Source organism: Rhodococcus sp. P4_F3_2 (genome assembly GCF_056401335.1).
In genome coordinates this window covers 1-57,671 of the sequence record NZ_JBFUJN010000037.1, presented here as the reverse complement: position 1 = coordinate 57,671, position 57,671 = coordinate 1, and the positions used below count along the sequence as shown (strand labels likewise).

The window sequence follows — 57,671 nt, the reverse complement described above, 5'->3', positions numbered from 1 at the left end:
GCCGTGGATCCGGCCCGCTTGACGGTGACCGTCGGCTACGGCCCTGGCCTGTTCACCAAGCTGGGATTGCAAGCACGTCAACCGGACTGGTTCGAGCCGTTGCCGAGCTACGAGATCGACCGACTTGACGATCGATGGGGCGGATCGGACCTGTTGCTGCAGATCTGCGGCGACGATCCGGTGACCATTGCTCATGCTGTGCGAGTTCTGACCAAGAACGTCCGATCACTGACGACAATCCGGTGGACACAAAAGGGATTCCGTAACGCGCGCGGCACCACGCCCGAGGGAACCACGATGCGCAATCTCATGGGCCAAGTGGACGGGACGGTCAATCCGGCTCCGGGAACAGTGGATTTCGATTCACTGATCTGGCACGACGGCGCCGGTCAACCGTGGCTCGCGGGCGGAACCTCGTTGGTACTACGACGCATTCGCATGGAAATGGATACCTGGGACGAACTCGATCGCTCGGGGCGCGAACTCACGATGGGGCGCACGTTGTCCAATGGCGCTCCGCTCAACGGAACCAACGAATTCGACGAAGCGGATTTCACACTCACGGACAAGTTCGGCATTCCGGTGATCCCGCCAGGATCACACATCGCGCGAGCCCACCAGACGCATGAGAAGGAGCAGTTCTTCCGTCGGGCATACAACTACGACGACGCACCCGAGAGCGGGCAGACCTCGAACTCGGGATTGATCTTCGCAGCATTCCAACGGGACATCGCCGAGCAATATCTACCGGTCCAACAGCGATTGAGTGACTTCGACGCACTCAACGAGTGGACGACGCCCCCCCCCCCCCCCCCCCCCCCCCCACAATGCCTTCTACCTGAAGTTGTTGCGTTACTTGGACTTACGAGGTCCCGGCAAAACCGCCCCCGGACGAGCGGTAGTCAACCTCGTGACCCAACCGCTGACGGGCCACTTCTTCAGGCCGACGTTGTGCGGGGTGACCTCGGTTCCGACGTACTTGGCAGCGAGCTCGTCGTCGACGGTTCCGTTGAACCGCCACAGTTGGCTTCCGTCGGCATTGCGGGTGGACACCTCCCATGACTGAGCGCGGAATGCACCACGAATGATGCTGTCGGCAAACACCAGAACGGGGATTCCGATCTCGGCACGAACAGCTGCACCGGCAGACCACTCGGCGCGCGCGAGTTCGTAGATCTCTTCCGGCGTTGCTCCCGGACGAGCGGAGGCCGGCACGTGGAGGACGATGCTCGGCGTCGGGAGTTCCGGCGCGGGATCGGCCGAGTAGCGCAACGCGAGTTCCTCGACGCGGGTCGCACGGGCGTCCTTGTCCGATGTATCGCCCGCGAGGTTGGTCAGGCCCTCGCCCGCGTCGGTGATTCGCAAGGCTTCCACGATGCCGCGGACGACCTCGTCGGTAGTGGCGGCCGAATCCGTGGCGGCAGCGACCGAGCGGAGAAGAACGAAGTGCTCCACCGCCGAACCCGCATCGTAGATTTCACGGATGCGGGCGATCTTGGCTGCTGTCACAGCAGCATTCGACTCGGCTGGGCCGTCCGCTCCTTCGAGATTCGCAAGTTCACCGAGCGCTTCGAATACCGGCGCGAACACTTGATTTCCCGTGCCGTGCCCGACATGGAACACCTGATCGTTGCGCGGGTCACGCAGGGCAAAGACGTACTGCCCCAGTCTCTTCCCAACCTTTTCGGTGAACGGCTGCGGAGCCGGCTTCCTGACGACCACCTCGGTGGACAGAGTGCGCATCACGGCCAGACGGAGTGCGTCGGGCACGCTGGTAGAACCGGCAGCACCGGAAAAGATTGCCGCCGAAGCAGCGCTGATCGAGGTGAACGTGCGGCCGACTTGCTTCTCGAGAGATGCAGAGACCGTACCGACCGCAGTCAGTTTTGCATCGAGGGTGCCGTCACCCTCGACAAGGAACTCCTTGATCAACGGAGCAACGAGCAGGGTGGAGCTGATAGCGCGAGGAACTGTCCAGACAATAGCCATGCCACGAGCCTAGGCGATCACCTCGAGACGCGAGGCGAACGCGACTCAGCCCGCCGCTGCCGGCCCGGCCAGTCCCTGCACAAGAAGGTTCCAGGCCGAGTGCGCGACTTCTTTCCGCGAGCTCTCGGCAGTCCGTTCCATGATCGCGGCGAACATGGCGATCGCCAGGATCACGTCCTCAGCAGTCACGGACTCTCGTATCTTCCCAGTTCGACGCGCCTCGTCGAGGCGCCCTTCGAGGAGATCGGTCAAACGGGCGCCGGCCGAATTCAGTCGCGAGTCGCCGAAGGAGACCGGCTTGATGACCTCCACGAACACGATGGAGGTAGTGATCTGGTCGACCAACAAACGAAAAAGATCGTCGAGAGTCGAATCCGGATCAGCCGCCAGATCTTGCAGCTCGACGATGTTCTCGTCGAACACCGCGAGTGCGAGGCTTTCGCGAGTGGGAAAGTGCCGGTAGAGGCTGCCCTGGCCGACGCCGGCCGTGCGGGCGATCAGGCTGAGCGGAGCAGCAAATCCCTGGGTGGCGAACACCTCGCGAGCTGCTGAGATGAGCGCCGCACGATTGCGCGCCGCATCTCTCGGCCCTCTGTTGAGAGATCCGCTATTGACGCGGCCAGACGATGTCACGCACACTACGATACCAACCGGACAGCATTGTCCGGTTGGTTGCGGCCCGACACCGGTTCACACCCCGACCCGATCGTCGTGAGCGCTCGAACGCGCGCCTGCCCTCCGTGCTGCCTGTCCTTGAGGTACGTCTGCCCGTGAGATACGAAAGGCAATCCCGCACCGGGAGTTGGACTCGATGAAATCGTTCACGACCATCAGAACCAGATCTGCCATCGCGCTCGTCACCTTGATCACCGTCCTTCCCGTGTGCGTCGCTTCTGCTGAGCCCGCCACTGCCCCGGGCTCGATCCACGAGAACCCGGGTGTCGCTTCCAACGCTGCAAGCCGCGCCGAATGCGGCCCGGGCTCGATGCCCGAGACCGGGTTGCAGGGTGATGTTCCGGCCGAGGACCGAAACAGCGGACGCAGTCGAGACGGKTACAGCTGCAACATGTCTCAGATCGGCGGTTACTCGGGTCGCGGCGGCGGGATCACGTCCACCAACTTCGAACACTGCTCGTACATCGGCAGCTTCTTCCCCGGGAACCTCCTGGGCCCCGCGCAGGGCGTGCAAGTTCTCGACGTGTCGGATCCTGCCAATCCTGCTCTCACCGCTACGCTGACCGAACCTGCGATGCTGGCCGGAACGTGGGAGAGTCTCAAGGTCAACACCGCGCGAAAGCTGCTGGTGGGCACGGGCGTTCCGCTCTTGACCGGCGTCGGCCTGATGTCGGTCTACGACATCTCCGATTGCGCGCACCCGAAACTGCTCAACCCCGGACCAGGAACCGATCTGGGGATGCTGCTGCCCATCACCAATCACGAGGGTGGATTTTCACCGGACGGGAACACCTACTGGTCTTCCGGCACCGCTCCCGGCGTGGTGAGCGCCGTCGATCTCACCGATCCCGCCAACCCGCGTGTCGTCTGGCAGGACCTCATCGGGTTGTCGACCCACGGCTTCGGAATCACTCCAGACGGAAATCGCATGTACTTGTCGAACAATCTCGGCGGAATACATGTTCTCGACATCAGTGAGGTTCAGCGCCGCGTCCCGAATCCTCGGGTGCGCCAACTGTCCCAGCTCTCGTGGACCGACGGTTGGGCCACCCAACACAGCATTCCGGTCACCTACGACGGTTCGCCGTACCTGTTCACCGTCGACGAAGGTGGTTCCGGCGGAGTCAAATTGATCGACGTCTCCAATGACGACGAACCGGCGGTCGTCAATTCGGTGAAGCTCGAGATCAATCTGCCGGAGAATCAAGATGCTGCGCTGGCGTCTGCTGCCGGCGGATCGCTGTTCGCGTACGAATCTCACTACTGTTCGGCCGATCGCCCGGTCGACCCGACGGCGCTGGCATGCGGATGGATCTCGAGCGGGATTCGGGTCTTCGATGTTCGAGATCCCTTCGACGTCCACGAAATTGCGTACTTCAACCCACCCGCTCGGACCGGCGACAATCTCGAACTCGCCAACTCGCCGCACGCTCTCGCCTCGCTCATCGGGGTACCCATTCTCAGCACGCCGGCAATCGCGCAGTCGATCGCGCAAGGCCAGTTCGACCCCGGCCAAGCGCTGAGTTCGCGATCGGGCATGGTCGCTCTCGGCGATATCTCGACCGATTGGTGCTTCTCCCCACCCGAATGGCGCGGTACCACGTTGTGGGCGACGTGCGCCGACAACGGCTTTGTTGCCATGCAACTCGAAAACGGTGTCTACACACCACCCGCTGACCAGAAGACGACCGTGGGATCATGACGGCGCCGCGATCGGTCAAGGCCGTCGCACTCGTGGCTGCGGCACTGATGCTGCTCGTACTCGGCGCAGCATTACGTCCGCTGTTCGCACCCGAGAACCACACGCAGACAGCTGTTCTGAGCGAAACCGAAATCGGATTCGTGCATGACATGGCGGCCCACCATCAACAGGCCCTCTTCATTCTCGCGCGTCTGAGTCCCGATGTGGACCCGGCGGTTACGAGACTGGCCCAGCAGATCGACGATGTTCAGAGAACGGAAATCGGTGTCATGCTCGGTTGGCTGAGGTTGGCCGGTGTCCCGCCGAACAGTAGAACGCCGATGGCGTGGATGGAGGCGTCACCGAGCGGCGCTGGCGACTCTCATCATCACCCGGCAACGCCGGAAACAGAGGCCGACGCCATGCCGGGTATGGCTACGACGGAAGAACTCGAGAAACTGAGCGCCGCTCGCGGGCTCGACGCCGAGGTTATGTTCCTTCAACTGATGGAACGCCACCACCGTGGCGGGATCGCCATGGCACAGGTGGCCGATGCTCTGCTCGAGCGCGGGCCGGTGAAACAGTCGGCCCGCGACATGATCAATTCCCAGAGTCAGGAATCCGGGCTGATGACACTGATGCTCGGACAACGTGGGGCGCAACCACTGCACTGAACCGCATCCGCACTGACTACCATGGGTGTCGACCTGTGAACTACAGAAGGAATCGACACTTCAATGACCCTGCTCGTTCGCGGAATCGAATGGTCGAACCCGACAGCACCGCGGATCCGATGCGTCGACGACACCACTTCCGCTACGACCTTCTTCACTCACGACTCGGTTCTGCGATTCTCCGTCGACGAGGCGAAGGGCCGCCGTTGCCTCGGGTGGCGTGATCTCACCGCCGAAGGTCCGGGACACTCGCCGTGTGACCGCGGGGCCACGGTCGTTACCGGGCGCCAGTGCGATCGATGCCGAAATCGTGAGGGATTCACCACCGTTCATCAGGCACATGTCAGCGGCGCGCACATTCATCCGAACGTGCGCACCTATCTCACGCAACCACAATGGCTCTACGTCGACATCTTCGCCGGCGGTCAGATGAAGGTGGGGACGGCGGCCGAGTTCCGCAAGCATCCGCGAGTCGCCGAACAGGGAGCGGTCTGCGCATTGTTCGTAGCGCGGTCGACGGACGGTTACAGCATTCGTTCCCTCGAAGCCCGAGTTTCGGAGCACTTCCATTTGAGCCAGGCCATACGTACGTCTCGGAAGATCGAAGCGCTGACAGGACCCTTGGATCGCGAGAAACTGCGAAAGTCGTTGCACCACTTCGTATCGTCGATCAAAGACGAGCTGAATGACATCGGATCGGACATCGACGGAATCGAGATCCTGGAGGCTCCCGAAGAATGGACGGCGCCGGCGTGCGCCGACGTTGTCTTCGATGCGGCACCGTTGATCGCGTATCCGCACACTTTCGAGTCCGGGGAACATTCCTTGTACTTGGAGGGCCTTGCCGGTTCGATCGCCTCGCTGCGGATCGACCCCGATCCTGAATCGCCACGCTTCGTCGCGGATGTGTCCGGACTGGTCGGTCGAACCATCACCGTCGGCGAGTTCGAGTCCCCTGGCGTGGCGATTCAGGAATCGTTGTTCTGAAAGTAGGTCAGCAACTTCCCGCGGTCGCTGCGGCGAATCCGCGAGTGACCTCAGCCTGCTCGTCGGCAGACAAGCTCGACCATTCGGGATAAGCCTGGATGGAGGTCAGCATGTCGTTTGCCAATGATTCACGCGTCATGCCCATTTCCTCGCCCGACTCGTCAATTGCCGGCTGGTATGCGTCGAGGTACCGGAGAACATCGGAGCACGCCTGCGCGTAGGTCCGTGGCAGTGCCGAACTCACATTCGGGTCCGACGGGACCTCAGCCGGGACGCTCGCGTCGACCGACGGTGCCTCGGTAGTCGATTCCGACGATGTCGCCGGAGCCTCGGATGACGTCGTCGGTGACGCAGTGGTGGTCGCCGAAACGGAGGAAGTGAGTGTTCCGACCTCGGTCGGCTTGTCTCCGTCAGAACCGCAGGCAACCAGCGCCACCAGCGAGCAGGCACCGATGAACCCGGTGATCGTTTTCTTCATCCTTCAAGGATGCCAGAGGGCGTCTGGCGCTCGAACGGACCGGCATCGTCGACCGGCGAGAATCGTCCGGGCAGCCTGTCGAATCCGACTGCCTCGTCGGCCCGCCTACAGGATTGGACCATATGCCCCGTCTGCGAACCCATGCTACGGTGACTTAACTGCAAAGTAACTATGGGTGGGATTGTCCGGTCTGCCGCGTTCATCCGGAACGCTCTGATCGGAAATAGTTCGTCTTTAAGGGGCTGGAACGAGTGGGACTTTTTCGTCGACGAGGCTCCCGGGAGGAAGACGACGATCGCGGGCAAAACCTCGATCGCAGCGACCCCGGGTATGCCGCCTGGTTCGCGAACGTCTCCGACGCGGGCGGTCAGCCGGTTCCGTACAAGCGGCCGCTTACCGCGCCGGTGTATCCGCAACTTCAGACGCCGGTGCCGGACTTCGAGACGGATACGAGATGGCCGCTCAGCGCACCTCCCGGGGACGGCTGGCTGCCCGCAGACCGCATCGACGAATTCGAGTCGTCGAATGGCCGCTCATCTGCACCGAACGGAACGAGCCCACAAATCTCACAAGCTGAACAGTTGCCGCCCAGCCCACTCCCGACACCGCAACCAACGATTCCACCTCGAAATGTACCGATGACTTCATCACCGAAGCATCACCTGGAGTCGCCCCGCGCGACTCTGCCCTACCAAGGAGAAGCAATGAGCAACATCGACAAGATCCTCGGCGAATTGATGCGCATCGACGGTGCCAGCGGTGCAGCCGTAGTCGACGCCGACAGCGGGATGGTTCTCGGTATGAGCGGCAACCCGTCATTCAGCCTCGAGTACGCCGGCGCCGGCAACTCCGAGGTTGTGCGAGCAAAGCTCCGCACGATGAGTAACTTGGGGATTACCGACACCCTCGAAGACATTCTGATCACCCTGAGTAACCAGTACCACCTCATTCGCGTCCTCGAGACGCCCGGACTGTCAACGCTGTTCGTGTACCTGGTTTTGGACCGCGCACGTGCGAACCTGGCACTGGCCCGCCACAAGCTGGGCGAACAGACACCCAAGATCGAAATCTGACGCTTCCACTCCCTTCCCGACAATGCCCGGTCCTCGCCAACGGCGAGGACCGGGCATTGTTCGTTCCGCACCGTCGATTGGTGAACGTCGCGCCGGCACCGATACTGAGACAGTGACTATCGCGGATACTCCTTGCGTGTGGTTGACCACCCTTCGAAGCGACGGCTCGCCGCACACGACTCCGGTCTGGTTCTTACTGCGTCAGAACACATTCTGGATACCGAGCGCCGAGCAGAATCGGAAGGTTCGGAACCTGCTGGACGATCCTCGGGTCTCGTTGGCAGTCGACGGATCCTCTCACGACCCGTGGGTCGCACAGGGGTTCGGGACAATTCATCACAACGTCGGCGAGTTCGGCGATCTCCTGAAACTTTTCGGCGAGAAGTACGACGGCTGGGATGCCGCAGACGAAACTCGTGAAGGTCCGCGAGTTCTCGTGTCGGTTCCGGTGACGCGATGGCTACTTCGACCGGACTGACAGACAGTGCCGGTTCAGCCCGAAATGTCGTGAATGACATACTTGTAGTTCATCTCTCGCAGAAATGGACTCTCACACATGGCACGCACGGCACATCACAGGCGCGGCATCACCGGCGTCACCATCGGCATTGCTGCCGTGATCGTGCTGGGAGGTTGCGCCAGTTCCAACGCCGACGCACCCGAAACATCTTCTCTCGGTTCGGGAATCGGATCCGGCGTCACGACGACGGTTACGGCCGGAACTTCGGCTCCCTCGTCCGCCGCAATTGAACTGCTGGCACAGATCCCCATCAAGGGACGCGCACCCAAGACCGGATACGACCGTGCACTGTTCGGTACCGCCTGGACCGACGACGTCACCGTCGAGTTCGGCCACAACGGCTGCGATACCCGAAACGACATCCTGCGGCGTGACCTCACCGACCTGACATTCAAAGACGGCTCCAAAAGCTGCTCGGTCCAAACCGGTACGCTCCGTGACCCGTACACGAACAAGACCATCGCCTTCACCCGCGGCCAGGACACGTCTTCTGCAGTCCAGATCGACCATGTTGTCGCACTCTCGGACGCCTGGCAGAAGGGCGCGCAGCAGCTCGACACGCAAACGCGAACCAATCTGGCCAACGACCCTCGAAACCTACGCGCTGTCGACGGGCCCACCAACCAGAAGAAGTCGGATTCCGACGCGGCGTCGTGGCTGCCACCCAACAAGGCATACCGCTGCCAGTACGTGACTGCTCAAGTGGAAGTAAAAGCGGCATACGGTTTGTGGGTTACCCAAGCCGAACACGACACCATCGCAGACATTCTCGCGACCTGCTGAACTCTTGCGGTGATCAGCCACATTTGATCAGAGGGCTCTGATCAGCGACATTTGATCAGAGGACTCTGATCAGCGACCTTTGATCAGATACCGCACAATCGCCATTCCGAGCGCGAGGCCCAACACGGTGGCCAGCGCTGCAACCAGACCGTGGCCGGTCAGTGCGACGAACACACCGGTTATGACTGCGACGACGGCAATGATCCCCGCGTCCACTCTGCTTTGACCACGTTCAGGCATGGCACTCTCTCGTGCTGTCAGGTCCGTCCGCTCCCCTCGTAGCGGACGGACCCAGCGGCAATCTGTCGAAATGCGCGAACTCTGGTGGCCTCACCGGGCTGACTTTGCGGGCGGTCCTGCGAGGCCGGCACGTCCCCCGGAGCCAACTCACATCGGTTCACGAAGTCCGTACCTTCGCAGAATATACCGATTGGTAGGTAATTACTGAGGGCTAAAGTCCCTGGTCATGGACTCCTGCGACGAGTGGTCGAAAACTCGAGACGAACGAGCGCATCCGCGAGCCGAGCGTTAAATCGAGATGGCAGAGGGCCGTGGTCACGTCCAGAGGTCCATCTCGACATAGAGCGGAGACGTCTAGGACCCGAAAAGCGATCCCAGATCCAACGATCCGACTGACGACACTCTCTTCCAATCAGCGCAATACGCGGTGGTGAAGCGAGAATCCGTCAAGAGAATGGTGACTGTCGCCGGTTCGAGGGTGCTTTCGAACTCGAGGACATTCAATTCACCGTCGCCGTCGACTTTTGCCCGACCGTATATGCACGGCATATCAGCTGATACGGGTCCAGACGTCGTGTAGGTTCCCGGCAACACCTCCCACGGCACGTCGAACAGCCCATGACCGGGAATCGTTCCCGGCGCTGCTGAGGCCGCAGACGTCCCGATCATTGCCACACCGACAGCTACTGCTGCAGCGGACGCGAGCAAACTAACCTTGCGCATTTTCCCTACCTTGTTCATACCTGAACCGCAGCGGCGAGTTCGAAGGCTTGTTGACGTAAGAACCCGCGGTTCGCGCAGTTCTTCAACTAACGGTAGTAAAAGGGCACGAGTTTTGGTGAGCTACCTTTTGTGGTTCTGGCCCGATTTCCGTGACGGAGACTCCCATTGAGAAAAATAGGGAACACCGGCGTTGCGGCTCTCGGCATGATTCGAACCTGTCATTCCAGTATTCGATCACACAACCGTATTCGAACCGAAACGTCGACGCTCCCCTGCCGTTTGGGTGACTCAGCCTCCGAGTGAGCCCGTCGGCAGCTTCGAGAAGAGGTCGCCGAGGCTTCCGGTTCCACCAGGAGTTTCCGGTTCCGTCGGATCCACCGGCTCGACGACGATGACGCCGGGCGCGGTGACGGTCACGGTCTTGTCCGCAGATTCCGAAGAACTGAACTTCTTGGTACCCAAGAACTTTGCGGTGATGCGATGCTCGCCCTGGTCGCGGAACGGCCAGACCAGTTCTGCATGGCCATTGGAATCGACTGTGGCGCTACCGATCTTCGTCTCGCCGTCGAAGAACTCGACCGTGCCCCCACCCGGGTTCGGGTCGATACTCGCCGCAATCTTGACGTCTTCGCCCGTCAGTGCCTCCAGCGCGACAGCGACCGTTGTCTCGGTCTGGTTGGTCGTGAATACCTCGGTAGTCGAGAGGGCGCTGCGTCCCTCGCCCGAAGCAACACAATACCCAGCGGCATTGACCCACCGGGACTCACCGAAACTCATGCTCGTGTCTTTGATCTTGATACTCGGGCTCGTCGCCCCGGCGCGCAGGTGCGTCGTCGCGTTTCCCTCGTCGGACCGAGCTTCGAGTTTCAATTCAACTGCCGGCAAACGAAAGTCCGTGTTGGCCTTGACTTGCAGCCCTTCCTTTGGCTTGTTGTCGCTGGCGCTCGGACCGTCGTTGACTGTCTTGTTGCCGGTACCGGTAATTCGCAGGTACTCACCCGCCGGGTTCGCGTTTCCGTCTGCGCCCACCCGGAGCAGCACCGCAGTCTCGCCGGTCAAGTTCGACGACGAATCACCGACGAGGGAGTACGAAACCAGGGTTGCCCCTTGCGGTAGTGCGATGTCGTACTTGATACGACCGGTGTCCGAATCCGAACTACGCATGGTGCCCGGATGCAGTTTCACTGTGAACTGTTCGCCCGGACGCACGGACGTGGGCGCCGTGATCTCCAGGTTGTCGGAGAACGACGAATCCCAATCGGTGGCGCCGTCGACCCGGCACTTGTGTTCGAAGGAAACTGTTCGCGTCACGGTATCGGAAGCCGCTGCTACCGGAGCGGACACAGCGAGGAGTCCGGCCGCAACAGCTGGTACGACTGCGCAAACAGCCAGAGAACGGGAGTTCATATGTTGCCTTTCAAAAAGACTCGGTCATCGAGTGTTCGGTGAAGTAGGACCGTGATCACTTGCCACCGAGCGAACCTGTGGGCAGCTGCGGCAGAACGGACTCGAGGCTGCCGAGACCACCCGGAGTGCCCGGATCGGTCGGGTCGGGATCGACCGGGCCTGTTGAATCACCGGTCACCGTGAGCATGTGTGCCGCCGACGTGTACTTCGCCTCGTCGCCGGTAGCTGTGAAGACTGCGGTCACGGACTTGGTACCCGCCTTACCGAAGGTCAGATCCAGGCGGGCAATACCGCGAACCACCGGCCGCGGGTCACCGACGGGCTTGCCGTCGACCATGAACTGTACTGTTCCCGTTGCGTTTTCCGGATCGACGTGAGAAGCAAAAGACACCTTGGTACCGGTAGCGGCCGTCGTCGGTCCTTCGAGCGTCGTCACGATGTCTGCTCCAGGCTCGGGATCAACAGGTCCGAGGTCTCCGTCGATTTTCGTGGATGCCAATGCGCCGGCACCGGCGTTGAGGGGACCCGTCTCACCGTCGCGAGGAGAACAGGATGTGGGCGCCCAGATGGTTCCCGCGAGCCAGTGACTTACCTGAGGGAGGAAGGTCAAAAACGACTCCGGCCCGCCGAAAGTACCTGCAGCACCCGAAGTCCGGACATTGGTTTCGACTGCGCCGGACGGCCCGGCCTTTACGGTGATTCTGATCTTCGGAAAGACGATGTTGGTCTCGGCTCCGGACTGAGCGTTGATCGCAAGCCCGCCGTGCGCACCCGACGACGATGACGGACTGTTGCCGATCGCTTCGTTTGCGCCGGACAACCGGAGTATCGGACCGTCCGCTGCGGGAGTGCCGTCTTCGTTGACACGAATCACCGAAGCAGGTTTCCCGGCAACAACATTGCCCGGATCGGTGACCGTCGCCGAGACGAACTCCGCGTTGGTCGGAATCGGCAGATCGATCTTCAGACGCGAAATCTTCTTGACACTTGCGCCGCTCACATCGTTCGGGATCTGGACGCTACCCGGATCCACCTCGATGTCGAAGACTTGACCTGGCGCCACGACCGAAGGAGCCGAAACTCGCACCGTAGCAGGCTTTCCGTCTGACGAAGGACCGGAGAACGCACTCGGAACTGCGCGGCACGTGACCTGAAACATTGTCGACGTGGTTTCTGCAACGGGCGCCGCGGTCGCCGGAATCACGGCCACAGCGGTTCCACCGGCAAGGAGACCGGTAAGGAGCGCAGCATTCAGTAGGCGTTTTGACATGATGTCCTCTCGGAACAACCTGATTGACGTTTGCCGCCGAACTGTAACGGAGCCAACGCCCGAGTTGACCCGTTTTCAATAAACAAAAACCACACAGTAGGTAAATAATTGGTAAGGGTTACTGGTCGTCACATCTGACCGCCACCGCGAGCCTTGCCCCTCTCGATCAATCTCGCGATTTGAGATTCACTGCAGGGAAACACAATTCGACAGAAATCCGCGCCGTAGTGAGAACTCCGTTCATACTCTACCCTTACGGGAGGGTAGAGTATGAGAACCTCGTCAGGACGGAATCTCATGGCAGTAACCATCGCTTCATCCACCAACGACAATTCGGTTCGGGCCGCGCTCCGGTCACCCCGCCGTCTCAAAACGGAAGTTTTGGCCGGACTGGTCGTGGCGTTGGCACTGATTCCCGAGGCGATCTCGTTCTCGATCATCGCCGGCGTCGATCCGCGGGTAGGACTGTTCGCGTCGTTCACGATGGCAGTGACCATCGCCGTCGTCGGCGGACGACCCGCAATGATCTCCGCAGCTACCGGCGCCGTCGCACTGGTCGTCGCTCCACTGACGCGCGAGTACGGAATCGACTACCTGATTGCGACAGTCCTTCTGGCCGGCCTGCTCCAGATCGTGTTGAGCCTCCTCGGCGTCGCCAAGCTGATGCGCTTCATCCCGCGCAGCGTCATGGTGGGATTCGTCAATGCACTGGCCATCTTGATCTTCATTGCCCAACTCCCCCACCTGATCGATGTTCCGTGGCTCGTCTACCCACTTCTGGCCGTCGCCCTCCTGATACTCGTATTCCTGCCGAAACTGACCAGCGCGGTCCCGGCTCCACTGGTGGCGATCGTGTTACTGACCAGCGCCACAGTCATTTTCGCGTTCAACGTCCCCAATGTCGGCGACGAGGGCGAGCTTCCGTCGAGCCTGCCGACGCTACTGTTCCCCGACGTCCCTCTGGACATGCACACACTGTCGATCATTGCTCCGTATGCATTGGCCATGGCGCTCGTCGGCCTCCTCGAATCGTTGATGACGGCCAAGCTCGTCGACGACGTCACGGATACTCACTCGAACAAGACCCGAGAAGGGTGGGGCCAAGGCGTCGCGAACATCGTCACCGGCTTCTTCGGAGGCATGGGAGGGTGCGCGATGATCGGCCAGACCATGATCAACGTCAAGGTCTCCGGCGCTCGCACTCGAATCTCGACCTTCCTGGCCGGCGTGTTCTTGCTGATACTCGTGGTCGGCCTCGGCGATGTCGTGGCGTTGATTCCCATGGCCGCATTGGTAGCCGTCATGATCATGGTCTCGGTCGGCACTTTCGACTGGCACAGCATCAATCCGAAGACCCTGCGCCGCATGCCGATCGGCGAGACAGTGGTCATGCTGGTCACCGTGGCGGTCACCGTCGCGACCCACAATCTTGCCTACGGCGTGATCGTCGGAGTGATCACCGCGATGGTCATCTTCGCCCGCCGCGTCGCGCATCTCACCGAAGTGATCGACGTCGCTCATCCGGACGAGGACACCCGTGTCTATGCGGTTCGAGGCGAGCTGTTCTTCGCATCCAGCAACGATCTGATCTACCAGTTCGACTATGTCGACGACCCGAAGAACATTGTCATCGATCTGTCCGAGTCGCATGTCTGGGATGCGTCGACCGTGGCGACACTGGACGCGATCACCACCAAGTACGCGGCCAGAGGCAAGAATGTCGAGATCGTGGGGCTCGACGACGCATCGGCCGAGCGCCATCTGCGCCTGTCCGGACGCCTGGGTGACGGTCACTGAGAGTATGGAAGCCCAGCGCGACGAAAGTAGGAGTGATGTCTGAGCCGGAACATGCGGTCCAGGGACAGAACATGCAGATCGGGCAGGTTGCCGACCGCACCGAACTGTCGATCAAGACGATCCGTCATTACGACGAGGTCGGTCTGGTCACTCCATCGGAGCGGACCGCCGGAGGATTCCGCTTGTACACCGAGGCGGACGTCCAACGTCTACTGGTAATCCGACGAATGAAGCCGCTCGGATTCAGTCTCGAAGAAATGAAACAACTCCTCAATTCCCTGGCAGTGCTCGGCGACGAAGCTTCGGACGCGTCAACGCGAACCGCTGCAACCGAATTCGTCACCGCCTGCCATACCCGGGCGGAAGAAAGCTGCACACACTTACGTAAGCAACTCGCCTACGCCGAAGAGCTGACGGGATTGCTCGCCGACCACAGTCTGAACGGTGAACGGCATTCGTGATCTGCAAGCTGAACTAAGCTGGGTTGATGGCCCGATATTTCGACGTTCACCCGGAAAACCCGCAGCCGCGCGCGATCAGCCAGATCGTCGAAATGCTGCGCAACGACGCGGTCATCGCCTACCCCACCGACTCCTGCTACGCCCTGGGTGCCCGAATGGACAATCACTCGGGCACCGATCGGATCCGCGAGATCCGTCACCTGCGGTCGGATCACCACTTCACGCTGGTCTGTGCCGACTTCGCGCAGCTCGGGCACTTCGTCCACGTCACCAACTCGGCGTTCCGGGCGGTCAAAGCGGCTACGCCTGGGCAGTACACGTTCATCCTTCCCGCCACGAAGGAAGTTCCGCGTCGACTGGCACACGCCAAGAAGAAGACCGTCGGAGTGCGTATCCCCAGCCACCCGGTAGTGCGGGCGCTCTTGCAAGAGTTGGGTGAACCGATCCTCTCCAGCACCCTTCTCCTGCCCGGCGCCGAGGAGCCGATGACGGACGGCTGGCAGATCAAGGAAGAACTCGACCACCAACTCGACGCCGTCATCGACTCGGGTGACTGCGGCACCGAGCCCACCACGGTGGTCGACTATTCGTCCGGTGCCCCCGAGATCGTGCGCGTCGGCGCGGGAGATCCTTCCCGTTTCGAATGATCCCCCTGCCCGTGCCACATCACGGATGGCAACGTGTCACGGCGTCACGATGTCGAACCACAGATCGAAGTCCTCCAGCAGCGAGATGAACGTCTCCAGTTCAGACTGATCTCCCACAGCTTTTGCCGTTCCGGCCTTGATGGATTCGGTGAGCGAGGTCGTTCCCAGATACACCTCGTTGAACACGGCACGGGTCAAGGTCAGAGTCAGGGCGGCCGAAGCATCTGCCTTGTCCGTGTCGTAATTCAGCACGCCGTTGCGCACTGTGACCAGGACGTTGTCAGCAGTGTCCGACAACACGAATCGCAACGACAGGTCGACGTCGGCAGCTTTGGGACCGTCGAGGCGAACTGCCCAGAAGTCCAGCATCTGCTCGAGCGGCATCACGGCGACAACGGCCGGGCCGGTGGGGTTGTTGGACGGCATCGGTGCCAGCGGATGCCGCAATTCCATCGCTCCGACCAGGTAGAAGTTGCGCCACGTACCGTTCTCGGCTTGGTAGCCGAGTTGTTCGTACGTGTCCGCCAACAACTCTCGCGCTTTCTGGTTACTCGGATCGGCGAACACCAGATGGTTCACCAGCTCCGCTGCCCAGCGATAGTCGCCGTCGTCGAACGCCTGCTTGCCCTTGGTCAAAAGCGCGTCGGGTCCGCCGACGGCTTCGACGTAGCGCTTGGCGTTCTCCAGCGGCGGATGAGGATTGAGGTGAGCGGGAACGCCGTCGAACCAACCGAGATAGAAGGTGTAGATCGCTTTGACGTTGTGACTGAGCGAGCCGTAGTACCCGCGGTTGTACCACTGCTTTCCGATGGCGTCGGGTACCTCGATCTGGTCGGCAATCTCTACCGGTGTCAGTCCCTTGTTGGCAAGACGCAACGTCTGATCGTGCAGATACTTGTACAGGTCTGCCTGATCCGACATCAGCTTCAAGATCTTGTCGTTGCCCCACGTGGGCCAATGATGCTGCGCGAAAATGATTTCGACGTCGGGAAAAAGTTCCATCGCCAGACGAACGTAGTGCGACCAGGCCTTGGCGTCGCGAGTTTTGGCGCCGCGCAACGTGTACAGGTTGTGCATCGTGTGCGTGACGTCCTCCGCTGACCCGAGCGCCTTGAAATCGGGCAGATAGAACAGCATTTCGGACGGCGCTTCGGTGCCCGGCGCGAGCATGAACGTCACGCGCACACCGTCGATGACTTCTTCGTGTACCGGTTCGGTGATGACGTCGGTCGGCACCGCGAACGTCGACGTGCCGTGCGACGTGGACAGTCCGAGACCACCGGAAACCTGCCCCTGCGGGCCTGGACGCAGGAATGATCCGTACATGTACATTCCGCGACGCGTCATCGCCGTTCCGCGAGCACGTTCTCGGAGATCGCTTCCTCCGTGAAACTGTCTGGTGCATAGACTTTTACGGCACCGGACTCGATCTCTTCGTCGGTGACAAATCCTTTGACTCCGCCGAAATGGTCGCCGTGGGAGTGTGTGAAGATAATTGCCTTGACCGGGACCTTGGGGCGGTGCTGGTAGTACAACTCCAGCGCAAGAGCGGCTGTTTCCGCGGACATCAGGGTGTCACCGATGATCAACCCGGTATCGCCCTCGATGATAGTCGTGTTCGACAAGTCCTGGCCGATCACCTGGTAGAGGCGATCGGCAAGCTTGAAGAGCCCGCCGCCTTTTCCCATCAAAGTGGCTTGGCGCCAGAGACTCGGGTTGACGGTGTCCGGCGCTTCGCCGTCGGCGAACCCGTAGGCGTCGTAGGAGAAGATGAACTGTCCTTTGTCACCCTTGACCAACCCGCCGTCGATGAGCGGCGCTACCAGACCTCGAGAAATCAGTTCGAAGTCGAATGTGTCATCGAACGGAAGATCACGGAGAACCTGGGCATTCGCAAGGCGAGTCGCTTCGGTAGCGGGCTTGGGGTCGAGTTCGGATGGTGTAGTCATCTTCTCTTACGCTCCTCGGGAACTCGCGGTGTCCTGTGTCTGGATACCGGTTCATCCTCGATCGCCACGTAGTCCTCGCGCATCACCCGGAAGGGATGATCACGTGGTTCGTCCAGCGTTCAACAGCGCAGCAACGAACTCACGCACCAACGTCCGCTCGTCGTTCTCGTCCGCACCCGGCACCATGAGCAGCGAGAGGATCACTCGCACGATCCAGCGGGCTCGTGACGCTGTGCCTGCTCCGATTTCACCGAGCATCGCGACGCCCAGTCCGTTGATGACGTCGGATGAATTGGCAAGTTCACCTGCAAGACTCGCATCACCCGGAGTGAACCATGCAGCCAACGTCGGAGTGCTGCGCACCGCGGAGACTGCGGTGAGCATTGCCGTTTCGAGACGCTCGCTCGGATCATCGATGGTCGCTACCGATTCCGCGATCGCAGTTCCCAGCCTGCGCGCTTCGCGGTGAACGAATGCAATGTGAAGGGCCTGCCGATTCTCGAAGTACCGATACAGGGTGGCCCGGGAACATCCTGCAGCAGAGGCTATCTCCGCCATACCGACGGCGTTGACACCTTTCTCGACGAACAGTTGCGCCGCACTGTCGAGGATCTTCTCGGCTGCCGCCAAGGCGCGCCCCTCACCGAGCCAGTCGTTGCTCACCGCCGGGTCACCGACATGGGCGCTGTGAGAGGACGGCGCACGTAGTTGCCCGGCGCGTACTGCATCGCGTCGACGTCGATATGGAAATCTGGAATCCGGGAGAGCAACTCTTCCAACGCAACTCGAGCCTGCATCCGAGCTGCCGACGCCCCCAGACAGTGGTGGGCGCCATGACTGAAGGTGAGAATCTTCTGCGGTCGACGCAAGACGTCCAACTCCGCCGCGTCGGGTCCGTACTTTTCGGGATCACGATTGGCCGCACCGTACATCAGCAGAACCTTACGTCCTGCTGGAATCACTTTGCCACCCAAGGCCACATCCCGAGTCGTGGTGCGTGCCAGTCCTTGGACCGGCGAGGTGAGTCGAAGCAACTCGTCGACCGCGTCGGTGATCAATGCGGGATCGTCCAGCAGGATCTGACGCTGGTCGAGGCGTTCGGTCAGCATCGCCACCGAACCACCCAGCATTCCTGTCGTGGTGTCGTTTCCACCGGCCACCATGGTGAAGGCGAAGCCCAGAATCGACAGCAGGCCGGACATGTCGCCGTCTTCACCGAGTCCAGCGGCGAGTAGGTGCGAAATCGTGTCGTCACCCGGTTCGACCTTGCGGCGTTCGATCAGCGAAGCGAAGTACATCATCAACTCACCGGTGGCGGCCTGCGCCGTCGTCGCTGCCGCGGCCACGCCACCTGCCGAATTGGCAGCGACAATGGCCTCGGTCCAGCCGTCGAACTGGTCACGGTCCGATTCCGGCACACCCAGATAGTGTGCGACAACCATCGACGGCAACGGCTTGAAGAGCTCGACGACGATATCGCCACTGCCACGCGCTTTCAACGCTTCGATACGTTCGACGACGAATTCGCGGACCATCGGCTCGACCGCCGAGACCTGACGCGGAGTGAATCCCTTCGACACCATGCGCCGGAACTCCGACTGCACGGGCGGATCCTGCATCACGAACGGCGGATTGTCCTGCATCCCGATCTGCTCGAGCTCACCATAGACGGTGGTCAATCCCTTTGCCGACGAGTACGTCTCGTAATCACGAGCGGCGTTGTAGACGTCTTCGTGACGGGTGAGCACCCAGTAGTCGTCCTGCGGCGAGGCTTCCGGCACCACGTTGTGCACCGGGTCGTTCTCTCGCAATGCGTCGTACATGGCCCAGGGCGAACGCCAGGACTCCCCGGTGGAAGGAACAAACCGTGGCGAATGTGACACAGATGTTGTCATGACTCGACTATGAGACAAATTGATAGATGTGTCAACCTATCTCCATGTTCAATATCGAGTAACTCGCTTCCACGCAGAGCACTATCGTGTGTCGGGTGATCACGGACCCGAAGAACCACCCGAACAGCTCTGACACCGGACGCCGCGCCGTGGTTGCGGTCCTGCTCCCCCGCGAACATCTCCCCTTCATCAGAGACTGGTGCCTGCACCACATCGAGCAAGGCTGGGAGGTTGTTCTCTACGACAACACCGGTTCCGTCGGGTCCACCCGCAAGACAAGCGCATTCAGCCTCAACCGTTGGCACGGCCGCAGCGAGGACAAGAGAGGCAACTCTTACGGCGCCTTCACCCGATCGATGTCGGACAGTGAAGTTCAGGTCGCATTCCGCAAAGAACTGCACGACCTTCCGGTGACGATCGTCGACTGGCAACCGCGCGACGCGGACGGTCGGATCGTGCACGGTCAGGTAGAGGCGTACGTCGATTACGTGAGTCGATACCGCGACACCGTCGCATGGGCAGCATTCGTCGACGCCGACGAATACCTCGAGCACGCACCAGGATTGGACTGGGAGGTTCTACTTGCCGGAGTTACTCAAGCGGGTTCGCACCGCGTCGTTCTCGATGCTCTGGTTTACGAATCCAGGTGGACGCGCGACGGGCAACTGCGAGACGTCGAGGAATTGAAATGCCTTGGGCTACAGAGCCACGGCTGCAAGAACATCGTGAGGCTGTCGGAGATTCTGCGAGCGGACGTCCACTGGGGATGGAAGACAAGCGAACCGGACAGCCTGGTGCGGCCCGACCGATCCCTCTTCTACTTCCGCCATTACCGCGGTTCGGAGGCGGCACTCGACTTCACTCCGCTGCCGAACTTCGGACCCCAAGTCCACGAAGAAGGTGTGGATGTTCCGGCGGCAATTGACCTATCACAGAATTGAATGTGCCTGCAAGACACAGGTATTCAGGTACAGATAAACCTCCGGCCCGCATCCACGAAGGCAATGCCTTCAGAATGCGGGCCGGGGGCCGTAAATCCGGTTCAGCGAAGCAATCAAGCCTTCGGCTGCGAGCTTCCTGCGCCACCGATTGCGCCGAGAAGACCAGCAACTGCGCCGATGCCGACGAGAACGCCGCCCAGGCCTGCAATGATCTTCTGGAAGTCGCCGAGCTGTGCCAGGTCCGTCTTGCTGCTGCCAGTGGTGAATGCCATGTCTAGCTCCTCATCATGGAATGTGTACGCGGTCCGCGCGCCCGGTATGTAACGGCGCTCACAATATACGTAAGACAGCCGAAATTTGAAGCGGTGCCGTTGAGTGGGACGTAACTCACATCTCATCCAGCGGGAACCCACGAGTAACAATGCGCGATTCGGACAACGCTTCGGGAACCGTTGAATGACGAGCAGGAGAACAGCAGTGGGCAAGTTGGATGGAAAAGTGGCCCTGATCACTGGCGCAGGGCAAGGCGTCGGCCAGGGTGTTGCGTTTGCGCTTGCCAAGGAAGGTGCTTCCGTCGCGGTGGCGGGCCGCACTGAGTCGAAACTCGTCGTCACATGTAACGAGATCACCGAACGCGGAGGCCGTGCCGAACCGGTGCTCGTGGATATCGCCGACGCGGGTTCCATCACCGCTGCCGTGGCGCGAACCGTGGAACTGTTCGGCGGCGTCGACATCCTGATCAACAACGCCAGCCTCAACCCGCTCGGCAACGTCCTCGACCTCACTCCGGAGCGCCTTGCCGACGGATTGACTTCCGGTCCCGTCGCGACGCTGCGAACCATGCAAGCCTGCTACCCGTTCATGAAGGAACGCGGCGGCGGGGCGATCATCAACATGGTCAGTTCCGTGGCCGTCCGTTGGGACGCCGCCGGCTACGGCGGATACGCGGCCGTGAAGGAATCCGTCCGAGCCCTCAGTCGCGCAGCAGCGTGCGAATGGGGCGTCGACGGGATCCGAGTCAACGCGGTTGCTCCTCATGCATCCTCGCCCGGGCTACAGCGTTGGGCAGATGCGCGTCCGGAAGAGGCTGCCGCTTTTGTTGCCGGGATTCCGCTACGGAGGATCGGGGACTGCGAAACGGACATCGGCACCGCGGTGGCTTTCCTGGTCGGCCCGGATGCCGCGTATCTGACTGGAGCAACAATTCCGCTCGACGGTGGTCAGTCGCGCTGGGGCTGAGAGCTGGCGTCGTCGAAGGCAAGCACCGCCGACTTGGCTTCGGCGATCGGGCGGCGGAAAACGAAACCGACCAGAACGGATGCCAAAACCAGCGCGGCCAGAACAATGAGCCCGACCATCCACCACATGGTTTTCAGTATGCCCGAACCGACCTCCGCCGGACGCACACCACGGCCGTCGGAAAGCGATGACAACCGCGAAAAGTACTTGACACCAGTCAAATTCCGTTTTGCCCGTTTCCCGAGCTTCCCGATAATCCGTGATCGAGGACACAGTTTCGGATACCGAACCGGGACGAGAGCGTGACTGGAACCGCGCCTCGGTGCATCCTGTCAGGTATGGAATCCGCTGTTTCGGCCGAACCCGCCGACGGAAGCACCCTCACACACCCGTGGGGCGGGACAAGCAACATCACCGACCTCGGCGGTGATGTTCACTGGATCGACTTCGGCGGTCCCAGCGGAGCGCCGCCGATCGTGCTCGTTCACGGTCTGGGCGGCTCGCACCTGAACTGGGTGCGGGTGGCACCGACGCTGGCGGCGCGCACGCGTGTGTACGCGCTGGACCTCGCCGGATTCGGACTCACCTCTGCCCGTGGGCGGCACACCGGCGTCGACGCCAACGCAGCACTCCTGAATCGCTTTCTCGAGACAGTAGTAGGTGAACCTGCCGTCCTGTTCGGCAATTCGATGGGGGGAATGGTCTCGGCAATCTCGACCCATGCCAATCCCGAATCAGTTGCCGGCCTGGTGCTGGTGGATCCGGCGCTCCCACTGCCCGTCCAACTTCCCGATCTGACCGTCGCCGCCCAATTCGCGCTCTACTCGATGCCGTACGTCGGTGAGCAGGTTCTCGGCTTCGGACGCCGGAAGATGTCCGACCGGCAGTTGGCCGCTCAGATGACCAGATTGTGTTTTGCCGATCCGACGCGAGCAGACCCCGCGGTCCTCGACGCGGGCGCTGCCTTGACTGCGATTCGTCGCGGCGAACCCACTCAGGATGCCGAGTTCCTGCAGGCAGCACGGTCACTGTTGATGACCCTCGCAGGCTGCCCGGGCAGCCGCCGCCGCACATCCACACTGGACCACCATCATTCTCGGCGATACCGGCCACACCCCTCAGTTGGAGATTCCGGACGAGTTTTCACGTCATGCGCTCGCGTGGCTCGATCGCACGGGGCTGATCACGAGCTGACAAGTACCGGCACTACACCCGCGGAACGGCCTCGCCGATCGAGCAAGTGCCCCATCAACTTCGGCGTATCAAGGACGATTCGGCGATCGACTACGTCGGCAGGTCCGGCCCACCGGTAAGCGCGAACGGTCAAATACTCCAAAGCTCTCGAGCCCTGGGAATGTGTCGGGGTACGCGCGTAGCGTGAGATTCGCGCCTTCCTCGGCCAAGCATTTGCGCGACCCGTACTTGTGTATCCGTTTCGGTAAAGGAGAGTTTCAGATGCCCGCACGCACAGCGCTCGACGGAACACCCTGTTGGATCGACCTCACCAGCTCCGATACCGAGGTCGCCAAATCCTTCTACACCAACGTGTTCGGTTGGCAGACTGACACAAACGACGACCCGCAGTACGGCGGCTACGCGATCTTCAGCAAAGACGGGCAGCCCATCGCCGGGCTCGGACCTCAGCAGGAGGGAAACCCGTACGGCAACGTCTGGACCACCTACATCTCCTCGACTGATGCGGCAACGTCGGCGTCCAAGGCCGAAGCCGCGGGCGGAATGATCATGATGCCGTCGATGCAGGTCGGTCCCCAGGGCAGCATGGCGATCGTGGGCGATCCTGCCGGTGCAGTCGTCGGTATCTGGCAGGCAGATCAGCACCACGGCTTCGGTCTGGTCGGCGAGGCCGGAGCCCCGGTGTGGCACGAGACTTTGTCCAAGAACTACGCCGCGGTCCTGCCGTTCTACACCGACGTGTTCGGCTGGACTTACGAGTCCATCGGCGACAGCGACGAGTTCCGGTACTCACAGGCCAAGCAGGGCGACACCGTCGTCGCCGGTTTGATGGATGCCAGCTCGTTCCTCCCGGCAGAGGTGCCGTCGTTCTGGCAGGTGTACTTCGGGGCGGACGACACCGATGCGGCCGTCGCCAAGGTCGTCGAATTCGGCGGCAGCGTCTTGCGCGATCCCGAGGACACGCCCTTCGGCCGTCTCGCGTCGGTGGCCGATCCACTCGGTGCCAAGTTCCAGATCTCCACGATCATGGAGTGAATCTCCGCGCAGAGGCCGCACCGGCCCGCGGTCTCTGCGCGCTGATCATCTGGAAAGTCCCGATTTGACCGCACGGATTTGAACACTCGCCCAGAAGGTATGCAGTTTTCTGCGTCCAACGCCTAATCTCATGGGATGCCCGCCCCCGCCCCTCTCCTCGATGTGTACTCGCAGCCGACTCTGTCGACGCTTGCGCCGTCGGTACTCGCTTCTCTCGGAGTGAGCGGCGAAGCGAACCGTCTCGATCTACAGCCCAGCCAGAAGACTGTAATTCTGCTGGTAGACGGGATGGGCGCGAACTTGCTCGCCCGCAACGCCGAACACGCACCATTCCTGAACTCACTGATCGGAACGCCCATACGGGCAGGATTCCCCACGACGACGGCCACCAGCATCGTCTCGTTGGGGACCGGGCTGCCCTCGGGGGCGCACGGAATCACCGGTTACCAGTCTTACGTCGAAGAAGCCGATTCGGTGTTCAACTGGCTGGGTTGGCACAGCGCGGGCAAGAAGGAATCTCAGACCGACTCCATCGTCCCGGAGACCCTGCAGCCGCAGGCCACGACCTTCGATCGTGCCGCGGCCGCCGGCATCACCGTCACTACCGTCGTTCCGTCCAAATTCGACGGCAGCGGCCTCACCCGGGCGGGAATGCGCGGCGCCCAATTCGCCGGAATCCAGGCATACGGAGACCTCCTCGCTCGCACCGTGGCCGCGTCGAAATCTGCCGACCGTACGTTCACGTACTGCTACATCAGCGAGATCGATGCACTCGGCCACGTCTACGGCCCCGAGTCCGAGCCGTGGATTTTCCAACTGATGCTTGTCGATCGACTGGTCGAGCAACTCGCCGCCGCTCTCGGTCCGGACGTGAGATTGCTGGTGACGGCAGACCACGGAATGGTCGACGTGTTGGACGAGAACAAGATCGACTTCGACAACACTCCGATTCTGTCCAAAGATGTACTCGCCCTTGCCGGTGAACCTAGATGTCGTCACATCCACACCCGAGAAGGCGCTGCACAAGATGTTGCGGACCGCTGGCGCGCCGAACTGGGTGACCGCATGTGGATCGGGACGAGATCCGAGGGCATAGTCGCAGGATTGTTCGGGCCTGCAGTGCATTCCGAGTATCACGGCCGGATCGGTGATGTCATCGCCATTGCGTCCGGGGACTTGGCCGTCGTACGTCGATCTGTCGAATCGGGACTGTCCGGCCTCCGTGGACAGCACGGCGCCCTCACTCCGGACGAACTGCTGGTACCGCTCTTGTCCTCAGGACAACAGTAGGGCCCGAGCCCGGCGAATCTCGGGAACACCGACTACCTTGCATGCGCCCAACAGGACGACTGCACCGACGACCGCACCCGCCGACAATGAAATAACAGCAGCAAGCCTGGGCTCGGGAACTCGGTTCTGAACCGCCACCACCAAAGCCAGCGCACAACAACCTGCCAGAATTGCCGCCGCCGAAATCCTTCCGACGGTGGCCTGTACGCGACGGAATCCCAACAGCCCATATCGCTTTCGAAGCAGGATGTGGCCGAGCGCCGCTCCGCACACGTAGGAGAACGAGCCCGCCGCACAGACGGCTAGGACCAGCGTTTCGTCACTCGCGGACAGAGACGCAAGTAGAACGAGCGCTGTTTTGGCTATCACCATCACCATGGCGATCACCGCGGGAGTTCGGGTGTTGTTGTCGGCGTAGAACACTCGAAGCTGAAGCATGACCATCGCAAATGGCACCAGCCCGAATGCACTGACCGCAACGGCCGTCCCGATCAACCGGGCACTGCTGCCGTCGACCCGACCGAAGAAGATCAAGGTGGTCAACGAGGGGCCGAACACCATGAGCGCCGCAGTGACCGGAATCAGCGCCACCACTGAATACCGGGCTCCCCGGCCGAGATCGGATACGACGCCGACGTCGTCACCCGCAGCAACCGACCTGGCGATCCGCGGCATCAGCACCGTCAACAACGACACACCGAGAATGCCGTACGCCACTTGAAACAGCAGATCCGCGTGCGTGTACATCGAGTAGACGTGACGGGAGAGAGTGACCTTCATCGTCACCCACACACCGATCTGACCGGCAACGACGTACACAAGTACCCAACCGAGCAACGGCGCCCCGACGCGCACCGGGCGCCAGGTGTGCGGTACGACCCGCACGCGAAGGCGCCACCGAAACCCGTTGCGGTGCAGCGCTCGAGCAACGACGGCGGTTTGCGCCACGATCCCGAGCAGAGTGCCGATACCGATCACCAGAACCTGCGCGGTGGTCATCGACTCGGGAGTCAGAGTAACCGGCCCCGGGATGCACAGGAAGACCGCGACCGTCACCAGAAGGACGACGTTGTTGATCACCGGCGCCCAGGCCGGCGCGCCGAACACTGATCGAACACTGAGTACTGCCGTCATCATCGCCGTGACGCCGTAGAAGAAGATCTCCGGCAGAAGCAAGTACGCGAAGAGCGTCGTCAACTCTCGTTGAGCCGGATCATCGATCACAGCCGAGACCAGAGGCGGCGCGCACACCACCGCCACTACCGTCACGAGCGCAAGAGCAAGCGCTCCGACGGTGAGAACGCGCTGCGTCTGCTCTCGTTCGAGCGTCCGCCCACGACTTCGCTGCCGTGTCAGATACGGAAGCAGAACGCTGGCGAGAATTCCGCCGAGGAGGAGCTGATAGACCATGTTCGGGAAGCTGTTGGCCGCGTTGTACGCATCACTGACCAGGGCGATGCCGAGGACCGCGGCAAGGGCAAGGGTGCGGACGAAGCCGGTGATCCGACTGACCGTGCTGGCGAGCGCCACTTGCCCGCCCATCTTCGCCAAGCTGCCGCCCGTCACACCCGTACGTTCGGACTCCCCCATACTCTCGACCATCTCGCCAGAGTGCCACATCGCAGAGGTACGACGATCTGGACGGAAACGGAAGAGCGCCCCGAACCGTGGGGTTCGAGGCGCTCGTCACGAGAGAAGATCAGGCTGATTCCGCTCCAGCCAACGGCGGCATGACGACAACCTGGCCGGCGAAGGACAGACCCGCACCGAAGGCGAGAAGCAATGCCTTGTCGCCCGGCTTGCACTGGCCGTCGCGCAGCATCTGCTCCATGGCGAGCGGGATCGAGGCCGCGGACGTGTTGCCCGTCTCGGCGATGTCGTTGGAGACGGGGAAGCCCTCGGGCAGCTTCATGCTGCGAGCGATGACCTCGTTGATGCGCTGGTTTGCCTGGTGCGGCACAAAAGCGTCGATGTCCTCGATACCCAGCCCCGACTTCTCCAGGGTGCGAGTGGCGACCTTGCCCATCTCGAAGGCAGCCCAGCGGAACACCGCGGTACCGGCCATCTTGATCCACGGCCGAGGTCCGGTCGGGTTCTTGGTGTAGTCGAGCCAGCTCGGCTCCTGAACGATGGCGTCGGACTGGCTGCCGTCCGAACCCCACTCGACCGGGCCGATTCCGACGGTATCGCTCGGGCCGACGACAACTGCGCCTGCGCCGTCACCGAAGATGAAGCGAACGCTGCGATCGGTGGGCTCGGTGGCCTCGCTCATCAACTCGACGCCGACGACGAGTACGTGATCAACCGTGCCGCCGCGAACGAGGTCGCTGGCCACGGCAAGGGCGGTACAGAAACCGGCGCAGCCTGCCGCGACGTCGAATGCAGCCGGACCCTTGATGCCGAGCTCGTGGGCGACGATGGACGCAGCCTGAGGAGTCTGCAGGTCCCACGTCGACGTCGCGATGATCACGGCGCCGATCTGCTCGGGAGCAATGCCGCTGACGTCCAGTGCTTTACGGGCCGCGCTGATCGACATCGCGAGGATGCCTTCACCCTCGCCGGAGAACCGGCGCGACTTGATACCCGATCGCGTCTGGATCCACTCGTCGGTGGAATCGATCAGCTCGCAGATCTCGTCGTTGGTCACGACTCGCTCCGGGCGGTGAACGCCGAGCCCGAGAAGGACGGACTGCCGACCTCCGGCCACACTGGCAATCGGCTTACCCATTGATCGATCTCCTCGTTGGTTTCTGGTGATGACGCGCATTCGACATCACACGTTACGTACAGGACATAAGCCCCTGCCTCTCAGGTCACCGTTCGATCACGGCAACAACATGAGGCTGGCTCACATTACGCTTCGGTCAGGTATGTAGTCCAGATCCACGATCAGGCGCGTAAATGAGCTAGAACTGCCAAAACACGACGATGCCCGCTTTCGGAAGCCGACAGGCCGAGTTTTGCGAAGATATTTCCTATGTGCTTGCTCACAGCAGTGTCGCTGACGACCAGTTTCCTGGCGATTTCCTGATTTCCCAGCCCCTCCGCCATCAGTCCGAGAACCTCGGACTCGCGTGGGGTCAGTGATCTGATCGGATCGTCGGCGCGTCGACGGCTCATCAGTTGGGATACGACCTCGGGATCCATCACGGTTCCGCCGTCGACGACCCGGTTCAATGCGTCGACGAACTCGGCTACCTTGCCGACCCGTTCCTTGAGCAGGTACCCGACCCCGCCGGCGCCTCCTGCCAACAATTCACCGGCGTAGCGATCCTCGACGTACGCGGAAAGGACCAGGACGGGAAAGCCCGGGCGAAGCTTGCGCACCTCGATCGCCGCTCGAAGCCCCTCGTTGGTGAAAGTAGGAGGCATCCGGACGTCGAGCACCGCGGCGTCGGGGGCGGTCTCCTCGAACACCGTGAGGAACTGTGCGGCGTCGGAGACGGCAGACACCTCGAAGCCCTCTCCGCGGAGCAGCAGTGCCAGCCCCTCTCGCAGGAGAGCGTCGTCCTCGGCAATCAGAATCCGCACGGTAGTTCCACCCTCATCGTTGTCGGTCCACCCTCCGGGCTCTCCAATACTGCGGTTCCTTCGAAAGCCTCGACCCGGCGTCGGATACCCGCCACGCCGCCGCCCGGGCGTTCGTTCGCGCCGCCCTGACCATCGTCGATCACGTCGATGAGCATCGTCTCACCCAACGAGTCGTCCGACGCCTCCGTCCGTGCCGTGACGGTGACACTGCGCGCTCCGCTGTGTTTTGCGACGTTGGTCAAGGCCTCGGCGACGACGAAGTACGCAGCAGCCTCGACGGCAGCCGGGGCACGGCGGAGTTCGTCGATCTCGAGTACGCAGGGCACGGCGGAGCGCCCGGCGAGCGCGGAGATCGCGCCCTCCAGACCCAACTCGTCGAGGATCGGCGGGTAGATGTCGTGCACCAACGTCCGGAGTTCGCTCAACGCCTCGGTGGCCGCATCCTGGGCCCGATGCAGTTGTGGCAGAGCCTGGTCCGGATTGTTCTGCAACGACCGCTCGGCCATCCCCAACATCATCACCACCGCGACCAGACGGTTCTGCGCGCCGTCGTGCAGATCCCGCTCGATGCGCTTGAGTTCGGCCGAATGTGCGTCGAGCGCCGCAGCGCGGCTGGCCGTCAGGGCGGTGACGCGCTTCGAGAGGTCCGAACGCGTGTCCGGCGCAAGCAAAGTCGTGGTCGACCAGCTGATCCACTTCGCCATCGCGGGGACCAACCACCACGCGATCAGGAGGTACAGGATGCCGATCAACGGCATTCCGGCAGCGCCCAACCACGACGTCACGGGGTACGGATTGTTGACGGGTTCACCGGCGGGCATCTGCTGCCAGTACAGCGGGACGGCAATCGAATTGAGTGCACCGAGTGGCAGAGCAATGGTCAGCATCGCCGCGACGAAAGCCCCCAGACCATGAATCGACAGCCAGGCCGCGTCGCGCCTGGTCGACTGATCGGTGAGGAACCGGCGCCAATCCCCGAAGGTCGGATTGCTTGGCATCGGTGGGTATCGCTGCAGAACAGGGCGTCCGGTGTACGCAGCCGTTCTCTTGCGGGCCAGACCCGCCCACCACCGGAGCACCCGCACGTACGACGGCAACAGCAACCAGCCGACGATCAGAATCGAGAGCGACAGCAGAATGAGACCGACCATCAGCAAGAACAGGGAGACCACGGCTGCCGCACCCTCGACGAGCACGTACACCGCAGCCCTGGTTCTCTTCTTCACTGCCCCAGCATGCCGCACCTGATGCCGCGATCCACTACAGCTGGCTACACCATTGATTCGGGACCCTGCTGGATGTCGACGAATGCCGAATCTCCATAGCGTTCATCCCATGAAGAATCGACACTCGGTCCTCGCCCCGCCGGCCCCTGGTGCCACGGCCGCCCGAACATCCGCCGTGCGACTCGAAGGCGTCAGCAAGATCTACGGCAACGGCCGCGGCGCCGTGACCGCCCTCGACAACATCAGCCTCACCTTGCCGCGCAGCACCTTCACCGCCGTGATGGGCCCGTCCGGATCGGGCAAGAGCACTTTCCTGCACTGCGCCGCAGGGCTCGATCGACCGAGCAGCGGATCGGTGTGGCTGGGCGACACCGAGATCTCACAGCTGAAGCCGAAGGCCCGCAGCATCTTCCGTCGCGATCACATCGGTTTCGTCTTCCAGGCCTACAACCTGCTCGGCGCTCTCGACGTCGAGCAGAACGTCACGCTCCCCCTACTCCTCGCCGGACGACGAGCCGACAAGCAGTACCTGACCTTCGTCCTCGAATCCGTCGGACTCGGATCGCACCGCAAGCGCAAACCCTCCGAACTGTCCGGCGGTCAGCAGCAACGCGTCGCCATCGCGCGCGCCCTCGTCACTCACCCCGACGCACTCTTTGCCGACGAGCCGACCGGCGCCCTCGACTCCCGCAGCGCCAAGCAGGTTCTGGAGTTGTTGCGCCGGACAGCCGCCGAGTTCGATCAGACCATCGTCATGGTCACGCACGACCCGGTGGCCGCGTCGTACGCCGATCGTGTGCTGTTCCTCGCCGACGGAAAACTTGTCGGGCACATCGACCGCCCGACGCCGCAGCAGATCGCCGAGCGCATGACACACCTCGGGGACTGGTGATGATGAAAGCGCACACCTTTGCGCACCTGAAAGCGCATCGCTCCGGTTTCGTCGCCGTGTTCGTCTCCGTATTCTGCGCAGCGCTCCTCACCTGCGGTCTGGGTGTACTGCTGGAATCGGGAGTGCGAGGCGGAGTCTCACCCCATCTCTACGCCGGTGCCGACGCCGTCGTGAGTGCACCACAGGCGCTCGAGGTCAAGGAAGACGCCGATCAGCCTTTTGCCGAGCGAGTTCTCCTCGACGGCGATACCGTCCGCAAGCTCGATGCCCTCGATGTCACGGTGATTCCCGACATCTCCGTCCCCGTCAGCACCGCCGAGGGCGTCGTACTCGACGCACATCCTTGGAAAACAGCACAATTGGCGCCGTATTCGCTGACCGATGGTCGCGCTCCGCAGAGCCGAGACGAGGTGGTCTCGACCACGGGCGCCGCGCTCGGCGAGCGAATCACGCTGGCTCACGGCGCGATAGCGGACGAGTACACCGTCGTCGGCACAGCTGATTCGGCTTCGGTGCCGTCACCCGACCGTCCGGCACTCGTCTTCCTCGACGACGCAGAGGCCGAACGGTTGTGGCCGCACCAGAACGCTGTCACCGCAGTCGGATTGATCGCTCCCGAAGGCGTGGATGCTGCCGCTCTCGCCCGCGATGCACTCGCCGGAACCGGCGCGGAGGTCTCGACCGGCACTGCGCGCGGAGGCATCGAATTCCTCGACGCCGGTGCTGCGCGGACCCAGTTGATCGTGCTCTGCGCATCGTTTGCCGGTCTCGCGTTGATGGTCAGTATGTTCGTAGTTTCCAGCACGCTGTCGCTCTCGATCAACGCCAGACRCCGAGAGTTCGCTCTGCTGCGGGCAATCGGGGCCACCACGCGACAAGTCCACGTCATGATCGGGCGTGAAGTGCTGCTCGTCGCGGCGGCTGCGGCGGCTCTCGGCGCGGTGCCCGGATACCTGCTCGCCCGATTCCTGGGTGCACAGTTTGCCGACGCCGGGGTCATGCCCACCGATTTCGCGTTGGCGTACAGCCCGCTTCCGGCGATCGCGGCATTCCTGATCTGCGTACTCACTGCCCGCGCGGCAGCGGCGATCGCGGCACGACGACCGGCGAAGCTCGACCCCGTCGAAGCGCTTCGCGAATCCGAAAGCGGCCCGGCGAAACTGAGCCGCGGACGCATCGTCACCGGGCTGATCTTCGGTGCCGCCGGTCTCAGCGCGTGCATCCTCCCCGCTTTCCTGCCCGGCAGCGTGGCAGCCGCTGGAGCCGGTTCGAGTGCACTGTTGTTGATCTTCTCGGTCGCGCTGCTCGGCCCCTTGTTGGTGCGCGGCATCATCAAGGTGATCGGCGGTCCACTGCGCCGTAGTGGGTCGGCGTCCAAAGTTCTCGCTGCCGCCAACGCCGAATCCAATTCGAGACGGCTCTCGTCGGCGGTTGTTCCCTTGGCTCTCGCAATCGCACTGGGCTCGGTGCAGTTCTTCCGCCAGAGCACCGTCGCCGCCGAGGCGACCAACCAGTCGATCAAGGGCGTCACCGCCGACCTGATCGTCGGCGCGCCGGCCGGCATCGCTCCCTCGCTCCTCGACTCGATCGCATCGGTGCCCGGAGTGAGTGCGGCAAACCCGGTGGTCCGCAGTCAAGTCCTGCCGGTACCCAGCGGTGAGGAAGGCGGCTCAGCCGACAGCGCGATCGCTGCCCAGGGCATCGACGCCGCCAGCGCCGACGCGACCCTCGATCTCGCGGTGACCGAGGGCGACCTGAGCGCTCTGACCGGCGATACCGTTGCCGTGAGCGAAGACGGCGCCTTCACACTCGGAGCCAAGGTAGGTCAGCGCGTCGACCTCTATCTAGGGGACGGCACACTGGTGCATCCGATGGTCGTCGCAAAATATGGTCGCGGCCTCGGATTCGGGGACGTGACCATGCCGATCGAGACTTTGCGTCAGCACTCCACCGACGCTCTGATCGACACCGTTCTGGTTGCTGCCGAACCCGGACGGTCGGCCGAAGTCCAGCARTCGTTGCGCTCGTTCCCCTCGATCGCCGCGATGAACCAGGACCAGTTCGGGGCCGCGGGCGAAGATCAGCGTCGAATGCAGTCGTGGGTCAGCATCCTCGCCGTACTCGTCCTGCTCGGCTATCTCGCAGTCGCCGTCGTGAACACCCTGGTCGCCGCCACTGCCGAGCGTTCCCGCGAGTTCGCGCTCCTTCAACTGGTGGGCTCGCGGACGAGGCAGGTCCGAGCGATGATGCGCATCGAGTCGTTGATGGTGGTGGGAATCGCCGTCGTGGTCGGATCACTGATCGCCCTGCCGCCTCTGATGGGCATCGCCGTAGCGGTGTCCGGGCAGCCGATCCCGGCGATTTCACCGGCGATCTACGGTTCCATCGTCGCCGTGACCGCTGTTCTGGGATTTGTCTCCATCGCGGTCCCGACGCGCGCCGCCCTTCGCAAGAACCCGATGGACGGAGTGCGTAACCACTGAGTGGCACTACCGTCGTCATCTATGGATGCGGCGGCCTGGGACAAGAAGTACGAAGAAACCGAGCTCGTCTGGGGCGCTCCTCCCAACGAACTGCTGGTGGAATACGCGACGGCCCTCCCCCACGGCCAGGCACTGGACCTGGCGTGCGGCGAGGGCCGTAACGCGTTGTGGCTCGCGACCCGCGGTTGGGAGGTCACCGGCATCGACTACTCGGCCGTCGCGATCGAGAAAGCCCGCACGATCGCGGCCCGCTCACCCCGATCGGTTCTCGACCGGCTCGACTACCGATGCGGCGACGTCACCGTCGCGGATTACGCATCAAGGAACGGGCAGGGATACGACTTGGCCCTGCTTCTTTACCTTCATCTGCCCGCACCACAACGCACCCTGGTTGTGAACCGTGCCATAAATTCTCTGAAACCTGATGGAATCCTCATGATTTTGGGTCACGACCGAAGCAACATCGACTACGGCGTCGGTGGACCGAAAGATCCCGAAATCCTTTACACACCAGAAGAATTGATGCAGGAGTTCGAAGGAAGGCTCGAGTTCGAGATCGCCGGAAATCCGCACAGACACACCGAAACGGGAATCGCGGTCGACGCACTTGTCATCGGACGCAAATCCGGTGTTGGCAATGCAAAGAACGGCTAGTAACATGTATTAAGTTACCGACGAGTAATAAACTTCGGGCGGTACTAGGAGTGCTGGACCGCACCACCTCACTGGGAGAAGCAGAAGACATGGGCCATTACAAGAGCAACGTTCGGGACCTGGAGTTCAACCTCTTCGAGGTTCTCGGACTGGAGAAGCCACTGAGCGAAGGCGCTTGGGGCGACCTGGATGCCGACACTGTCCGCAACATGCTGGCAGAGGTCGCACGCCTGGCCGAGGGACCGCTTGGCGAATCTTTCGCCGACGCGGACCGCAACCCCCCTGTCTTCGATCCCGAGACGCACACCGTTGCACTTCCGGAATCCTTCAAGAAGTCGTTCAAGGCTCTGTGGGATGCCGAGTGGTACCGCATGGGACTGAGCGAAGAGGTCGGCGGCGTGCCGGTTCCCCGCTCCGTCGTGTGGGCCATCGGTGAGCTGATCCTGGGCGCACAGCCTGCGGCGCACATGTACCAGGCCGGACCCGCTTTCGCGGACGTGCTGTTCAACAACGGCACCGAAGAGCAGAAGAAGTGGGCAGCCACCATCGTCGAACGCGGATGGGGCGCCACGATGGTCCTCACCGAGCCCGACGCCGGCTCCGACGTCGGTGCCGGACGCACCAAGGCGATCAAGCAGGACGACGGCTCCTGGCACATCGAGGGCGTCAAGCGCTTCATCACCTCGGCCGACTCGGACGACCTGTTCGAGAACATCTTCCACCTCGTTCTCGCTCGCCCCGAAGGCGCCGGACCCGGCACCAAGGGCCTGAGCCTGTTCTTCGTCCCGAAGACGCACTTCAACTTCGAGACCGAAGAGTTCGGCGAGCGTAACGGCGTCTTCGTCACCAACGTCGAGCACAAGATGGGCCTGAAGGTCTCCGCCACATGTGAGGTCACCTTCGGTGGCCACGGCATCCCCGCACAGGGCTGGCTGGTCGGCGAGGTCCACAACGGCATCGCCCAGATGTTCGACGTCATCGAGCACGCTCGAATGATGGTCGGCACCAAGGCAATCGCCACCCTCTCCACCGGTTACCTCAACGCTCTCGATTACGCCAAGCAGCGCGTTCAGGGTGCTGACCTGACCCAGATGACCAACAAGGCAGCGCCGCGCGTGACCATCACGCACCACCCCGACGTGCGTCGCAGCCTGGCAATGCAGAAGGCATACGCCGAAGGCCTGCGCGCGGTGTACCTCTACACCGCAGCACACCAGGACGAGGTTGTCGCCCAGCTCGTCTCGGGCGCAGACAAGGACACCGCGTTCCGCGTCAACGACCTGCTGCTCCCGATCGTCAAGGGCGTCGGCTCCGAGCGTGCGTACCAGTACCTGACGGACAGCCTGCAGACCCTCGGTGGCTCCGGCTTCCTGCAGGACTACCCGATCGAGCAGTACATCCGCGATTCCAAGATCGACTCGCTGTACGAAGGCACCACGGCCATCCAGGCTCAGGACTTCTTCTTCCGCAAGATCGCTCGTGACCGCGGCGTCGCGCTCGCTCACGTTGCCGGACAGATCAAGACCTTCATCGACAGCGAAGCCGGCAACGGTCGCCTGAAGGCGGAGCGCGCACTGCTCGCCACCGCACTCGAAGACGTCCAGGCCATGGCTGCCACGCTCACCGGCTTCCTCATGGGAGCTCAGGAGCAGCCCACCGAGCTGTACAAGGTCGGCCTCGGTTCCGTCCGCTTCCTGATGTCCGTCGGCGACCTGCTCATCGGCTGGCAGCTCCTCCGCCAGTCCGAGATCGCTCTCGCGGCACTCGACAACGGCGCTTCCGACAAGGACAAGGGCTTCTACGAGGGCAAGGTCGCCATCGCGTCCTTCTTCACCAAGAACGTCCTGCCCGAGCTCACCGCTTCACGCGAGATCATCGCGAACACCGAGAACGACATCATGGAGATCGACGAAGCAGCATTCTGATTCGTTCCTGATTCATGAAAAGTGCCGGTCCCGAGAATGTTTCGGGACCGGCATTTTCATGCTCGGCAGTCAATGCAATCTGTGGTCATCTGCGCTCGACGGTCGGGCAACTGATCTGTGCGGACAGTACGGACGTCGTCGGTTGTTCGCCGGGCCGTGCCGCCGTTCCTACCAGGGAAAGCGCCACGCGCCTGCGGTCCGGAGAACTGACTATTTCGATGGAATTGTCGACGCCGCCGCCGAAAGACACGAACTGTCCGCTCTGATCCGAGAACATCATCGTCGCCCCGGACTGACCTGGTTCCGGGTTTTCGTTCACGTAGACCTGCAACTGGAAATCACGCCCCGGATATTCGCCGCCGCCGTCGTACTCGTAGAAGGAACTCGTGTGCACCTCGTAGGCCCACTGGCGGTGACCGGCGGGCAGCGAATCCGCCCAGTTGTGCTCGAAACACGTGACGGATCCGGGCAGCGAGACATTGGCTGCGCCGCTCCACCCACCGGACAGGGTGATGGCTCCGTATGGCGCTGCTTCGGACTCGTACCGATCGGAAGGCAAGGGCGGAACGGTCACGGGTCCGACATTGCGACCGGTGAACTCGAAAAGCCTCTCGCTCGACACGAACGGGGGCGACTCGCGCTCACCGGCACAGGAGACAACTGACAGGGCGGCCATGACCAGTAACGCGCACATACCGCGTCTACGAACCGGCACCTCGACACCCCCTGTCCGTTTCAAACAGAATACATACCGTTCGGTCTCCAAGTTACCGATCGTGTCCGACACATCCCATTCGTGGGACCGCTCACCCGCTACCGATGTGATTGGGTGAGCACGAACGTCCACTGAACCAGCACTCGGTTCTTTCGAAGGCCGAGTAGATCAACAGACAGGTGATCATCGTGGTCGCACCAGAGCACGCACAACTCGATTACGCCCCTGAACTGGCATTGACCGCCACGGACTTGGCGCTCGACGGCCCATGGGGGCCGGTGTTCGGACCCGTCAATCTCGAGATTCGTGCGGGCGGTGTGACCATCCTCGAAGGCTCCGCCGGTTCAGGACGTACGTCCTTACTTCTGACACTCAGCGGACGAATGAAAGCCAGTTCCGGATCACTGTCCGTCTTCGGTCGAACGCGTCCCCGAGAGATCTTCGAGATCGCCGGGGTCGCCGGGTTCGAGGACATCGACGAGCTTGCCGAGTCCGTCACCGTCCGAGATCTGATCACCGAACAAATTCGCTGGGATGCGCCCTGGTACAAGCTCATCGGACGTGCCGGAGACCGCGAACTCGAAGCGGTGTGCGCTCCCGTCTTCGGCGATCATCCGTTACCTGCGCTCGGCCGGTACGTCAGCGATCTCGGGGAACTCGAGGCGACCCTGCTGCGTATCGCCGTCGCGAACACGAAGAAGCCGGCCCTGCTCGTCGTCGACGATCTCGAACAGGTGCGGCGCGACTCCGAACGCGCGTACCTCGTCGAGCGACTCGTCGAGATGGGGAGCTACCAGACCATCATCGCGTCGACCGTCAACCCGCTGCCCGACGGGTCACCCATCGATGCCGTCGCCCTGCTCCAAGAAGTCACCAATCCCGACCAAGAAGGGGCGAGGTAACCGCGATGCTCGCTGGAATGTCTCTCGGAACCGAACTCAAGCGGTTCTCCCGCGGCGCGATGCCCAGGATCGCACTCGTCACCATCATCTTGATGCCACTGCTGTACGGCGCAATGTACCTGTGGGCCTTCTGGAATCCGTTCGGTGAGGTCAACAAGGTCCCCGTCGCACTGGTCAACACCGACCGCGGTGCAATGGTGCAGGGTCAAGAGCTCAAGGCTGGCGACGAAGTAAGCCAAGCACTTCTCGATTCCGGTGAGCTCGATCTCCACCTGGTCTCACAGCAGGAAGCCGAACAGGGAGTCTCGGACGGGACGTACTACTTCTCTCTCACTCTGCCCGAGAATTTCAGCGAGGCCGTTGCCTCCCCGACGTCCAAGGACCCCCACAAAGCTCAGTTGCAGTTCACCTTCAACGACGTCAACAACTACCTCGGCACCATCATCGGCCAAAATGCCGCCCAGCAGGTTCTCAGTCAAGTCAGCGACAAGATCGGCGCGCAGTCCGTCGAGACGGTTCTGGTCGGATTGACCGATGCGGGTGCAGGTTTGAAGCAGGCCGCCGACGGAGCACTCCAGCTCTCGGCCGGAGTGAACACTGCCAACGCCGGAGCCGGCGAATTGGCGTCGGGCTCGAAAACTCTGGCAGACAACATGGTTACCGCACGTGACGGCGCAGCCACTCTTGCCGGCGGTACAGCGCAACTCTCGACCGGCATCAATACCGCCACGGACGGCGTCCTCGCACTGACCGACGGTTTGGGGCAACTCGATCTCGGAGCCGTCCAACTGGGCGACGGCGCAAGCCAACTCAGTGGTGGCGTCACCCAGGTCGTCGACCAACTGAGCGTCCTCGGGAACACACAGGCAGACGTCGCACAGCTGGTCGGGCAGGCGGTGGCCAGCCTTCGGCTGAACCCGGATCCTGTCAGCCAACAGATCGCCAATGCCCTCGCGCCTGCCCAGGACATGCTGCGCACTCAGGGTTTCGGTGAAGCGACCATGGGCCAACTTGGCGAACTCAAGAGCGGTGCACAACAACTCGCTTACCAACTCGACGATCCGTCGAGCACCTTCCGAGCCGGGCTGAATGCCGCGGCCAACGGCGGCGGTGAACTCCGCAACGGCCTGGTGCAGCTGCGTGACGGCGGTCAGCAAGTCAACGACGGCGCGCAAACCCTCAGCAGTGGACTGGTTCAACTCACCGACGGCAGCGTCCAACTCTCCGATGGTGCAGCCAAACTCGCCGACGGCACCGAGCAACTCCGTGCCGGGTCTGCCGAACTCGCGACCAAACTCACCGAGGGCGCCGGTCAGATTCCCAGTTGGACCGATCAGCAGCGAACCGCAACCGCTCAAACCCTCTCCAGCCCGGTCGAACTACAGGAGACCTACGAGAACCGGGCAAGCACCTTCGGTACCGGTTTTGCTCCGTTCTTCCTGCCCCTCGCGCTGTTCGTGGGCGGCATCATCACCTGGATGCTGCTCAAGCCGCTCCAGAACCGGCCCATCGCAAACGGACTCGGCGCGCTGCGAGTGGTCCTCGCCTCGTACTGGCCGGCATTGCTCATCGGCATCTGCCAGGTGATCGTGATGTACCTGGTCGTGCACTTCGCCGTCGGCCTGCACCCCACACACGCCCTCGGCACCGTCGGATTCCTGATGCTCATCACTGCCACGTATATGGCGTTGATCCAGGCATTCAACGCCATCTTCGGAGTATCCGTCGGACGCGTCATCACCCTGGCGTTCCTGATGCTGCAACTGGTTTCGGCCGGCGGCATCTATCCCGTCGAAACCACCGCGAAACCGTTCCAGATCATCCACCCCTTCGACCCGATGACCTACGCGGTGAACGGGCTACGACAACTCACCGTCGGCGGTATCGACTCGAGACTGTGGGTCTCGATCGCCGTCCTCGGCGGCCTTCTCGTCGCCTCACTCGGGGCCAGTTCACTTGCTGCACGCCGAAATCGGCAATGGACCATGGACAGGCTGCATCCGCCGATCGAAGTCTAGGTCAGGGTCTCCGGCCAAGGCTCCACGGTCAGCGCAGGCCATTCCCTGCGCCAACGTGCCGCCTTGGCCTCGTAAACCTCTCTCGGCGCCAGCACCGGGTTGGGGCGGACGATCATGTCGAAAAGATCGTCGTATCCATGCGGGGCATACACGTCCACAGTGCCGCCCGCGGCCTTGGTGATCCCGAAACAGCAAGTTGTGGAAGCGAAGTGGTCGATAGCGTCGCGGCAACTGGTGAACGGAACGCCGGGAATCCCGAAATGCTGCTCGTACCACAGGTGCACGCGGGCTTCGTTGCGTACTTCGACATCGGCATCCACATCGGCGAACAGTTCTGCCGCCGAACGAATCACACGGTCCTCCGCGTCGTAGCTCAGATCGCCGGCGTCGAAATAGAAGAGGTCGTAGTCCTTGATTCCGGCGCCGAGGTCACGGCCGTCGATGTGATTCCAGACGGTTTGGAAGAGCCCACCCGCCGTCAGGTACCACTCCGGCAATCCCAGCTTCGGCGCCCGATCCATGATCGTTGCGACCACTGGATTGGCCAGGGCGATCTCGAGAAATCGTTCACGCGTGCTCGTCAGCCTCTCATATGACAAGTAAACTTGACATCATGTGACAAGTATTCTTTACTTTTCCTATGACTGGAAAGGCCGGCGACAACAACGTGCGGGAGCACCGACGCCTCGCCGGCCTCACCCAGGCGCAACTGGCCACGGCAGGTCAGGTGAGCAGACAGAGCATCGTCTCCGTCGAACGCGGCGACTACGCACCGAGTGTCTACCTGGCACTTCGCCTGGCACTGGCACTGGGGACCACCGTCGAAGCGCTCTTCCCCTTACCCGAATCGGCACTCACCGCAGAAATTCCAGAGGAGACGGCATGAGCACCATGATGAAGGCAATGCGGTTCGTCGGAGATCTGGACGACGACTTCTACAAGGACGAGCGGCAGCGCGACGTCTGGAACGAAGCCTCGGCGGTGGGATTGCAGAGTGTCTTCTGGGCAGTCTTCGTCAGCTCGGCGATTCTGCCCTGGGTCGCCGGCCGAACAGGGGCGTGGATCTCGCTCGCGCTGCTGATCGTCGCGCTGTTCGGCTCGGTGGTCACGATTGTCTATGCACTTCGACGCGACGTCGATGTCTACGTGTTGTCCAACTACAACCGTCCCCGGGTCGTGATCAGCATCGCGCTGTACCTCGTCGCCGCAGTCGGCATCATGGCGCGCCTCAAATTCGATTCGTACGAAGAATCGTCCACGTGGGTCGGCGCTCTCGTCGGCGGAATCGTCGGTGGCGGCGTCGCAATCGCGGCAGTCAAGCTTCACCAGCAGCGCGCCAAGCGACGCGAAGCGGCCGAAGAACTTCTCTGAATTCCGGAAGTCTGCCCAGCACAACGGAATCCATAGAGTTGGTAAAATCGTGCCGGGGCCTCCGATCACGAGTAACGTCGAAACGGTGAGCACTCGCCTCGGATACCAGATGCCCAACTTCAGCTACGGCGGTCCGGTCAAGGACCTCTTCCCCACCGTCATAGCGCAGGCCCGCGAAGCCGAAGCCGCAGGCTTCGACACTGCATTCGTGATGGATCACTTCTACCAACTCCCCGGAATCGGAGCGCCGGACGCCCCGATGCTCGAGGCCTACTCCGCGCTCTCCGCGCTGGCGACGGCCACCGAGACCATCCAGTTGTCTGCACTGGTCACGGGAAACACCTACCGCAATCCGCCCATGCTCGCCAAGACCGTCACCACCCTCGACGTGGTGAGCGGCGGTCGGGCCATCCTGGGCATCGGCGCCGGTTGGTTCGAACTCGAACACAATTCGTTCGGATACGAGTTCGGAACGTTCACCGAGCGCTTCCAGAAGCTCGACGAAGCACTGCAGATCATCGCGCCGATGCTCCGCGGTGAGCGCCCCACCTTCGACGGCAAGTGGTACCACGTCAAGGACGCCATCAACGAGCCTCGAGTCCGCGACGACCTGCCGATCCTGCTCGGCGGTGGCGGTGAGAAGAAGACGTTCGGCCTCGCCGCTCGCTTCGCGGATCACCTCAACATCATCTGCGACCCCTCGGAACTGCCGCGCAAGATGGAAGCACTTGCGGCACGCTGCGACGAAGCCGGTCGCGATCCCGCAACCCTCGAGACCAGCTTCCTCACGTTCATGATGATCGACGAGGACGGCGACAAGGCTCGCGCGCATCAGCGAACATTTCTCGCGGAGCGTGGACTCGACATCACCACGGCGCCGCAAGACGTGGTCGCCAAGGCCACCGAACGCCATTTCGTCGGCAGCCCGGACGACGTCGCCGAGCAGGTTCAGACGCGCATCCTCGACCACGGCATCGACGGCGTCGTGATCAACCTGATCACCAACGGCGAAGAGCCAGGCATCGTCGACCTCGCGGGCCGCACCCTCGGCCCACTCGTCGGCAAGTAGTTCCCTACTCGCACTTCACGATCGGCACCGGGTCGTACTTGACGGTCCGGGTGTTCGAGGAAATCTCGGCGCCACTCGCGTGGTCGGTGATCACGCGGGTGTCGCTGACCGTGAATCCGGGCGCACCGCTCGAAGCGACACAACCAGGCCCCTCCGGCAACGTCACGGTGTTCGGCGACGTCGGCGACGTACGCGGGCCGGTCGTCGAAGCGACATCGACGGTTTTGGTTCCCCAGATCCGAACGGTGATGTTCGACGACGTCGCAATCGTCTCGATCATCACGCCGGTCTTCGCCGGATTACGGAACTGCAAGTCGATCGCACCATCGAAGATGGTCGCCTCACGCGCTTCGGGGTACCGCGAGATGTAGTAACTGTGCTCGGTGTGCGCGACGTCGTCCATGCCTGCGAAATACGTCGCGTTGTAGAGCGTCGTCGCGAGCTGGCTGATACCGCCGCCGACAGCCTTGTCCGGGCGACCATTGTTGATGATCCCCGACTCGACGTATCCCTGAGCCGCACCGCGCGGACCCGTGTACTCGTTGAGCGAGAACGTATCCCCTGGCTTGATCACGGCCCCGTCGATCTCCGATGCGGCCAGGCCGATATTCACACCAGACGCGTATTCGAAACCACCGGTGGTGAATTCGCCGATCACCTCGTTGATGCCGAGGGCATCCGCGGCTTCGGTGGTCAACGCCGGCGGGACCGGTCCGTACACGGCGGGCGTTGCCCGAGAAGCCGTGCTGCCCAGCAGAACCGGAAGTTCCTTGACCGTGTCCGGCCAGTTGATCAGATCACCGACAACACCCGGCACAACCGACGGCTTACCACCGGCGAAGGTGAACGACGCGTCCTTGGGTTGTACTTCAGTCGATACCAACTGCGGAGTCAGAATCTTGATCGCAGCATCGGTGTTGTACTGCGGAGTCAGCCCACCCGAGCCGTCAGGGGTGAAGGTCAGAACCTCACCGATCTGGTCGACGCCGAGCGTCGCAACCTTGCCGTCACGGCCGTTGACCACGACATCACCCGAGGCAGCCGGAATGGCAATCTCCTGCAGTGCGCGATCGACACCGGCCTGAGTGACCGTCACCGGCACCTCGTCGACCGGAAGATCGACGACGCCACCGTCAGACCACTCCGCGGCGAACGTTGCGCCCGCCTGCTGCGTTTCGAGAGCCTGGCCGGCGGCAGGTGAAACACCCGTCGCCTTCCCACTCTCGAACACGACTGCGCCTTCGACGGGCGCACGATCGCTGTTCGCCGCAAGCTGCGACATCGAGGCATCCAACGCACCCTGGTCGACCGTCGACACCACGGGCACCTCGCGGGAGCCGAAGAACGACGTGATGCGGGTGATCGGATTGATCGGCTGAGCGTTCACGCCCGAGAGCGTCGCCGACCAGTCGACGTCCACACCCGCAGATGCGGGAACGATCTGGGAATCGACGCCGCCGGCATGTACCGCTACCGGTTCGACGAGCCTTGGGCCGAGTTCGGCGCGCAGCGTGGCCTCTGCGTCGGCAGGCGTGAGATCACCGATGTCCACCCCGGCGACCTGGGTGCCGCGTGGTGTCTTCCCCGACGACGTGAAGATGTCCACTCCGTAGGCAATCACTGCGACGGCAAAGATGGCGCCGAGTGCTATCGCTGGTTTGACCCACTTACGGGAAGAAGCCGGAGCGGGCGCTTCTGGCTGTTGTTGCGGTGCTGGTGGTGCAACTGCCTCTGGTCCGCGGACAACAGGCTCGTACTGCTGCTGGATGGGTTCGAATTGCTGGGTGTCGTACTGCTGCACGAACTCGGGACGCGGCGGCTTCGGGGGAACCACCACTGCCGGGGGCTCGAACTGCTCTGTCTGCTCGTCGATGGTTTCTGTCGCCGGAGCCGAGTCGACTACTTCCGTCGGCGGTGCGTCCTCCGCTGGGACGACTGGGATGACGGTGGTGACCTCGTTTGCCGATTCGTCGATGGCCGGTTCGACGATTGTGGGCTCGACGATTGTCGGCTCGTCTACTGCTTCGTCGACTGTCGCTTCTGTGGAATCGATTGCTTCTTCGTCGACAGGCCTTGGTGCTTCGGCTGGTTCAGGTTCTACTGATTCAGCCTCGACAACCGCCTCGGTCTCCTCAGGGGTCTTGGGTTCCTCGACCGACTCGGTCTCTTCGACCGCCTGAGGTTCCTCGACCGACTGAGGTTCCCCGACCGACTCGAGTTCCTGTTCCGGGAGGGACGAGTCCTCGCTGTTCGTCTTCTCGACGGACGGACCCTCTTCGTCACTCACCTGTTGGCTCCTCGCTGCATCAACCGTCGCTGCGGCGCTCACCGACAACTCAATACAGGATATCCGGACATACGAGAGCCCCGGGCTGCTGCCAGGTCGGGGGTCAGGCAGCAACACGGGGCTGTCATGAATATCGGTAGCTATTCTGCAGCGTTACACGCCTGCGCGAAAAAGTTTGCAAAGAGTTCGGGGATCCGGCCMCCCCTCGTGGCCGGATCCCCGATTACGCATCCCCTCGCGACGATCACTGCAGGTGAGCGCAGTTTTCAGTCGCGTGGGGAGATTGTAGAGCGGTTACCGCTCGATGATCGCCGTGACACCCTGGCCACCGGCCGCACAGATCGAGATCAGGCCGCGGCCCGAGCCCTTCTCCGCGAGCATCTTTGCGAGGGAAGCCACAATACGTCCGCCGGTTGCCGCGAACGGGTGACCTGCAGCCAAGGACGATCCGTTGACATTGAGCTTGCTTCGGTCGATCGATCCCAACGCGCCGTCGAGGCCGAGGCGTTCCTTGCAGTACTCGTCGGACTCGAAGGCCTGCAGGGTTGCCAGAACCACCGAAGCGAAGGCTTCGTGGATCTCGTAGTAATCGAAGTCCTGCAAGGTCAGACCGTTGCGGGCCAGCAAACGCGGAATCGCGTACGTGGGAGCCATGAGCAACCCGTCTTTGCCGTGGACGTAGTCGACGGCAGCGGTTTCGGAATCGACGAGGTGCGCCAGAACCGGAAGGTTGCGCTCGGCGGCCCACTCGTCGGTGGAGAGGAGCACTGCAGAAGCGCCGTCGGTGAGCGGCGTCGAGTTGCCTGCCGTCATCGTCGCGTCGCCGAGCTTGGTACCGAAGACGGGCTTGAGCGTCGACAGCTTCTCGACGGTCGAACCGGGACGGAGGTTGTCGTCGCGGGTCAGGCCGAGGAACGGGGTGACGAGGTCGTCGAAGAAACCGCGGTCGTAGGCAGCCGCCATGTTCTTGTGGCTGGCAGCGGCAAGTTCATCCTGGTCCTCGCGCTTCACGCCGAATTCCTTGGCGGTGATCGCAGCGTGGTCACCCATCGACTTGCCGGTGCGAGGCTCGCCGTTGCGCGGAATTTCGAGACCGAGCATGCCCGCACGGACGTTGCCGAGCAGCTTGATGCGGTCGCCCGTGGACTTCGCGCGGTTGAGGGAGAGCAGGAACTCGCGCGCCTGATCGTTGACGCCGATCGGGGCGTCGGACGTGGTGTCCGTGCCGCCGCCAATGCCCGAATCGATGCGGCCGGCCGAAATGGCGTCGCCGACGGCGATGATCGACTGCAGTCCCGTGCCACACGCCTGCTGAAGGTCGTACGCCGACGTGTACGGGCTCAGCGCGCTGCCGAGAACGGACTCGCGAATGAGATTGAAATCACGGCTGTGCTTGAGCACCGCACCGCCGACGACCATGCCGAGCTTCTCGCCCTGCAGATTGAATCGGCTCACCAGACCGTCGAGCGTCGCAGTGAACATGTCCTGGTTGGACGCCTGTGCGTACGCCTTGTCCGAGCGTGCGAACGGAATGCGATTTCCGCCGACGATCGCAACCGGACGGCGCTGACCTGCGGACTTCGCAGCGGCTGCGGCCGGTGCGGTGCGCGGTGCGGCGGGCTTTGCGTTTGAACGGGCTTTGCTTGTCACTTGCGTCTCCAAGGATGGTGCGATTACCTGTTGAAGACTATTCTTACTCAGTAGTAAGTTACTTGTCTATCGCCGCATTCTTTCGATTGCCCGGTGAGAGACAACCCGAAACACAACAGAAGGTAGGACCGTGGCAGCCAGCAAGGGAGCTCCCGACCTCTATTCACAGTTCCTCTCGTCCGCCCCCGGCGCATTCATCGCGTCGAAGGCCGGCCTGCCCAGGCCCGAGAACCTGCGTCGCTACAAAGCAGGGGAACCCGCACTCGCCGGACCTGTCCTCATCGGCGGCAAGGGTCGGCTCGCAGAACCACTTCGCGTACTGCTCTCCGACTACCCGGCCGCTCAGGCACACGACAGCAGCTTCGGCGGACTCGTGTTCGACGCCACCGGAATCACTCAGGTCAGCGAGCTCGAGCAGCTGTTCGAGTTCTTCCAGCCCGTGATCCGCAACCTCGCACCGTCGGCTCGCGTCGTCGTTCTCGGCACGACGCCGGAAGAAACGTCGAGCGTCGACGAGCATGTCGCGCAGCGCGCGCTCGAAGGCTTCACCCGCAGCGTCGGCAAGGAGATCAAGCGCGGCTCCACCGCTCAGCTGGTCTACGTCTCCCCCAAGGCGTCCACCGGACTGTCCGGCGTGGAATCGACTCTGCGCTTTCTCCTTTCGGCAAAGTCCGCCTTCGTCGACGGCCAGGTCATCGTCGTCGGCGCTGAAGATTCCGTCGCGCCCGCAAGCTGGGACAAGCCGCTCGAAGGCAAGGTTGCCGTCGTCACCGGCGCAGCCCGCGGTATCGGCGCCACCATCGCCGAGGTCCTGGCCCGCGACGGCGCACACGTGGTCTGCGCTGACATCCCGGCCGCCGGCGAAGCACTGTCCGAGACCGCAAACAAGGTCGGCGGCACGTCCCTCGCCCTCGACGTCACGGCGGCCGACGCAGCCGAGGTCCTCGCAGCTCACCTCCTCGAGCGTCACGGCGGAGCCGACATCATCGTCCACAACGCCGGCATCACCCGCGACAAGACCCTCGCCAACATGGACGAGGGCCGCTGGAACATGGTCATGAACGTCAATCTTCTTGCACCGCAGAAGATCACCGAGCACCTCGTCGAGAAGGGCGCTCTCAAGGAAGGCGGCCGCGTCGTCGACGTCTCCTCCATCGCCGGCATCGCGGGCAACCGCGGCCAGACCAACTACGGCACCTCCAAGGCCGGCGTCATCGGCCTCGTACACGCCGAAGCTCCCGTCCTGGCGAAGAAGAACATCACCATCAACGCCGTCGCACCGGGCTTCATCGAGACCGCCATGACCGCAGCCATCCCCTTCGCCACCCGCGAAGCCGGCCGCCGCATGAGCTCGCTCCTGCAGGGCGGCGAGACCGTCGACGTCGCCGAGACCGTCGCATACTTCGCCAGCCCGGCTTCCAACGCCGTTACGGGACAGGTCGTTCGCGTCTGCGGCCAGAGCCTCCTGGGCGCATGATGGCAACAAAGACCGTCGCGCTCACCGAGCAGCCGAAGACCATCGACATCTACTCCCGGGCGGTACTGGGATTGTTGCCGTGGAACAAGTCCAACTCGCGCTCGGTGCCACAGCAGACCTTCACCCTCACCGGACTGAAGGTCGACACCGACAATCTGGCGGCGTACTGCCGCGTGACCGGACTGCGATTCGGCGACACTCTGCCGATCACGTATCCCTTCACCTTGGCCTTCCCGACCGTGATGAAGCTGATGGTGTCGAAGGACTTCCCCTTCGCCGCCGTCGGCTCCGTTCACGCCGAGAACGTCATCGAATCGCTGCGGCCCATCTCCGTCAGCGAACCGCTTGACCTCTCGGTGCATGCCGAGAACCTGCGTGAGCACCGCAAGGGCCTGCTGATCGACGTGATCACCGAAATTCGGGTGGGACGGGAACTGGTCTGGCGACAGACCTCGAGCTTCCTGAACCAGCAGAAGACCTCCCTGTCCGGCCAGCCAGGTCCGGAGCCCAAGGCCGACGAGGTCCCGCCGATGCCGATGAGCACCATCCGCGTCGACCAGACCACGATCAGCAAGTACGCCGCCGTCTCCGGCGACCGCAATCCGATTCACGTCTCGTCTCTGGGCGCCAAGGCTTTCGGTTTCCCGAAGACCATTGCTCACGGAATGTGGAGTGCCGCGGCAGTTCTGCGGACCGTCGAGGGGTCCGTCGCGGACAAGGTCACCTACAGCGTGCGTTTCGGCAAGCCGATTCTGCTACCGGCGACGCTGAATGCCTACGCTGATCGCACCGACGGCGGCTGGGATCTGTCGCTGCGTCACCCGAAGAAGGGTTACCCGCACGTCACTGCGACGCTGCGCTGACCTGAGTTTTGTCGGGTTTCCCACCCACCCCAATTGAGCGAACGTACCTTTCGGCGCCTTGGATGCGCTGAAAGGTACGTTCGCTCAGATTGGTTTGGGGGCTATTCGGACTTCTTCTTGCCCGACAGACCGCGCCACGCGAGGGATTCGAGTAGATCCGCTGCGGCATCCACTTCGATTTCCCCACCCGCGACCCGGTCGGCTACCGCCTCACCGGCGCCGACGAGCGCAATGGCGATGATCCCGTAATCGTGCGCGGCATCAGGATCCTTGGTGCTGGACTCGAGCAGATGCGCAGTCAACTCGATCAACCGATCGCGGCTGGACTGCACGGTTCCCGCAAAAGCCTGCTGCCCGACGGCCTGACGGTAGAGCACCATCCACGACTTGCGGTTTGCGCCCACGAACCCGAGGAAGCCCTCGAGAGCGGCGCGCAATTGTTCACGCGGAGTCAGGTTCGGCGCACCGGCCGGGGCGAGCGCTTCGAGGAAGCGGAGCCCTTCACGATGAATGCACGCCGCGAACAACTCTTCCTTCGAGCCGTAGTACAGGTACAGCATCGGCTTCGAGATCTCGGCTTTGGCTGCGATGGTGTCCATCGAAGTTTCGTGAAACCCCCTGTCGGAGAACACGTCCACAGCCGCGTCGAGCATCTGCTGCTCACGCACTGCGCGTGGCAGTCGCTTGGTACCGCCGGCCATGCTTCCTCCAACCACAGGGTAAATGTCGATCTTACTCTACGGTAAGATTGTGCGTCGAATCCCGACTTCGACTCAGCAGGTCACGGCACCTTTGGCAGTGGCAACTGTGACCACGGCCTGATCGACCCGCGCCTGCGGAAGCTCACCGGACGCGACGGCCTGCTCGAGATGGTCGAGCACCCGCGGAACGTCGTCGGTTGTCAGCCACAATGCCTGATCGACTCCAGCCACCAGCGCAGCCTGAACCGCGTCGGCAATATCGTATCGGTCGGTGATCGCCTGCATTCCGCTGAGGTCGTCGGTGAATACCGGGCCGGTGAACGGCGCTGCGCCGTAACCCACTCCGTCGCGAAGCAACGCGACGGCGGCGGGGCTGATGCTGGCAGGGGTACCGGGCTCGGTCAGACCGGGAACCTCGAGGTGACCCATCATGACGCCGACTCCGGTTCCCGACAGCTCCCGGAAGGGAATCAGGTCCGACGCGATCAGATCCTGCAAGGGCGGCGTTGTCACCTCACCCCGGTGCGAGTCACCCGACGCGCTGCCATGTCCGGGAAAGTGCTTGATCACCGGGAAGATTCCGGCATCGCGCATACCCTGCGCGTACGCACCGGCGTAGGCAACCACGGTCTGGGGGTCGTCGGAGTACGAGCGGTCCCCGATCACGGAGTCGTCGGGTTGGCTGCTGACGTCGACGTCGGGGGCGTAGTTGACGGTGATCCCGAGATCCTTCAACCCGCGTCCACGCTCGAGCGCCATCTGGTACGTCTGTTCCACTGTCATGGTCTGCGCCGTTTCTCTGGCCGACGGATCGGGCCCGAGGATGTCCGCGACGCGGGAAACTCGTCCACCTTCTTCGTCGATCGTCACCATCAACGGCAACTTCGACGCCGAAGCAACCTGCGGCACTTCGCGATTGGTGAGCATCGACTGATCGGTCCAACTTCCGACGAAGATGCCGCCGATCTCCTCGTTCTGCACTATCGACAACGCGTCATCGGTCCCGGTGACGCCGACGTTGAGCAGCTGGGCAAGTTTCTGACGCAGGGACAGTGAAGCCAGAAGGTCACTACCGCACGACGCGGCGACGGGCGCGGAGCTGGATGCCGCAGGCGTCGACGTGATCTCGGAGGTGGTGCTGGTCGGGGCGCTCGAAACCGGATCGGCGGTCCCGTTTTCGCCCGAGCATCCCGCAACCAACCCTCCGCATAAAGCAATGGTCGTCGCAGCCTTCAGAAACTTGATCCGCATACCTCGACCGTAACGGACCCGGTACCCATACACTCCCTCACGGGCACATCGGGACGGTAGCCTGGAAGAGAACCGATTCCCCCGCTGACGAGGAGGTCGTGATGCCACAAGGTCTGATGCTCATCGCGTACGACGGTTCCGACAACGCCAAGCGTGCAGTCGACTATGCGGGGCGTTTCCTCTCCGCCAATCGTGCTGTTCTCGTCACTGCCTGGGAGCCGATGGTTCGCCAGGCCGCTCGCATGTCCGGCCTGTCCGGGGTGATGCAACCGGAGTGGGTTCCCGACGACGACGTCGAGGACATCGCGTACACCGACGCCAAAGTCACCCTCGCCGAGGGCGTCGCACTGGCCGAGGCCGCAGGCCTGACCGTCGAAGGCAGAAGCGCCGAGTGCCGATCCGCGATCTGGTCTGCAATCTGCGAAACCGCAGACGAATTGGACGTCGACATCATCGTGACCGGCACCCGTGGCACTACGGGTTTGCGGTCGCTACTGCAGAGCAGCGTCGCGGATCATGTTCTGCGTCACAGTCATCGGCCGGTGTTGATCGTCCCTCCAGGGAAGTGACCTTCGCGCATTCCTGATCCGTGGCCGACTAGTGTCGAAGCCACCATGGACGGTTTTGTTCTCTCGCGCCCCGATCACAGCGTGGTCACCCGCGGCGTACGACGCAGCTTCGACAGCTCCGACGCGGCCACCCACGCTCTGTCGGCAGGTACGACAAAGCTGATCGTCGGAGCGCTCCCCTTCGACCCGGCTGCCGCAACCGCGTTGTACRAACCTGCCGAGGCGACGATCGCGTCGCGGCCGTGGCAACCGCGCGATCCCCAGGCCCTGCCGACGACCCGGGTTGACCGGGAGATCCCGTCGTCGTCGGAGCATCTTCGTCGAGTGGAAAAGTTGATCGGACGTCTCCGCAGTGGAGAGATCGACAAGGTTGTCGCGGCTCGCACTGTGGAACTTCGCACGCAGACCCCGATCTCCCCGACCGCGCTCGCCGCACGCATGGCGGCGCTCAATCCCGTCGCCAACACCTTTGCCGTCGACCTCTCTGCTGCGGGAGCCGAATTCGAGGGCCACAGCCTGGTCGGCGCGACGCCCGAGGTATTGGTCAGTCGACGCGGGCGCGTCGTGACATGTCGCCCGTTGGCCGGGACCACAAAGCGATCCGCCGACGCCGATCAAGACCGCGAGGCAGGCGAAAGCCTTCTGCATTCGACGAAGAATCTGGCCGAGCACGCCTTCGTGACGGCGTGGATCCGCGAGGTCCTGCAACCGATGTGCAGTGATCTGTCGGTGCCGGCAACTCCCGAACTGACCAATACTCACGAGGTCTGGCACTTGGCCAGCCCGATCCGCGGCACGCTGCGAAACGACACCACTGCGCTCGACCTCGCCATCGCTCTGCATCCGACGCCCGCGCTGTGCGGAACACCCACCGACGCGGCACTGAAAGTCATCCGCGAGACCGAGGAGCCTCGCCGTTTCTACGGCGGCGCCGTGGGATGGTGCGACGGGGCCGGTGACGGCGATTGGGTGGTTGCCATCCGCTGCGCCGAGATCAGTGCGGACGGCCGCAACGCCTGGGCCAGCGCGGGTGGTGGAATTGTCGCCGAATCGGATCCACAGGACGAACTCGACGAGACATCTACGAAACTGCGCACTCTGTTGACCGCGCTCGGTACCGAAACCCTCGACTGACCAGCACGTCACGAGGGTAATCGTCCGGATTCTCGAGTGCGGGTGATACCTTGACCCGAGCAGTTCGTACGGGCCGGTAAGTCCGTCCGACCGCGAACGACCGACTAACGACCAATTGGGAGATCCGCGATGACGAAGTTCCTTGTCCCCGGTGTGGCCAGCGCTGTCATCGGTGCCGTTCTGGGTGCCGGCGTCATCTTCGGTGTCACGGCCGCCGCGTCGGACAACACTCGTCCCGAGATCGACCGCAGCGGAAACGCAGATTCTTCCGTGCTGAACCAGGTTGAGTACGGCAGCCGCTGAGAGCGCAGGCCTCGCGAGTTCCCGTTCTTCCGCCGACGCAGCGGTGTCTTCGGTAGACACCGCCCCGTCGGCAGAGCCCCTGTCGAAGCGGTGGCTGTTCGGCGCCTCCGTCGTAGCGTTTCTTCTCACTTTTCTGCAATCGCCGGGTCTGATCACCGCTGACACCAAGTACGACCTGACGCAGAATCCGTTCGGTTTTCTCGAACGCGCGTCGCATCAGTGGAGTAGTCAGGCCCCGCTCGGCCAGGTTCAGAACCAGGCCTACGGATATTTCTTTCCGCACGGGCCGTTCTTCGCGCTCGGCGAGTTGGCGAACATTCCGCCGTGGATCACCCAGCGCATCTGGTGGGCGCTGCTTCTGATCGCAGGATTCTGGGGCATCATCCGAGTTGCCGAGGCTCTCGGTATCGGCAGCCGTAGTTCGCGCGTCATCGCAGCGGTTGCCTTTGTTCTTTCTCCCCGCGTGCTGACCACGCTCGGTTCGATTTCCTCGGAAACCCTGCCGATGATGCTGGCGCCGTGGGTGTTGTTGCCGGTGATTTTGGCTTTCGGCCCTGTGCGTGGAAAAGGAGTCCCTGGACTCCCTAACCACTCACGGGGGTTGAGGCGGTTAGCCGCACAATCCGCGCTTGCCGTCGCGCTCATGGGTTCGATCAATGCCGTCGCCACCGCCGCGGCCTGCCTGGTCGCGATCATCTGGTGGCTCTCGCACAAACCCAACCGAACATGGCTGACGTTCACCGCGTGGTGGGCGCTGTTCGTCGCTCTCGGCACGCTCTGGTGGATCGTGCCGCTGCTTCTGCTCGGCAAGATCAGCCCACCGTTCCTCGACTACATCGAGTCCGCCGGTGTCACCACGCAATGGGCGTCGCTGGCCGAGATACTTCGCGGCACAGACAGTTGGACCCCGTTCGTCTCCCCCGAACGCATTGCCGGCGCCGTCCTGGTCACCCAGCCCGCAGCAGTTGTCGCCACCGGTCTGGTTGCCGCCGCCGGCCTCGCCGGGCTCTGCATGCGGTCCATGCCTGCTCGCGGCCGGCTGACGCTCATCCTGTTCGTCGGTATCACCGGCCTGGCCGCGGGATACGTTGGTGAACTCAGCTCACCGGTGTCGGAGTCGGTACGCCTGTTCCTCGACTCGGCGGGCGCTCCGCTGCGCAACGTCCACAAGCTCGAGCCGTTGGTCCGTCTGCCGCTGGTGCTCGGACTCGCACACCTGCTGGCCAAAGTGCCACTACCGGGATCGGTTCCACTCGCCCGATGGCGCCGCGCGTTCGCCCATCCCGAGCGCGAACCGATGGTCGCACTGACCAGCCTGATCCTCGTTGCCCTCACCCTCTCGACTGCCTTGGCCTGGACGGGAAAGCTCGCTCCCCGCGGTGCTTATCCGGACGTTCCCTCGTACTGGAACGAAGCAGCGCAGTGGCTCGAGGACAACACCTCCCCCGGATCGGAAGCCGAACGTGCCCTGGTCGTCCCGGGAGCGCCCTTCGGCAGCCAAGTCTGGGGTCTGACGCGTGACGAACCGCTTCAGGCTTTGGCGAGTACGCCGTGGGCGGTGCGTGACTCGGTCCCGCTGACCCCTCCCGGCGCAATCCGAGCGCTCGATTCCGTGCAACGTCTCATCGCCGACGGACGTCCGTCGGACGGCCTCGCACAGACCTTGCTTGGGCAGGGCATCCACTACCTGGTGATGCGCAACGACCTCGACGGCGAAACGTCGCGCTCGGCCAGGCCGATACTCGTGCACCAGGCGGTCGAAGGCTCGCCGGGGATCGAGCGAGTCGCCCACTTCGGTGAAGACGACAGCCCCGAACCGATCGAAGGGCTGGTCGCGGACAGCGATCTGCGTCCCGGTTACCCGGCCATCGAAATCTTCGAGGTCACCCCGCCCGACGGCACCCCGGCGGTCAGTGGCCCGTACTCCGTCGACCTGAACCAGGTTCCGCGTGTACAAGGTGGGCCGGAATCGTCTGTGCGACTTCACGAAAGCGGGCTGGTTCCGGGGACCGGGCCGATGATTCTCGCCGCCGACGCCGAAGCTGCGGGACTGCCCGTCGATTCTGTCACCGTCACCGACACACCGCGCGATCGGGAAACCGATTTCGGTCAGGTCGACAACCACAGTTCCGCCCTGCGCACCCCTGACGACGCTCGTCGTACCTACAATCTGGTGCCCGACTACCCGGTAGCGAACACGCCTCTCGTGGAAGGCCGTTGGAGCGGAGCTTCGATCACCGTTTCCAGCGCCGCCTCAGATGCCACCCAGCTGGGCGGCACTTCACCGTCGAGCAGTCCCGCGTCGACGGTCGACGGCGATCCGGCCACCGGCTGGTTCAGCAACGGCATCGAGCGCGCACTGGGCCAGTGGTTGCAGATCGACTTCGACACACCGATTTCCAGTGGGTTGCTTCATCTGACCACCAGTGCCGCGGCAATCGGAGCTCCCGTCAAATGGCTCGAGGTCTCGACACCGAACGGCAGCACGGCGGTGAAGGTGGAGCGTCCCGGTGAGCCCATCACCGTCTCGATTCCGGGTGGCAACACTCCGTGGGTACGCGTCACAGCGACTCACACCGAAAACGGATCGCCTGGAACACAGTTCGGCATCAGCGAACTCTCCGTCGAAGACTTCTCCGATCGCAGCGCGCCGAAGACCGTACCGATCCGTTTCGACACGGTCCTGCCGAGTACGCCGACGGGCGCATCCGTGAACGCGTGGAACCTGAGCCAGGAGTTCCCCGGCCGCAACGCCTGCGCCGACTCGACGGACCGCGTGCGGTGCAGCAATGCATTCATGGCGATACCCGAAGAGCCGAGCCGCTTCCAGCGCACGCTCACGGTGCCCGAAAACACAGTCGTTGCACCGACACTGACTGTCCGAGCGCGTCAGGGCAACGCCCTCGAAGATCTGCTTTCCATCCCCGGCCGAATCACGGCTTCGGGTTCGAGCGACATCGGCGACACACGCGGATCTGCCTTCGCTGCCACCGACGGCGACGCACGCACCACGTGGTCGGCGCCGCAGAGCACCACAGAACCGGGCGGCCCGAAACCGACGCTGACTCTCAATCTTCCCGAGCCCACCCTGGTCACCGGCCTGGACATCACCCGGGGACTTGGCACTCTGCCGTCGCTGCCGACCAGTGTCGCGGTGAATCTCGGCAACGGGCCGCAGGTGCGAGAGCTGCCCGAACCCTCGGACGACACGCCTCGAACCAGTCGAGTTACCCTCGCCCCCTTCGTCACCGACAAGATCGTCCTGAGCATCACCGCTTGGGAACCGGTCCTCGATCAGACGGCGCTCGGCTTCGCCCAGGCGCAGCCCACCGGCCTCGCCGAGGTCGGCGTCGTCGGTGCCGACGGAACCCCGATCGCCGGTTCCGGAGTGCAGGGCGCAGAATCATTCGACAACCGCACCGTCACCGTCACCTGTGGCGACGGCCCGACCATTTCGGTTGCCGGACAGCAATTCCCCACCTCGATCACGGCGACGGCGACGCAACTTCGGACCGGCGCACCCGTCGAGGCACGTGTGTGCGGTTTGGACGCTTCGGCGACTTTGCCGGCGGGACAGCCTGAAGTGGTCGTCGAACCAGGCCCCGCGTTCTCGGTCGACAATCTCGATCTGACGGCGGTCGGTCCTTCAGCCGCGCAACGGAATACACCGCTCGAATCGACCGCGTGGACGGCGAATCACCGCGAACTCACCGTCACGAGCTCGTCCGCCGATCAGCTGATCGTCAATCCCGAGAGCACCAGCATCGGTTGGATCGCCACGGCGCCGGACGGTTCCGAGCTGACGCCGGTGGTCGTGAACGGTTGGCAGCAGGGCTGGATCGTGCCGGCAGGCACCGCGGGAACCGTCACCATCGACTTCCCCAGCGACCGTTGGTACCGCCTCGGCATCTTCGGCGGGCTCGTGTTGCTGATCCCGCTGTTGTTCGCGGCTCTTGTCCCCACGCGCCGAGAGCCCAAGCCCCTCACACCACCCCGACCGTGGCGCAGCGTCGCGGCAGGATGGGTGGGCATGCTCGCGGCGGCCACCGTCATCGGCGGCGGAGTGGGAGCGGCGATCGCAGTTGTGTGCTCGATCCTCGGACTTGCCGCGCTGCGAATCTTCGGCCCGGCTCGGACCGCACGCATTCTCGTCGGCACCGCCGGCGTGGCCGCGATGATCGGCATCACGCTGCTCTCGACCGGACCGTGGCGAGCGCCGGGCGGCTATGTGGGCGACTCGTTCGCGATTCAGTTCTCGATGTTGGTGGCCTTGGTCGTGACCGGGTTGGCCGCGTTGCCCTTCGCCGGTTCACCGATGTGGCGGCGCTTCTCCCACCGCGTGACCGCGACGCGCGCCGGTTCCTCCACCAAGGCGTAACTGGCCGAGGCCACAGCGACGCTCAGGACGACCGTGAGGGCCAGGACGTAGAAGAAGCTGCCAGAGAACGGAACTATGCCGAATACGGGGAACACAGCGTTCAGTACGGCCAGGTGCCAGATGAACAGGCCGTAGGACCAGCGTCCGATTGCCAGCGCCAAAGGACTGGCCAGGAACCGATGCTGCGATTGATCGCGCAGAACCAGTGGCGCGATCAACGAGAAGCTGATGATCGCACCGAGTGCAATCTTGATCGCGTACTGCCACGGCTCAGGCCGCACCAGACCTTCGGGCCCGGCCAGATCAGTGCACGAGAGAACGAAGGCGATAAAGGCAATGAGGGTCAGGAGTACCCGACGGTGCGCGAGGCGATGCACCCATGTCGACGGGCCCACTGCCAGCTCGGCCAGCACCATGCCGGCGCCGAACCACGGCAGGTAGCCCGGCAACCAGTTGTCGTGGTGGATAGCGTCCGGCGTCGGAATCGGAATGAATGCCCACGTCAAGGCCAAGACCGACACCCCGAGCAGAAGCGGCAGCCGGAACCGGACCGAGTTTCCTCGTAGTCGGACCATCAGATACGCGAAAAGCGGCAGCAGAACATAGAACGCCACCTCGACCGACAGGCTCCACATCTGCGTGAGGCCCTCGGTGAGTGTCAACGGCACGAAGACCTGCGCCAACCCGAGATTCGCCAACCACACTTGGTAGCCCCCGCCGGCACCGGGCAGGAACAGCAGGATCAGGACCACTGCCACCCAGTACGCCGGCAGAATGCGCGTCGCGCGGGAGATCCAGTACCGGACGGTCGACTGCGGCTGCCCGATTCCGCGAGCCTTTGCCGCGTGGGGGCGCCACAGGAGAAATCCGGACAAGGCGAAGAACACCGCTACGGCGAGATCGAGTCGACCGAACGCGCGCCCGATCGCACCGGACTGCGCTTCACCGGTCTGGAACGCGACATGGGTGACGAGGACGCCGAGCGCGGCCAATCCACGCATACCGTCCAAAGCCGGAACGAAGCCCCGAGCCTGTGGCGGGACCGTCTGAGAGGAATTCGTGGAACTGATCATCACGGATAAGTGTGCACCCCAGGCCGATTGAGGGAAACCACCAGGGACTCACAACAAAATGCCTGGCCAATTCATGCCCTCATGCGACAAACCGGGCCGGTGGACTGTTAGTGTTCTGCCACACATGGTGTCCATCGGGGGCCCCATGCGATCTGCGCAGCTCATATTGTGCCGGTTGGGGAACCTCGAAAGACTTAACGGGTTAGGAGTCACAGCATGGCGGAACGCTCAGGGCGCGGAACGCTCAGGGC

At 62.8% G+C, this 57,671-nt stretch carries 51 protein-coding genes and 2 pseudogenes (1 of these 53 running past the window's edge); 30 read left to right on the top strand and 23 right to left on the bottom strand.

Features of this window, described 5'->3' with window-relative positions:
- Nucleotides 1–1,062 carry the 3' portion of a Dyp-type peroxidase gene (locus AC1DWA_RS28020; protein ID WP_477917348.1) on the top strand. Its footprint begins 342 nt before the window's first position, so 1,062 of the gene's 1,404 nt are visible here — the last part of the coding sequence; its start codon lies beyond the left edge, outside the window; it ends in the stop codon at nt 1,060–1,062.
- 972 nt (nt 1,063–2,034) lie between these two features.
- Here the strand turns inward: AC1DWA_RS28020 and AC1DWA_RS28015 are convergent.
- The gene (locus tag AC1DWA_RS28015; protein ID WP_225320295.1) at nt 2,035–2,622 is read right to left on the bottom strand and encodes a TetR/AcrR family transcriptional regulator; all 588 of its coding nucleotides are present in this window, start codon (nt 2,620–2,622) and stop codon (nt 2,035–2,037) included.
- A 178-nt stretch (nt 2,623–2,800) separates the two neighbouring features.
- Here AC1DWA_RS28015 and AC1DWA_RS28010 point away from each other — a divergent pair, with 178 nt between their 5' ends.
- From AC1DWA_RS28010 to AC1DWA_RS28000, 3 genes are all read left to right on the top strand, one after another.
- Nucleotides 2,801–4,366 (top strand): LVIVD repeat-containing protein, encoded by a 1,566-nt coding sequence (locus AC1DWA_RS28010; protein ID WP_020968633.1) that lies wholly within the window; start codon nt 2,801–2,803, stop codon nt 4,364–4,366.
- Nucleotides 4,363–5,019 carry a DUF305 domain-containing protein gene (locus AC1DWA_RS28005; RefSeq protein WP_060938319.1) on the top strand — a complete coding sequence of 219 codons (657 nt, stop codon included), beginning with the start codon at nt 4,363–4,365 and terminating at the stop codon, nt 5,017–5,019. The genes AC1DWA_RS28010 and AC1DWA_RS28005 overlap by 4 nt, the downstream gene beginning before the upstream one ends.
- 63 nt (nt 5,020–5,082) lie before the next feature.
- Nucleotides 5,083–6,006, top strand: coding sequence for a DUF2797 domain-containing protein (locus AC1DWA_RS28000; protein WP_046378043.1), 924 nt, complete (start codon nt 5,083–5,085; stop codon nt 6,004–6,006).
- A gap of 7 nt (nt 6,007–6,013) precedes the next feature.
- Here the strand turns inward: AC1DWA_RS28000 and AC1DWA_RS27995 are convergent, their stop codons facing one another.
- Nucleotides 6,014–6,484 (bottom strand): hypothetical protein, encoded by a 471-nt coding sequence (locus AC1DWA_RS27995; RefSeq protein WP_019747175.1) that lies wholly within the window; start codon nt 6,482–6,484, stop codon nt 6,014–6,016.
- Nucleotides 6,485–6,735: 251 nt separating this feature from the next.
- Between AC1DWA_RS27995 and AC1DWA_RS27990 the strand changes: the two genes are divergently transcribed.
- The 3 genes and pseudogenes from AC1DWA_RS27990 to AC1DWA_RS27980 form a co-directional block, all read left to right on the top strand.
- Nucleotides 6,736–7,557 (top strand): roadblock/LC7 domain-containing protein, encoded by an 822-nt coding sequence (locus tag AC1DWA_RS27990; RefSeq protein WP_021343090.1) that lies wholly within the window; start codon nt 6,736–6,738, stop codon nt 7,555–7,557.
- Nucleotides 7,558–7,579: 22 nt separating this feature from the next.
- Nucleotides 7,580–8,035: a pyridoxamine 5'-phosphate oxidase family protein gene (locus tag AC1DWA_RS27985; RefSeq protein ID WP_081098319.1), complete on the top strand. Its 456-nt coding sequence runs from the start codon at nt 7,580–7,582 to the stop codon at nt 8,033–8,035.
- A 78-nt stretch (nt 8,036–8,113) separates the two neighbouring features.
- Nucleotides 8,114–8,857: pseudogene (locus AC1DWA_RS27980) on the top strand (HNH endonuclease family protein); the annotation flags it as partial.
- A 72-nt stretch (nt 8,858–8,929) separates the two neighbouring features.
- Here AC1DWA_RS27980 and AC1DWA_RS27975 read toward each other — a convergent pair.
- The 4 genes from AC1DWA_RS27975 to AC1DWA_RS27960 form a co-directional block, all read right to left on the bottom strand.
- Entirely contained in the window at nt 8,930–9,100 is a 171-nt protein-coding gene (locus tag AC1DWA_RS27975; protein ID WP_020906453.1) for a hypothetical protein, read from the bottom strand.
- Nucleotides 9,101–9,454: 354 nt separating this feature from the next.
- A complete protein-coding gene (locus tag AC1DWA_RS27970; protein ID WP_029537646.1) occupies nt 9,455–9,823 on the bottom strand; it encodes a hypothetical protein in 369 nt (122 codons plus the stop codon).
- A gap of 288 nt (nt 9,824–10,111) precedes the next feature.
- Complete coding sequence (locus AC1DWA_RS27965; protein WP_477846282.1) at nt 10,112–11,230, bottom strand: Ig-like domain-containing protein; 1,119 nt, start codon at nt 11,228–11,230, stop codon at nt 10,112–10,114.
- 55 nt (nt 11,231–11,285) lie between these two features.
- The gene (locus AC1DWA_RS27960; RefSeq protein WP_477846283.1) at nt 11,286–12,500 is read right to left on the bottom strand and encodes an Ig-like domain-containing protein; all 1,215 of its coding nucleotides are present in this window, start codon (nt 12,498–12,500) and stop codon (nt 11,286–11,288) included.
- A 297-nt stretch (nt 12,501–12,797) separates the two neighbouring features.
- Between AC1DWA_RS27960 and AC1DWA_RS27955 the strand changes: the two genes are divergently transcribed.
- The 3 genes from AC1DWA_RS27955 to AC1DWA_RS27945 are packed head-to-tail and all read left to right on the top strand — an operon-like array spanning nt 12,798 to nt 15,405.
- Nucleotides 12,798–14,297: a SulP family inorganic anion transporter gene (locus tag AC1DWA_RS27955; protein ID WP_024487547.1), complete on the top strand. Its 1,500-nt coding sequence runs from the start codon at nt 12,798–12,800 to the stop codon at nt 14,295–14,297.
- A gap of 35 nt (nt 14,298–14,332) precedes the next feature.
- The gene (locus AC1DWA_RS27950; RefSeq protein WP_153213237.1) at nt 14,333–14,758 is read left to right on the top strand and encodes a MerR family transcriptional regulator; all 426 of its coding nucleotides are present in this window, start codon (nt 14,333–14,335) and stop codon (nt 14,756–14,758) included.
- Nucleotides 14,759–14,784: 26 nt separating this feature from the next.
- The gene (locus AC1DWA_RS27945; RefSeq protein ID WP_019747165.1) at nt 14,785–15,405 is read left to right on the top strand and encodes an L-threonylcarbamoyladenylate synthase; all 621 of its coding nucleotides are present in this window, start codon (nt 14,785–14,787) and stop codon (nt 15,403–15,405) included.
- A 36-nt stretch (nt 15,406–15,441) separates the two neighbouring features.
- Here the strand turns inward: AC1DWA_RS27945 and AC1DWA_RS27940 are convergent, their stop codons facing one another.
- The 4 genes from AC1DWA_RS27940 to AC1DWA_RS27925 form a co-directional block, all read right to left on the bottom strand.
- Nucleotides 15,442–16,752, bottom strand: a complete 1,311-nt coding sequence (locus AC1DWA_RS27940; RefSeq protein ID WP_477846284.1) for an alkyl/aryl-sulfatase — start codon at nt 16,750–16,752, stop codon at nt 15,442–15,444.
- The gene (locus AC1DWA_RS27935; protein WP_477846285.1) at nt 16,749–17,354 is read right to left on the bottom strand and encodes an MBL fold metallo-hydrolase; all 606 of its coding nucleotides are present in this window, start codon (nt 17,352–17,354) and stop codon (nt 16,749–16,751) included. Before AC1DWA_RS27935 ends, AC1DWA_RS27940 begins: the two co-directional genes overlap by 4 nt.
- 99 nt (nt 17,355–17,453) lie before the next feature.
- Nucleotides 17,454–18,017 carry a TetR/AcrR family transcriptional regulator gene (locus AC1DWA_RS27930; protein WP_019747163.1) on the bottom strand — a complete coding sequence of 188 codons (564 nt, stop codon included), beginning with the start codon at nt 18,015–18,017 and terminating at the stop codon, nt 17,454–17,456.
- Nucleotides 18,014–19,249, bottom strand: a complete 1,236-nt coding sequence (locus AC1DWA_RS27925) for a cytochrome P450 (protein ID WP_477846286.1) — start codon at nt 19,247–19,249, stop codon at nt 18,014–18,016. Before AC1DWA_RS27925 ends, AC1DWA_RS27930 begins: the two co-directional genes overlap by 4 nt.
- 95 nt (nt 19,250–19,344) lie before the next feature.
- Here AC1DWA_RS27925 and AC1DWA_RS27920 point away from each other — a divergent pair, with 95 nt between their 5' ends.
- Nucleotides 19,345–20,190, top strand: a complete 846-nt coding sequence (locus AC1DWA_RS27920) for a glycosyltransferase family 92 protein (RefSeq protein ID WP_428691342.1) — start codon at nt 19,345–19,347, stop codon at nt 20,188–20,190.
- A gap of 113 nt (nt 20,191–20,303) precedes the next feature.
- Here the strand turns inward: AC1DWA_RS27920 and AC1DWA_RS27915 are convergent, their stop codons facing one another.
- Nucleotides 20,304–20,462 (bottom strand): hypothetical protein, encoded by a 159-nt coding sequence (locus tag AC1DWA_RS27915; RefSeq protein WP_019747160.1) that lies wholly within the window; start codon nt 20,460–20,462, stop codon nt 20,304–20,306.
- 205 nt (nt 20,463–20,667) lie between these two features.
- On the opposite strand from AC1DWA_RS27915, the gene AC1DWA_RS27910 reads away from it, so the two are divergent.
- Nucleotides 20,668–21,429, top strand: coding sequence for an SDR family NAD(P)-dependent oxidoreductase (locus tag AC1DWA_RS27910; protein WP_020723638.1), 762 nt, complete (start codon nt 20,668–20,670; stop codon nt 21,427–21,429).
- On the opposite strand, the gene AC1DWA_RS27905 is transcribed toward AC1DWA_RS27910, so the two are convergent.
- Nucleotides 21,411–21,623: a hypothetical protein gene (locus AC1DWA_RS27905; protein WP_228118235.1), complete on the bottom strand. Its 213-nt coding sequence runs from the start codon at nt 21,621–21,623 to the stop codon at nt 21,411–21,413. The two genes, AC1DWA_RS27910 and AC1DWA_RS27905, sit on opposite strands and share 19 nt — an antisense overlap.
- Before the next feature lie 144 nt (nt 21,624–21,767).
- Between AC1DWA_RS27905 and AC1DWA_RS27900 the strand changes: the two genes are divergently transcribed.
- The 3 genes from AC1DWA_RS27900 to AC1DWA_RS27890 all read left to right on the top strand — a co-directional run bounded on the left by AC1DWA_RS27900 (nt 21,768) and on the right by AC1DWA_RS27890 (nt 24,948).
- Nucleotides 21,768–22,742: an alpha/beta hydrolase gene (locus AC1DWA_RS27900; RefSeq protein ID WP_477917345.1), complete on the top strand. Its 975-nt coding sequence runs from the start codon at nt 21,768–21,770 to the stop codon at nt 22,740–22,742.
- 142 nt (nt 22,743–22,884) lie between these two features.
- On the top strand, nt 22,885–23,658 hold the full coding sequence (locus AC1DWA_RS27895; protein WP_019747156.1) for a VOC family protein: 774 nt from the start codon (nt 22,885–22,887) through the stop codon (nt 23,656–23,658).
- 135 nt (nt 23,659–23,793) lie between these two features.
- The gene (locus AC1DWA_RS27890; RefSeq protein ID WP_477846288.1) at nt 23,794–24,948 is read left to right on the top strand and encodes an alkaline phosphatase family protein; all 1,155 of its coding nucleotides are present in this window, start codon (nt 23,794–23,796) and stop codon (nt 24,946–24,948) included.
- On the opposite strand, the gene murJ is transcribed toward AC1DWA_RS27890, so the two are convergent.
- The 4 genes from murJ to AC1DWA_RS27870 all read right to left on the bottom strand — a co-directional run bounded on the left by murJ (nt 24,934) and on the right by AC1DWA_RS27870 (nt 29,705).
- Nucleotides 24,934–26,550: a murein biosynthesis integral membrane protein MurJ gene (murJ, locus tag AC1DWA_RS27885; RefSeq protein ID WP_477846289.1), complete on the bottom strand. Its 1,617-nt coding sequence runs from the start codon at nt 26,548–26,550 to the stop codon at nt 24,934–24,936. The genes AC1DWA_RS27890 and murJ overlap by 15 nt on opposite strands.
- Before the next feature lie 97 nt (nt 26,551–26,647).
- Complete coding sequence (locus AC1DWA_RS27880; RefSeq protein ID WP_003945837.1) at nt 26,648–27,676, bottom strand: beta-ketoacyl-ACP synthase III; 1,029 nt, start codon at nt 27,674–27,676, stop codon at nt 26,648–26,650.
- Between the two features lie 161 nt (nt 27,677–27,837).
- Nucleotides 27,838–28,479 (bottom strand): response regulator transcription factor, encoded by a 642-nt coding sequence (locus AC1DWA_RS27875; RefSeq protein WP_003945784.1) that lies wholly within the window; start codon nt 28,477–28,479, stop codon nt 27,838–27,840.
- Nucleotides 28,467–29,705: a sensor histidine kinase gene (locus AC1DWA_RS27870; RefSeq protein ID WP_223257929.1), complete on the bottom strand. Its 1,239-nt coding sequence runs from the start codon at nt 29,703–29,705 to the stop codon at nt 28,467–28,469. Before AC1DWA_RS27870 ends, AC1DWA_RS27875 begins: the two co-directional genes overlap by 13 nt.
- 109 nt (nt 29,706–29,814) lie before the next feature.
- Here AC1DWA_RS27870 and AC1DWA_RS27865 point away from each other — a divergent pair, with 109 nt between their 5' ends.
- From AC1DWA_RS27865 to AC1DWA_RS27850, 4 genes are all read left to right on the top strand, one after another.
- Nucleotides 29,815–30,597 carry an ABC transporter ATP-binding protein gene (locus tag AC1DWA_RS27865; protein WP_019747152.1) on the top strand — a complete coding sequence of 261 codons (783 nt, stop codon included), beginning with the start codon at nt 29,815–29,817 and terminating at the stop codon, nt 30,595–30,597.
- Nucleotides 30,597–33,080 carry an FtsX-like permease family protein gene (locus tag AC1DWA_RS27860; RefSeq protein WP_477917343.1) on the top strand — a complete coding sequence of 828 codons (2,484 nt, stop codon included), beginning with the start codon at nt 30,597–30,599 and terminating at the stop codon, nt 33,078–33,080. Before AC1DWA_RS27865 ends, AC1DWA_RS27860 begins: the two co-directional genes overlap by 1 nt.
- A 21-nt stretch (nt 33,081–33,101) precedes the next feature.
- Nucleotides 33,102–33,734 (top strand): class I SAM-dependent methyltransferase, encoded by a 633-nt coding sequence (locus tag AC1DWA_RS27855; RefSeq protein ID WP_020968606.1) that lies wholly within the window; start codon nt 33,102–33,104, stop codon nt 33,732–33,734.
- Between the two features lie 89 nt (nt 33,735–33,823).
- A complete protein-coding gene (locus AC1DWA_RS27850) occupies nt 33,824–35,659 on the top strand; it encodes an acyl-CoA dehydrogenase (protein WP_020906438.1) in 1,836 nt (611 codons plus the stop codon).
- An 85-nt stretch (nt 35,660–35,744) separates the two neighbouring features.
- Here AC1DWA_RS27850 and AC1DWA_RS27845 read toward each other — a convergent pair whose 3' ends face one another.
- Nucleotides 35,745–36,374 carry a hypothetical protein gene (locus AC1DWA_RS27845; RefSeq protein ID WP_477846290.1) on the bottom strand — a complete coding sequence of 210 codons (630 nt, stop codon included), beginning with the start codon at nt 36,372–36,374 and terminating at the stop codon, nt 35,745–35,747.
- A 179-nt stretch (nt 36,375–36,553) separates the two neighbouring features.
- Between AC1DWA_RS27845 and AC1DWA_RS27840 the strand changes: the two genes are divergently transcribed.
- Both AC1DWA_RS27840 and AC1DWA_RS27835 read left to right on the top strand, forming a co-directional pair.
- Nucleotides 36,554–37,276, top strand: coding sequence for an ATP-binding cassette domain-containing protein (locus AC1DWA_RS27840; RefSeq protein WP_019747147.1), 723 nt, complete (start codon nt 36,554–36,556; stop codon nt 37,274–37,276).
- Between the two features lie 5 nt (nt 37,277–37,281).
- A complete protein-coding gene (locus tag AC1DWA_RS27835) occupies nt 37,282–39,294 on the top strand; it encodes a YhgE/Pip domain-containing protein (RefSeq protein WP_019747146.1) in 2,013 nt (670 codons plus the stop codon).
- Here the strand turns inward: AC1DWA_RS27835 and AC1DWA_RS27830 are convergent.
- Nucleotides 39,291–39,815, bottom strand: coding sequence for a nucleotidyltransferase family protein (locus AC1DWA_RS27830; RefSeq protein ID WP_477846421.1), 525 nt, complete (start codon nt 39,813–39,815; stop codon nt 39,291–39,293). The two genes, AC1DWA_RS27835 and AC1DWA_RS27830, sit on opposite strands and share 4 nt — an antisense overlap.
- Nucleotides 39,816–39,934: 119 nt before the next feature.
- On the opposite strand from AC1DWA_RS27830, the gene AC1DWA_RS27825 reads away from it, so the two are divergent.
- The 3 genes from AC1DWA_RS27825 to AC1DWA_RS27815 all read left to right on the top strand — a co-directional run bounded on the left by AC1DWA_RS27825 (nt 39,935) and on the right by AC1DWA_RS27815 (nt 41,734).
- Nucleotides 39,935–40,180 (top strand): helix-turn-helix transcriptional regulator, encoded by a 246-nt coding sequence (locus tag AC1DWA_RS27825; RefSeq protein ID WP_019747144.1) that lies wholly within the window; start codon nt 39,935–39,937, stop codon nt 40,178–40,180.
- Entirely contained in the window at nt 40,177–40,665 is a 489-nt protein-coding gene (locus tag AC1DWA_RS27820) for a hypothetical protein (protein ID WP_019747143.1), read from the top strand. The genes AC1DWA_RS27825 and AC1DWA_RS27820 overlap by 4 nt, the downstream gene beginning before the upstream one ends.
- An 85-nt stretch (nt 40,666–40,750) precedes the next feature.
- The gene (locus tag AC1DWA_RS27815) at nt 40,751–41,734 is read left to right on the top strand and encodes an LLM class F420-dependent oxidoreductase (RefSeq protein ID WP_030534635.1); all 984 of its coding nucleotides are present in this window, start codon (nt 40,751–40,753) and stop codon (nt 41,732–41,734) included.
- A 4-nt stretch (nt 41,735–41,738) separates the two neighbouring features.
- On the opposite strand, the gene AC1DWA_RS27810 is transcribed toward AC1DWA_RS27815, so the two are convergent.
- A complete protein-coding gene (locus AC1DWA_RS27810; RefSeq protein WP_060938368.1) occupies nt 41,739–44,021 on the bottom strand; it encodes a VanW family protein in 2,283 nt (760 codons plus the stop codon).
- 294 nt (nt 44,022–44,315) lie between these two features.
- Nucleotides 44,316–45,671, bottom strand: a complete 1,356-nt coding sequence (locus AC1DWA_RS27805; RefSeq protein WP_021343064.1) for an acetyl-CoA C-acetyltransferase — start codon at nt 45,669–45,671, stop codon at nt 44,316–44,318.
- A gap of 130 nt (nt 45,672–45,801) precedes the next feature.
- Here AC1DWA_RS27805 and AC1DWA_RS27800 point away from each other — a divergent pair, with 130 nt between their 5' ends.
- Together AC1DWA_RS27800 and AC1DWA_RS27795 are read left to right on the top strand one after the other, a co-directional pair.
- A complete protein-coding gene (locus AC1DWA_RS27800; RefSeq protein ID WP_003945596.1) occupies nt 45,802–47,148 on the top strand; it encodes a 3-oxoacyl-ACP reductase in 1,347 nt (448 codons plus the stop codon).
- On the top strand, nt 47,148–48,011 hold the full coding sequence (locus AC1DWA_RS27795; RefSeq protein ID WP_084326925.1) for a MaoC/PaaZ C-terminal domain-containing protein: 864 nt from the start codon (nt 47,148–47,150) through the stop codon (nt 48,009–48,011). Before AC1DWA_RS27800 ends, AC1DWA_RS27795 begins: the two co-directional genes overlap by 1 nt.
- 101 nt (nt 48,012–48,112) lie before the next feature.
- Here AC1DWA_RS27795 and AC1DWA_RS27790 read toward each other — a convergent pair whose 3' ends face one another.
- A complete protein-coding gene (locus AC1DWA_RS27790) occupies nt 48,113–48,712 on the bottom strand; it encodes a TetR/AcrR family transcriptional regulator (RefSeq protein ID WP_003945885.1) in 600 nt (199 codons plus the stop codon).
- A 72-nt stretch (nt 48,713–48,784) separates the two neighbouring features.
- On the bottom strand, nt 48,785–49,963 hold the full coding sequence (locus AC1DWA_RS27785) for a glycoside hydrolase family 3 N-terminal domain-containing protein (protein ID WP_019747138.1): 1,179 nt from the start codon (nt 49,961–49,963) through the stop codon (nt 48,785–48,787).
- 101 nt (nt 49,964–50,064) lie between these two features.
- Here AC1DWA_RS27785 and AC1DWA_RS27780 point away from each other — a divergent pair, with 101 nt between their 5' ends.
- From AC1DWA_RS27780 to AC1DWA_RS27765, 4 genes are all read left to right on the top strand, one after another.
- A complete protein-coding gene (locus tag AC1DWA_RS27780; protein WP_003945900.1) occupies nt 50,065–50,532 on the top strand; it encodes a universal stress protein in 468 nt (155 codons plus the stop codon).
- A gap of 45 nt (nt 50,533–50,577) precedes the next feature.
- Nucleotides 50,578–51,666: an isochorismate synthase gene (locus AC1DWA_RS27775; RefSeq protein ID WP_477917341.1), complete on the top strand. Its 1,089-nt coding sequence runs from the start codon at nt 50,578–50,580 to the stop codon at nt 51,664–51,666.
- Nucleotides 51,667–51,795: 129 nt separating this feature from the next.
- The gene (locus AC1DWA_RS27770) at nt 51,796–51,969 is read left to right on the top strand and encodes a DUF2613 domain-containing protein (RefSeq protein ID WP_003945488.1); all 174 of its coding nucleotides are present in this window, start codon (nt 51,796–51,798) and stop codon (nt 51,967–51,969) included.
- 43 nt (nt 51,970–52,012) lie between these two features.
- Nucleotides 52,013–56,347 (top strand): alpha-(1->3)-arabinofuranosyltransferase, encoded by a 4,335-nt coding sequence (locus AC1DWA_RS27765; protein ID WP_477846422.1) that lies wholly within the window; start codon nt 52,013–52,015, stop codon nt 56,345–56,347.
- A 23-nt stretch (nt 56,348–56,370) separates the two neighbouring features.
- Here AC1DWA_RS27765 and AC1DWA_RS27760 read toward each other — a convergent pair.
- Nucleotides 56,371–57,420, bottom strand: a pseudogene (locus AC1DWA_RS27760) (acyltransferase family protein); the annotation flags it as partial.
- Nucleotides 57,421–57,671: the final 251 nt, after the last annotated feature.

What these genes read in the sequence shown, in the direction of transcription:
- AC1DWA_RS28005 (WP_060938319.1), top strand. Translation starts at nt 4,363, where the DNA reads ATGACGGCGCCGCGATCGGTCAAGGCCGTCGCACTCGTGGCTGCGGCA.
- AC1DWA_RS28000 (WP_046378043.1), top strand. Translation starts at nt 5,083, where the DNA reads ATGACCCTGCTCGTTCGCGGAATCGAATGGTCGAACCCGACAGCACCG.
- AC1DWA_RS27995 (WP_019747175.1), bottom strand. Translation starts at nt 6,484, where the DNA reads ATGAAGAAAACGATCACCGGGTTCATCGGTGCCTGCTCGCTGGTGGCG.
- AC1DWA_RS27985 (WP_081098319.1), top strand. Translation starts at nt 7,580, where the DNA reads ATGCCCGGTCCTCGCCAACGGCGAGGACCGGGCATTGTTCGTTCCGCA.
- AC1DWA_RS27975 (WP_020906453.1), bottom strand. Translation starts at nt 9,100, where the DNA reads ATGCCTGAACGTGGTCAAAGCAGAGTGGACGCGGGGATCATTGCCGTC.
- AC1DWA_RS27970 (WP_029537646.1), bottom strand. Translation starts at nt 9,823, where the DNA reads ATGCGCAAGGTTAGTTTGCTCGCGTCCGCTGCAGCAGTAGCTGTCGGT.
- AC1DWA_RS27965 (WP_477846282.1), bottom strand. Translation starts at nt 11,230, where the DNA reads ATGAACTCCCGTTCTCTGGCTGTTTGCGCAGTCGTACCAGCTGTTGCG.
- AC1DWA_RS27960 (WP_477846283.1), bottom strand. Translation starts at nt 12,500, where the DNA reads ATGTCAAAACGCCTACTGAATGCTGCGCTCCTTACCGGTCTCCTTGCC.
- AC1DWA_RS27955 (WP_024487547.1), top strand. Translation starts at nt 12,798, where the DNA reads ATGGCAGTAACCATCGCTTCATCCACCAACGACAATTCGGTTCGGGCC.
- AC1DWA_RS27950 (WP_153213237.1), top strand. Translation starts at nt 14,333, where the DNA reads ATGTCTGAGCCGGAACATGCGGTCCAGGGACAGAACATGCAGATCGGG.
- AC1DWA_RS27945 (WP_019747165.1), top strand. Translation starts at nt 14,785, where the DNA reads ATGGCCCGATATTTCGACGTTCACCCGGAAAACCCGCAGCCGCGCGCG.
- AC1DWA_RS27940 (WP_477846284.1), bottom strand. Translation starts at nt 16,752, where the DNA reads ATGACGCGTCGCGGAATGTACATGTACGGATCATTCCTGCGTCCAGGC.
- AC1DWA_RS27935 (WP_477846285.1), bottom strand. Translation starts at nt 17,354, where the DNA reads ATGACTACACCATCCGAACTCGACCCCAAGCCCGCTACCGAAGCGACT.
- AC1DWA_RS27925 (WP_477846286.1), bottom strand. Translation starts at nt 19,249, where the DNA reads ATGACAACATCTGTGTCACATTCGCCACGGTTTGTTCCTTCCACCGGG.
- AC1DWA_RS27915 (WP_019747160.1), bottom strand. Translation starts at nt 20,462, where the DNA reads ATGGCATTCACCACTGGCAGCAGCAAGACGGACCTGGCACAGCTCGGC.
- AC1DWA_RS27900 (WP_477917345.1), top strand. Translation starts at nt 21,768, where the DNA reads ATGGAATCCGCTGTTTCGGCCGAACCCGCCGACGGAAGCACCCTCACA.
- AC1DWA_RS27895 (WP_019747156.1), top strand. Translation starts at nt 22,885, where the DNA reads ATGCCCGCACGCACAGCGCTCGACGGAACACCCTGTTGGATCGACCTC.
- AC1DWA_RS27890 (WP_477846288.1), top strand. Translation starts at nt 23,794, where the DNA reads ATGCCCGCCCCCGCCCCTCTCCTCGATGTGTACTCGCAGCCGACTCTG.
- murJ (WP_477846289.1), bottom strand. Translation starts at nt 26,550, where the DNA reads ATGGTCGAGAGTATGGGGGAGTCCGAACGTACGGGTGTGACGGGCGGC.
- AC1DWA_RS27880 (WP_003945837.1), bottom strand. Translation starts at nt 27,676, where the DNA reads ATGGGTAAGCCGATTGCCAGTGTGGCCGGAGGTCGGCAGTCCGTCCTT.
- AC1DWA_RS27865 (WP_019747152.1), top strand. Translation starts at nt 29,815, where the DNA reads ATGAAGAATCGACACTCGGTCCTCGCCCCGCCGGCCCCTGGTGCCACG.
- AC1DWA_RS27855 (WP_020968606.1), top strand. Translation starts at nt 33,102, where the DNA reads ATGGATGCGGCGGCCTGGGACAAGAAGTACGAAGAAACCGAGCTCGTC.
- AC1DWA_RS27850 (WP_020906438.1), top strand. Translation starts at nt 33,824, where the DNA reads ATGGGCCATTACAAGAGCAACGTTCGGGACCTGGAGTTCAACCTCTTC.
- AC1DWA_RS27835 (WP_019747146.1), top strand. Translation starts at nt 37,282, where the DNA reads ATGCTCGCTGGAATGTCTCTCGGAACCGAACTCAAGCGGTTCTCCCGC.
- AC1DWA_RS27830 (WP_477846421.1), bottom strand. Translation starts at nt 39,815, where the DNA reads ATGGATCGGGCGCCGAAGCTGGGATTGCCGGAGTGGTACCTGACGGCG.
- AC1DWA_RS27825 (WP_019747144.1), top strand. Translation starts at nt 39,935, where the DNA reads ATGACTGGAAAGGCCGGCGACAACAACGTGCGGGAGCACCGACGCCTC.
- AC1DWA_RS27820 (WP_019747143.1), top strand. Translation starts at nt 40,177, where the DNA reads ATGAGCACCATGATGAAGGCAATGCGGTTCGTCGGAGATCTGGACGAC.
- AC1DWA_RS27795 (WP_084326925.1), top strand. Translation starts at nt 47,148, where the DNA reads ATGGCAACAAAGACCGTCGCGCTCACCGAGCAGCCGAAGACCATCGAC.
- AC1DWA_RS27790 (WP_003945885.1), bottom strand. Translation starts at nt 48,712, where the DNA reads ATGGCCGGCGGTACCAAGCGACTGCCACGCGCAGTGCGTGAGCAGCAG.
- AC1DWA_RS27785 (WP_019747138.1), bottom strand. Translation starts at nt 49,963, where the DNA reads ATGCGGATCAAGTTTCTGAAGGCTGCGACGACCATTGCTTTATGCGGA.
- AC1DWA_RS27780 (WP_003945900.1), top strand. Translation starts at nt 50,065, where the DNA reads ATGCCACAAGGTCTGATGCTCATCGCGTACGACGGTTCCGACAACGCC.
- AC1DWA_RS27770 (WP_003945488.1), top strand. Translation starts at nt 51,796, where the DNA reads ATGACGAAGTTCCTTGTCCCCGGTGTGGCCAGCGCTGTCATCGGTGCC.